At 72.2% G+C, this 57212-nt stretch carries 49 protein-coding genes (1 of these 49 cut by a window edge); 29 read left to right on the top strand and 20 right to left on the bottom strand.

From position 1 onward, the window contains the following. On the top strand, positions 1–808 hold the 3' portion of the coding sequence (locus LZ604_RS04830) for a DUF4429 domain-containing protein (protein ID WP_234512871.1). 44 nt of this gene lie to the left of the window's left edge; only the last 808 of its 852 coding nucleotides appear in the window; the start codon falls outside the window, past its left edge; its stop codon occupies positions 806–808. Positions 809–826: 18 nt separating this feature from the next. Here the strand turns inward: LZ604_RS04830 and LZ604_RS04825 are convergent, their stop codons facing one another. After that, positions 827–1843 (bottom strand): aldo/keto reductase, encoded by a 1017-nt coding sequence (locus tag LZ604_RS04825; protein WP_234512870.1) that lies wholly within the window; start codon positions 1841–1843, stop codon positions 827–829. After that, positions 1843–2316: a MerR family transcriptional regulator gene (locus LZ604_RS04820; RefSeq protein WP_234512869.1), complete on the bottom strand. Its 474-nt coding sequence runs from the start codon at positions 2314–2316 to the stop codon at positions 1843–1845. The genes LZ604_RS04825 and LZ604_RS04820 overlap by 1 nt, the downstream gene beginning before the upstream one ends. Before the next feature lie 96 nt (positions 2317–2412). Between LZ604_RS04820 and LZ604_RS04815 the strand changes: the two genes are divergently transcribed. Continuing rightward, the gene (locus LZ604_RS04815; protein WP_234512868.1) at positions 2413–2883 is read left to right on the top strand and encodes a GNAT family N-acetyltransferase; all 471 of its coding nucleotides are present in this window, start codon (positions 2413–2415) and stop codon (positions 2881–2883) included. Between the two features lie 19 nt (positions 2884–2902). Further along, positions 2903–3724, top strand: a complete 822-nt coding sequence (locus tag LZ604_RS04810; protein WP_234512867.1) for a serine hydrolase domain-containing protein — start codon at positions 2903–2905, stop codon at positions 3722–3724. A gap of 643 nt (positions 3725–4367) precedes the next feature. Here the strand turns inward: LZ604_RS04810 and LZ604_RS04805 are convergent. After that, complete coding sequence (locus LZ604_RS04805) at positions 4368–5024, bottom strand: pirin family protein (RefSeq protein WP_234513103.1); 657 nt, start codon at positions 5022–5024, stop codon at positions 4368–4370. Positions 5025–5109: 85 nt separating this feature from the next. On the opposite strand from LZ604_RS04805, the gene fasR reads away from it, so the two are divergent. From fasR to fabF, 5 genes are all read left to right on the top strand, one after another. Then, positions 5110–6315 (top strand): fatty acid biosynthesis transcriptional regulator FasR, encoded by a 1206-nt coding sequence (fasR, locus tag LZ604_RS04800; RefSeq protein ID WP_234512865.1) that lies wholly within the window; start codon positions 5110–5112, stop codon positions 6313–6315. 89 nt (positions 6316–6404) lie between these two features. Next, a complete protein-coding gene (locus tag LZ604_RS04795) occupies positions 6405–7319 on the top strand; it encodes an ACP S-malonyltransferase (protein WP_234512863.1) in 915 nt (304 codons plus the stop codon). A 16-nt stretch (positions 7320–7335) separates the two neighbouring features. Beyond that, positions 7336–8403, top strand: coding sequence for a ketoacyl-ACP synthase III (locus LZ604_RS04790; protein WP_234512862.1), 1068 nt, complete (start codon positions 7336–7338; stop codon positions 8401–8403). Between the two features lie 99 nt (positions 8404–8502). Continuing rightward, a complete protein-coding gene (locus LZ604_RS04785) occupies positions 8503–8751 on the top strand; it encodes an acyl carrier protein (protein ID WP_043440034.1) in 249 nt (82 codons plus the stop codon). Positions 8752–8872: 121 nt separating this feature from the next. Then, positions 8873–10144, top strand: coding sequence for a beta-ketoacyl-ACP synthase II (gene fabF, locus LZ604_RS04780; RefSeq protein WP_234512861.1), 1272 nt, complete (start codon positions 8873–8875; stop codon positions 10142–10144). A 118-nt stretch (positions 10145–10262) separates the two neighbouring features. Here fabF and LZ604_RS04775 read toward each other — a convergent pair whose 3' ends face one another. Next, positions 10263–10757 (bottom strand): DUF3145 domain-containing protein, encoded by a 495-nt coding sequence (locus LZ604_RS04775; protein WP_234512860.1) that lies wholly within the window; start codon positions 10755–10757, stop codon positions 10263–10265. A gap of 250 nt (positions 10758–11007) precedes the next feature. Here LZ604_RS04775 and LZ604_RS04770 point away from each other — a divergent pair, with 250 nt between their 5' ends. Next, positions 11008–11910 (top strand): SGNH/GDSL hydrolase family protein, encoded by a 903-nt coding sequence (locus LZ604_RS04770; protein WP_234512859.1) that lies wholly within the window; start codon positions 11008–11010, stop codon positions 11908–11910. 241 nt (positions 11911–12151) lie between these two features. After that, complete coding sequence (locus tag LZ604_RS04765; RefSeq protein ID WP_234512858.1) at positions 12152–13462, top strand: pyroglutamyl-peptidase I; 1311 nt, start codon at positions 12152–12154, stop codon at positions 13460–13462. On the opposite strand, the gene LZ604_RS04760 is transcribed toward LZ604_RS04765, so the two are convergent. Continuing rightward, complete coding sequence (locus LZ604_RS04760; RefSeq protein ID WP_234512857.1) at positions 13449–14261, bottom strand: EI24 domain-containing protein; 813 nt, start codon at positions 14259–14261, stop codon at positions 13449–13451. The genes LZ604_RS04765 and LZ604_RS04760 overlap by 14 nt on opposite strands. 133 nt (positions 14262–14394) lie before the next feature. Further along, complete coding sequence (locus LZ604_RS04755) at positions 14395–15417, bottom strand: NADP-dependent oxidoreductase (RefSeq protein ID WP_234512856.1); 1023 nt, start codon at positions 15415–15417, stop codon at positions 14395–14397. Between the two features lie 140 nt (positions 15418–15557). On the opposite strand from LZ604_RS04755, the gene LZ604_RS04750 reads away from it, so the two are divergent. Next, positions 15558–15992 (top strand): MarR family winged helix-turn-helix transcriptional regulator, encoded by a 435-nt coding sequence (locus LZ604_RS04750; RefSeq protein WP_234512854.1) that lies wholly within the window; start codon positions 15558–15560, stop codon positions 15990–15992. 52 nt (positions 15993–16044) lie between these two features. Here LZ604_RS04750 and LZ604_RS04745 read toward each other — a convergent pair whose 3' ends face one another. Further along, positions 16045–16833 (bottom strand): SCO2400 family protein, encoded by a 789-nt coding sequence (locus LZ604_RS04745; RefSeq protein WP_234512852.1) that lies wholly within the window; start codon positions 16831–16833, stop codon positions 16045–16047. 198 nt (positions 16834–17031) lie between these two features. Here LZ604_RS04745 and LZ604_RS04740 point away from each other — a divergent pair, with 198 nt between their 5' ends. The 4 genes from LZ604_RS04740 to LZ604_RS04725 all read left to right on the top strand — a co-directional run bounded on the left by LZ604_RS04740 (position 17032) and on the right by LZ604_RS04725 (position 22199). After that, positions 17032–18189 carry a mandelate racemase/muconate lactonizing enzyme family protein gene (locus tag LZ604_RS04740; RefSeq protein WP_234512850.1) on the top strand — a complete coding sequence of 386 codons (1158 nt, stop codon included), beginning with the start codon at positions 17032–17034 and terminating at the stop codon, positions 18187–18189. Next, positions 18186–19187 carry a zinc-dependent alcohol dehydrogenase gene (locus tag LZ604_RS04735; protein ID WP_234512848.1) on the top strand — a complete coding sequence of 334 codons (1002 nt, stop codon included), beginning with the start codon at positions 18186–18188 and terminating at the stop codon, positions 19185–19187. Before LZ604_RS04740 ends, LZ604_RS04735 begins: the two co-directional genes overlap by 4 nt. Positions 19188–19346: 159 nt before the next feature. Further along, on the top strand, positions 19347–21014 hold the full coding sequence (locus LZ604_RS04730; protein WP_234512846.1) for a pyridoxal phosphate-dependent aminotransferase: 1668 nt from the start codon (positions 19347–19349) through the stop codon (positions 21012–21014). Positions 21015–21485: 471 nt separating this feature from the next. Beyond that, entirely contained in the window at positions 21486–22199 is a 714-nt protein-coding gene (locus LZ604_RS04725) for a transglycosylase SLT domain-containing protein (RefSeq protein ID WP_234512843.1), read from the top strand. Positions 22200–22261: 62 nt separating this feature from the next. Here the strand turns inward: LZ604_RS04725 and LZ604_RS04720 are convergent, their stop codons facing one another. From LZ604_RS04720 to LZ604_RS04710, 3 genes are all read right to left on the bottom strand, one after another. After that, entirely contained in the window at positions 22262–23659 is a 1398-nt protein-coding gene (locus LZ604_RS04720) for an MFS transporter (protein WP_234512841.1), read from the bottom strand. Beyond that, complete coding sequence (locus tag LZ604_RS04715; RefSeq protein ID WP_234512839.1) at positions 23656–24492, bottom strand: class I SAM-dependent methyltransferase; 837 nt, start codon at positions 24490–24492, stop codon at positions 23656–23658. The genes LZ604_RS04720 and LZ604_RS04715 overlap by 4 nt, the downstream gene beginning before the upstream one ends. Positions 24493–24565: 73 nt before the next feature. Beyond that, positions 24566–25063 carry an ATP-binding protein gene (locus tag LZ604_RS04710; RefSeq protein WP_234512838.1) on the bottom strand — a complete coding sequence of 166 codons (498 nt, stop codon included), beginning with the start codon at positions 25061–25063 and terminating at the stop codon, positions 24566–24568. 130 nt (positions 25064–25193) lie between these two features. Here LZ604_RS04710 and LZ604_RS04705 point away from each other — a divergent pair, with 130 nt between their 5' ends. The 4 genes from LZ604_RS04705 to LZ604_RS04690 are packed head-to-tail and all read left to right on the top strand — an operon-like array spanning position 25194 to position 28120. Further along, complete coding sequence (locus tag LZ604_RS04705; protein WP_234512837.1) at positions 25194–26030, top strand: helix-turn-helix domain-containing protein; 837 nt, start codon at positions 25194–25196, stop codon at positions 26028–26030. Further along, complete coding sequence (locus tag LZ604_RS04700) at positions 26027–26212, top strand: DUF397 domain-containing protein (protein ID WP_234512836.1); 186 nt, start codon at positions 26027–26029, stop codon at positions 26210–26212. The genes LZ604_RS04705 and LZ604_RS04700 overlap by 4 nt, the downstream gene beginning before the upstream one ends. A 59-nt stretch (positions 26213–26271) precedes the next feature. Further along, positions 26272–26979 (top strand): TetR/AcrR family transcriptional regulator, encoded by a 708-nt coding sequence (locus LZ604_RS04695; RefSeq protein ID WP_234512835.1) that lies wholly within the window; start codon positions 26272–26274, stop codon positions 26977–26979. A gap of 10 nt (positions 26980–26989) precedes the next feature. Continuing rightward, a complete protein-coding gene (locus LZ604_RS04690) occupies positions 26990–28120 on the top strand; it encodes an FAD-dependent oxidoreductase (RefSeq protein WP_234512834.1) in 1131 nt (376 codons plus the stop codon). 132 nt (positions 28121–28252) lie between these two features. On the opposite strand, the gene LZ604_RS04685 is transcribed toward LZ604_RS04690, so the two are convergent. Then, positions 28253–30058, bottom strand: a complete 1806-nt coding sequence (locus LZ604_RS04685; RefSeq protein WP_234512833.1) for an alkaline phosphatase family protein — start codon at positions 30056–30058, stop codon at positions 28253–28255. Between the two features lie 470 nt (positions 30059–30528). On the opposite strand from LZ604_RS04685, the gene LZ604_RS04680 reads away from it, so the two are divergent. Continuing rightward, positions 30529–33480, top strand: coding sequence for a glycoside hydrolase family 35 protein (locus LZ604_RS04680; protein ID WP_234512832.1), 2952 nt, complete (start codon positions 30529–30531; stop codon positions 33478–33480). Between the two features lie 40 nt (positions 33481–33520). Here LZ604_RS04680 and LZ604_RS04675 read toward each other — a convergent pair whose 3' ends face one another. The 6 genes from LZ604_RS04675 to LZ604_RS04650 all read right to left on the bottom strand — a co-directional run bounded on the left by LZ604_RS04675 (position 33521) and on the right by LZ604_RS04650 (position 39394). Further along, positions 33521–34753 carry a CaiB/BaiF CoA transferase family protein gene (locus LZ604_RS04675; protein ID WP_234512831.1) on the bottom strand — a complete coding sequence of 411 codons (1233 nt, stop codon included), beginning with the start codon at positions 34751–34753 and terminating at the stop codon, positions 33521–33523. A 5-nt stretch (positions 34754–34758) separates the two neighbouring features. Beyond that, positions 34759–35985: an acyl-CoA dehydrogenase family protein gene (locus tag LZ604_RS04670; RefSeq protein ID WP_234512830.1), complete on the bottom strand. Its 1227-nt coding sequence runs from the start codon at positions 35983–35985 to the stop codon at positions 34759–34761. 225 nt (positions 35986–36210) lie between these two features. Further along, a complete protein-coding gene (locus tag LZ604_RS04665) occupies positions 36211–37071 on the bottom strand; it encodes an SMP-30/gluconolactonase/LRE family protein (RefSeq protein WP_234512828.1) in 861 nt (286 codons plus the stop codon). After that, positions 37068–37841, bottom strand: a complete 774-nt coding sequence (locus LZ604_RS04660; protein WP_234512826.1) for an IclR family transcriptional regulator — start codon at positions 37839–37841, stop codon at positions 37068–37070. Before LZ604_RS04660 ends, LZ604_RS04665 begins: the two co-directional genes overlap by 4 nt. A 158-nt stretch (positions 37842–37999) precedes the next feature. Further along, positions 38000–39238: a PucR family transcriptional regulator gene (locus LZ604_RS04655; protein ID WP_234512823.1), complete on the bottom strand. Its 1239-nt coding sequence runs from the start codon at positions 39236–39238 to the stop codon at positions 38000–38002. Positions 39239–39241: 3 nt separating this feature from the next. Next, positions 39242–39394 (bottom strand): hypothetical protein, encoded by a 153-nt coding sequence (locus LZ604_RS04650; protein ID WP_234512821.1) that lies wholly within the window; start codon positions 39392–39394, stop codon positions 39242–39244. A 246-nt stretch (positions 39395–39640) separates the two neighbouring features. Here LZ604_RS04650 and pgfA point away from each other — a divergent pair, with 246 nt between their 5' ends. The 9 genes from pgfA (at position 39641) to LZ604_RS04605 (ending at position 51448) form a co-directional block, all read left to right on the top strand. Next, positions 39641–40618 carry a cell envelope lipid trafficking protein PgfA gene (gene pgfA, locus LZ604_RS04645; protein WP_234512819.1) on the top strand — a complete coding sequence of 326 codons (978 nt, stop codon included), beginning with the start codon at positions 39641–39643 and terminating at the stop codon, positions 40616–40618. A 555-nt stretch (positions 40619–41173) separates the two neighbouring features. Next, positions 41174–42361, top strand: a complete 1188-nt coding sequence (locus tag LZ604_RS04640; protein ID WP_234512818.1) for a glycosyltransferase family 4 protein — start codon at positions 41174–41176, stop codon at positions 42359–42361. Then, on the top strand, positions 42358–43140 hold the full coding sequence (locus LZ604_RS04635; protein ID WP_234512817.1) for a class I SAM-dependent methyltransferase: 783 nt from the start codon (positions 42358–42360) through the stop codon (positions 43138–43140). The genes LZ604_RS04640 and LZ604_RS04635 overlap by 4 nt, the downstream gene beginning before the upstream one ends. Then, the gene (locus LZ604_RS04630) at positions 43137–47462 is read left to right on the top strand and encodes an alpha-(1->3)-arabinofuranosyltransferase (RefSeq protein ID WP_234512816.1); all 4326 of its coding nucleotides are present in this window, start codon (positions 43137–43139) and stop codon (positions 47460–47462) included. Before LZ604_RS04635 ends, LZ604_RS04630 begins: the two co-directional genes overlap by 4 nt. Next, positions 47459–48769 carry a condensation protein gene (locus LZ604_RS04625; protein WP_234512815.1) on the top strand — a complete coding sequence of 437 codons (1311 nt, stop codon included), beginning with the start codon at positions 47459–47461 and terminating at the stop codon, positions 48767–48769. The genes LZ604_RS04630 and LZ604_RS04625 overlap by 4 nt, the downstream gene beginning before the upstream one ends. Beyond that, entirely contained in the window at positions 48766–49500 is a 735-nt protein-coding gene (locus LZ604_RS04620) for a class I SAM-dependent methyltransferase (protein WP_234512814.1), read from the top strand. Before LZ604_RS04625 ends, LZ604_RS04620 begins: the two co-directional genes overlap by 4 nt. Positions 49501–49515: 15 nt before the next feature. Next, positions 49516–50427: a hypothetical protein gene (locus tag LZ604_RS04615; protein WP_234513101.1), complete on the top strand. Its 912-nt coding sequence runs from the start codon at positions 49516–49518 to the stop codon at positions 50425–50427. Then, entirely contained in the window at positions 50424–50642 is a 219-nt protein-coding gene (locus LZ604_RS04610) for a Trm112 family protein (RefSeq protein WP_234512813.1), read from the top strand. The genes LZ604_RS04615 and LZ604_RS04610 overlap by 4 nt, the downstream gene beginning before the upstream one ends. Continuing rightward, positions 50639–51448 (top strand): FkbM family methyltransferase, encoded by an 810-nt coding sequence (locus tag LZ604_RS04605; protein WP_234512812.1) that lies wholly within the window; start codon positions 50639–50641, stop codon positions 51446–51448. Before LZ604_RS04610 ends, LZ604_RS04605 begins: the two co-directional genes overlap by 4 nt. On the opposite strand, the gene LZ604_RS04600 is transcribed toward LZ604_RS04605, so the two are convergent. The 3 genes from LZ604_RS04600 to LZ604_RS04590 form a co-directional block, all read right to left on the bottom strand. Then, complete coding sequence (locus tag LZ604_RS04600) at positions 51405–51779, bottom strand: hypothetical protein (protein ID WP_234512811.1); 375 nt, start codon at positions 51777–51779, stop codon at positions 51405–51407. The two genes, LZ604_RS04605 and LZ604_RS04600, sit on opposite strands and share 44 nt — an antisense overlap. A gap of 97 nt (positions 51780–51876) precedes the next feature. Continuing rightward, positions 51877–52251: a hypothetical protein gene (locus tag LZ604_RS04595; RefSeq protein WP_234512810.1), complete on the bottom strand. Its 375-nt coding sequence runs from the start codon at positions 52249–52251 to the stop codon at positions 51877–51879. 20 nt (positions 52252–52271) lie between these two features. After that, on the bottom strand, positions 52272–56333 hold the full coding sequence (locus LZ604_RS04590; protein WP_234512809.1) for a polymorphic toxin-type HINT domain-containing protein: 4062 nt from the start codon (positions 56331–56333) through the stop codon (positions 52272–52274). Between the last annotated feature and the right edge of the window lie 879 nt (positions 56334–57212).

Below are 57212 nucleotides of genomic sequence, written 5' to 3'. Positions count from 1 at the left end.
GTCCGACTCCGTGCTCATCCGCTTCGAACGGGGGATACGTACCCCGAAGCTGTTCCAGGCGCTCGGCGAACGCCGAGTCCCCCTGGAGGCGATCGCGGGGCTGACGCTGACTCAGGGCAAGCGCGGAACCGTGGTCCTGCGCGCGGTGCCGCGGCCCGGCGCCGATCCGCTGATCGAGGCGGCGGCCGGACAGCTCAAGGAGAACTCGGACCCCTACCGGCTGGTCCTGCCCGCCGACCGGCACACCCTCGCCGAGTACTACGCCGACGAGCTGCGGGTCCTGATCACGGACGACGGCACCCCGGCCGACCGGTTCCTGGTGGCGCCGCCCCAGGCGCCGCTGCAGTTCAAGGCATACGACGGCAAGGCGTCCTTCGACGGCCGTACGGTGTCCTTCCGCTGGTCGTGGACGGGCGCGTCCTCCGCCAAGTGGAAGGCCGGCGACCAGAGTTTCCCGGTCACCGGCCTCAGCGGGGTCGAGTGGCGCTCACCCGAGGCCCTGGAGGGTCATCTGCGCCTGCTGCGACGGGACGCGGATGCCGGGCAGCCGGCGCAGCCGGACCAGGACCCGGCCGCCGTCGTCTTCGGCCTCGGGTACGGCCCGGTGCACGAGTCGCTGCCGTTCGCCGCGGCGGTGCTGTCCGCTGTGCGAGCCGCGGGACCCTCCCCGGCCGCGGTGCCCGCAGCGCGCCGGGACCCCGCGGACATCGCCGAGCGGATCCGGCACCTCGGAGAGCTGCACAAGGCGGGACTCGTCACGGACGAGGAGTTCTCCACGAAGAAGGCGGAGCTGCTGGCGGAGCTTTAGCGTCCGCCGGGCACATCCCTACTCCCGGCCCGCCGACGCGAACGTCATGTCGGGGTAGCGGTCGCCCGCCACCTTGGCCACGATCGGTTCCAGGAGCGCCAGTTCCTCCTCCGTCAGCACGATCCGGGTCGCCGCCACGTTCTCCTCGACGCGCGAGCGCCTGGTCGTGCCCGGGATCGGGACCACCGGGAAGCCGTGCACCGCGGCCTGCTGCTGCACCCAGGACAGCGCGATCTGGGCGAGAGAGACACCGTGCGCCCCGGCGACCGTGCGGATCGGGTCCAGGAGCCTCTGGTTGGCGGCCGCGTTCTCGCCGGTGAAGCGCGGCATCGTACGGCGGAAGTCCTGGTCCGTGAGGTCCGTGTCGGCGTTGGAGAAGGAGCCGGTGAGGAAGCCGCGGCCCAGCGGCGAGTACGGCACCAGGGCCACGCCCAGCTCCTTGGCGGCCGGCACCACGTTCGCCTCGATGTCCCGGCTGAACAGGGACCACTCCGACTGCACGGCGGCGATCGGGTGAACGGCCCGGGCCGCGCGCAGCTCACCGGCCGTGACCTCGCTCAGCCCGAGATGCCTCACCTTGCCCTCGCGCACCAGCTCCGCCATGGCGCCGACGGTCTCCTCGATCGGCACGTTCACATCACGGCGGTGCATGTAGTAGAGGTCGATCACGTCGACGTCCAGGCGCTTCAGACTCGCCTCGACGCAACTGCGGATGTAGGGCGGATCGTTGCGGATGACCCGCTTCATGGGGTCGTCCGGCGGGGCCGAGATCGCGAACTTGGTCGCGATGACGACCTCGTCCCGATGCGCCTTGAAGAACGGCGACAGAAACCTCTCGTTCTCCCCCGCACCGTAGGCGTCCGCGGTGTCGTAGAGCGTGACACCCAGCTCCAGCGCCCGCTCCAGGGTGGCGCGCGCCTCCTCGGCGTCCGGGGGGCCGTACGCCCAGCTCATCCCCATGCAGCCGAGACCCTGCACGCCCACCTCGGGGCCGTCGTCACCGAGTCGCACCCTCGCGATCCTGCTGTCGGTCATCAGCGCCTCTCCGACGCCGGGGCGCGCCCGGCGTCCGCGTAGAAATCGATCTTGCGGTTGAGCACCGCGAGCGTGTCCTTGAGCTCCGCGATCCGGGCCAGCACGTCCCGGCGGGTCGCCTCCAGGAGGTCGTAGCGCTCGGCGTAGGTGTGGTCTCCGGCGCGCACCAGTTCGGCGTAGCGCACCATGTCGGCGACGGGCATCCCGGTGAGCCTGAGCTTGCCGACCAGGTCGAGCCAGTCGAGGTCGGCGTTGCAGTAGCGGCGCTGTCCGGTGTGGGAGCGGTCGATGTGGGGCATCAGCCCGATCCGCTCGTACCAGCGCAGGGTGTGCGCTGTGAGCCCGGTGAAGGCGACGACCTCGCTGATCGTGTAGCTGTCCTGTCCGTCGGGACGGGGGTGCCGCTCGGGCGGTACGGAGCAGACGTCGGTCCCGTTTTCGGCCGCCTCGGCCAAGGTCTCCATCACCGTCATGACCTCCACGCTAGAACGCTGGAGTGCACTCCAAGCAAGCGGAATCAGGGGAAATTACGGAGACCCGGGTGGGCCTGCGTGACTAGCGTGCGCGCCATGAGTCTCGTACGCCGGGCCGGGCCCGAGGATGCCGAAGAAATGCTGCGACTGCGTCAGATCATGCTGGACTCCCTCTTCGAGGCCGGTTCCTCCTCACGGTGGCACGCGGAATCCCTGCCGACCCTGCGCCGCCGCCTGGCCGACGCGGACGGCGGTTTCGTCGCGTTCGTGACCGACCATCCCGGGCGGCCGGGGGCACTCGCCGCACTCGCGGTGGGCACGGTCGAGTACCGGATCGGCCGGGCGGGCAATCCGCACGGCCGGGTGGGCCATGTGTTCAGCGTCGCCACCGATCCGGACGCACGCCGCCGGGGCCACGCCCGCGCCTGTATGGAGACGCTGCTGGACTGGTTCCGCGAGCAGGACGTCCGGCAGGTCGATCTGAACGCGTCCGCCCAGGCCGAGCCGTTGTACGCGTCGCTGGGCTTCGTCCGCAAGCCGGACCCCTCGATGCGGCTGGACCTGTGAGCCGCATAGGCTCGTGTGCATGTCCCTGCAGAGCCTGGTGCTGATCGAGAACTGGCCCGTCCCCACCGCCGCCGCGGCGGTCGTCCGCGCGGACGGCACCGTGCTCGGCACGCACGGACCGGTCGGCCACCGCTTCCGGCTGGCCTCGGTCACCAAGCCGCTCGCCGCGTACGCGGTGCTCGTCGCGTACGAGGAGGGGGCCGTCGAACTGGACGAGCCCGCCGGGCCGCCCGGCTCCACGGTGCGTCACCTCCTCGCCCACACCTCCGGGCTGGCGTTCGACGAGCACCGGGTCACCTCCGCGCCCGGGGAGCGGCGGCTGTACTCGAACGCCGGGTTCGAGGTGCTGGGCGACCATGTGGCGAAGGCGACGGACATCCCCTTCGCCGAGTACGCCCGGCAGGCGGTCCTCCAGCCGCTGGGCATGGCCTCGACGAGCCTGGACGGCTCCCCCGCCAAGGACGGCGTCTCGACGGTCTCCGACCTCGTGCGCTTCGCCGCCGAGGTCCAGGCGCCCCGCCTGCTCGACCCCCGCACGGTCGCCGAGGCGATGACCGTGCAGTACCCGGGAACCAAGGGCGTCCTGCCGGGGTACGGGCACCAGAACCCCAACGACTGGGGCCTCGGCTTCGAGATCCGCGACTCCAAGTCGCCGCACTGGACGGGGACTTCCTCCTCGCCCAGGACCTTCGGCCACTTCGGGCAGTCGGGCACGTTCCTGTGGATCGACCCCGCAGCGGGCGTGGCGTGCGTCGCACTGACGGACCGGGCGTTCGGGCCGTGGGCCATCGAGGCGTGGACGCCGTTCACGGACGCGGTGCTGACGGAGGTACGGGGCTGAGGGCCGCCGGGGGCCCCTTGCGCCGTGGCCCCCGGGGCCCCTCGCCCCGCAGCCGCCAGCCCCTCCACCCCACAGCCGCCAGGCCCCTCCACCCCGCAGCGGCCGGGGCCCCTCGCACCGTGACCCACGGGGCCCTTCGCCCCAAAGCCGCCAGACCCCTCCACCCCACAGCCGCCAGGCCCCTCGCGCCGTGGCCCCCGGGGCCCCTCGCCCCGCAGCCGCCAGCCCCTCCACCCCACAGCCGCCAGGCCCCTCCACCCCGCAGCCGCCAGGCACCTTCGCCCCGGTGACCCCAAGGCCCTCCACCCCGCAGCGGCCGAGGCCCCTCGCACCGTGACCCACGGGGCCCTTCGCCCCGCAGCCGCCAGGCCCCTTCGCCCCAAAGCCGCCAGGCCCCTCTGTCCCGCAGCCGCCAGACGACCTCCACCCCGTGGACCCCAGGGCCCTTCGCCCCGTGGGCCCCGGGCCCTTCAACCCGCAGCCGCCAGGCCCCTCCGCCCCGTTGCCGCCCGGGCTCCGCGGACCGGTCGCCCGGCCTCCCGGGACCCCCGGCTCATCCCCCGAGCCGCCCGGCTTCCGACGCGGTCATCCGGGGCGACCCGGCTCCCCCGCGGTCATCCGGGGCGACCCGGCTCCCCCGCAGTCATCCCGCCATCTCCCACACCAGCAACTCCGCCCCCGTCGACGCCCCCACCGCCTCCAGGTCCTTCGCGTCCGTGATCCGGGCCGAGTCCCCCGGGCCGAGTTCCTGACCGCCCAGCCGTACGGCGCCGCGTACGACGTGCACATACGCATACGCCGCGTCCGGTACCGCGGTGCGCTCCCCCGCCGCCAGCCGGCGGACATGGAGCATCGCGCCCGCCTCGGGGACCGCGTACGGCGTGGAGTCCGCGATGCCGCGGACCACCTCGTAGGCGGGGTCGCCGCCCGGCTCCCGGGGGGCCAGCCACATCTGCACGAAGGCCAGGGGGACGCCGGCATCGTTGCGCTCCACGTGACGGACACCGCCCGCCGCACTCAGCCGCTGCACGTCGCCGGGGCGGATCACCGTCGCATGGCCCGTCGAGTCGCGGTGGGTCAGCTCCCCCTCCACCACCCATGTGACGATCTCCGTGTGGCTGTGCGGGTGCTCGTCGAAGCCGGCGCCCGGGGCCAGCCGCTCCTCGTTGCACGCGATCACGGCGCCGAACCGGAGGTTGTCCGGGTCGTAGTGTGGGCCGAAGCTGAAGGCGTGCAGGGACTCGATCCCGGCGGCCCGGTCCCCTCCGAGGTAGCGCTCACCGGCGCGCCGAACGTCCATCACAGCCACCACCGTAGCCCCGCTCCTCCCGCGCTCCGGGACCCGCCGCCCCACGCCCCCGTCCCGATAAGGCAGTCTTGTCCCCGTGCCCGAACCCCAAGCCATCCACCCCGAGCCCGCAGCGCACTCCGTCCATCCGCACGCCGCGACCCTGAAGCGGCTGGAGAAATCGTCCGGAAGTCTCGCCGCGCAGGCCATCGCGCGCATGGACGAGACGCTCCCGTGGTACCGGGCGATGCCACCGGAGAACCGCTCCTGGATCGGCCTGGTGGCCCAGGCGGGTATCGCCGCGTTCACCGAGTGGTTCCGGCACCCGGACGCCCCTCAGGCCATCTCCACGGACGTCTTCGGAACCGCGCCGCGCGAGCTGACCCGGGCCATCACCCTGCGGCAGACCGTGGAGATGGTGCGGACGACCATCGAGGTCATGGAGTCCGCCATCGACGAGGTGGCCGCTCCCGGCGACGAGTCCGTGCTGCGCGAGGCGCTCCTCGTCTACGCCCGGGAGATCGCCTTCGCCACCGCCCAGGTCTACGCCCAGGCCGCCGAGGCACGTGGCGCCTGGGACGCACGCCTGGAGTCACTCGTGGTCAACGCCGTGCTCAGCGGGGAGGCCGACGAGGGGGCCGTCAGCCGGGCCGCCGCGCTCGGCTGGAACTCTCCCGAGCATGTGTGCGTGGTGCTCGGCACGGCCCCCGACGGTGACAGCGAGCTGACGGTCGAGGCCATCCGGCGGGCCGCCCGGCACGCCAAGCTCCAGGTGCTCACGGGCGTGCTCGGCGACCGGCTCGTCGTCGTCGCGGGCGGCAACGACAATCCGCTCGCCGTCGCCAAGTCGCTCATCGGCCCGTTCGCCGCCGGACCCGTCGTCGCCGGGCCGATCGTGCCCGACCTGCTGGCCGCGACCCGGTCCGCGCAGGCCGCGGCGGCGGGCCTGAAAGCGTGTTCCGCCTGGCAGGACGCACCGCGCCCGGTGCTGGCCGACGATCTGCTGCCGGAGCGCGCGATCGCCGGTGATCCGAGCGCACGCGAGCAACTGGTGGAGGAGATCTACAGACCACTCGAGGAGGCGGGATCCGCGCTCCTGGAGACCCTCAGCGTGTATCTGGAGCAGGCGTCCAGTCTGGAAGGTGCTGCCCGCATGCTTTTCGTTCACCCGAACACCGTGCGCTACCGGCTCCGACGTGTGACTGACGTCACCGGATGGTCGCCTTCTGATGTACGCTCCGCGTTCACGTTGCGGATCGCGCTGATCCTTGGGCGTCTGGCCGAGGCAGATCCCCAGACATAGCCTTTTGTCGGGGGCCCACAAAACCCCCTGCTGTTCTTCGTCCTTGTCCTCACGGGCGGCCCCGGCCGTCCCCAAGAGAGAGTGTGAGAGTGCTCGTACTCGTCGCTCCCGGCCAGGGCGCCCAGACGCCCGGCTTTTTGACTCCCTGGCTCGACCTTCCCGGCGCCGCCGACCGCGTCGCGGCATGGTCGGAGGCCATCGGGCTCGACCTCGCCCACTACGGCACCCAGGGCGACGCCGACGCCATCCGCGACACCGCCGTCGCCCAGCCGCTGCTGGTCGCCGCGGGCCTGCTGTCCGCCGCGGCACTGGGTGACATCACGCCCGGCGCCGTCGCCGGGCACAGCGTCGGTGAGATCACCGCGGCCGGCTTCGCGGGCGTCCTCGACGACACGGCCGCGCTGACGCTCGTCCGCAAGCGGGGCCTGGCCATGGCCGAGGCCGCCGCCATCACCCCCACGGGCATGTCGGCTCTGCTCGGCGGCGAGCCCTCGACGACGCTCCCGCACCTGGAGAAGCTGGGTCTGACCCCGGCGAATGTGAACGGCGCGGGACAGATCGTCGCCGCCGGCACCCTGGAGCAGCTGGCCGCCCTGGCGGAGGACAAGCCCGAGGGCGTGCGCCGTGTGGTCCCGCTGAAGGTGGCGGGCGCGTTCCACACCCACCACATGGCGCCCGCGGTCGACCGCCTCGCGGAGGCCGCCGAGGCGCTGACGCCCGCCGACCCCCGGGTCACCTATGTCTCGAACAAGGACGGTCAGGCCGTCGCCACCGGTTCCGAGGTCCTTCAGCGGCTGATCGGCCAGGTCGCCAACCCGGTCCGCTGGGACCTGTGCATGGAGACCTTCGAGAAGCTGGGCGTCACGGCGCTGATCGAGGTGTGCCCCGGCGGCACCCTCACGGGCATCGCCAAGCGCGCCCTGCCGGATGTCCGGACCCTGGCCCTGAAGACCCCCGACGACCTCGACGCCGCTCGTGCCCTCGTCGCCGAGCACAGCGCCTGATTAGGAGCCCGAGAGCATGTCGAAGATCAAGGCACGCAAGGGTGCTCCGTACGCGCGCATTCTCGGGGTCGGCGGCTACCGTCCGGTCCGGGTCGTTCCCAACGAGGTGATCCTGGAGAAGATCGACTCGTCCGACGAGTGGATCCGCTCCCGCTCCGGCATCGAGACCCGGCACTGGGCGAACGACGAGGAGACCGTCGCCGCGATGTCGATCGAGGCGGCGGGCAAGGCGATCGCCGACGCCGGGATCACCGCCGAGCGGATCGGCGCGGTCGTCGTCTCCACCGTCTCGCACTTCAGCCAGACCCCGGCCGTCGCCACCGAGATCGCCGACAAGCTCGGCACGGACAAGGCGGCCGCCTTCGACATCTCGGCCGGCTGCGCGGGCTTCGGCTACGGCCTCACGCTCGCCAAGGGCATGATCGTCGAGGGGTCCGCCGAGTACGTCCTCGTCATCGGCGTGGAGCGGCTGTCCGACCTGACGGACCTGGAGGACCGGGCCACCGCCTTCCTGTTCGGCGACGGTGCGGGCGCGGTCGTCGTCGGCCCCTCCGAGGAGCCGCACATCGGCCCGACCGTGTGGGGCTCGGAGGGCGACAAGTCCGAGACCATCAAGCAGACCGTGCCGTGGAACGAGTTCCTCCCCCACTCCCGGCTTCGTCCGAGCGGGAGCGCCCCCACGGGCGACGCCTCCGAGCTCCCGGTGGACAGCGAGGGCAACGTCAAGTTCCCCGCGATCACGCAGGAGGGCCAGGCGGTGTTCCGCTGGGCCGTGTTCGAGATGGCGAAGGTCGCCCAGCAGGCGCTGGACGCGGCCGGAATCACCGCGGACGACCTGGACGTCTTCATCCCGCACCAGGCCAATGTGCGGATCATCGACTCGATGGTGAAGACTCTCAAGCTGCCGGAGCACGTGACGGTCGCGCGTGACGTGCGCACCACCGGCAACACCTCGGCCGCCTCGATCCCGCTCGCGATGGAGCGGCTCCTGGCGACCGGCGAGGCGAAGAGCGGCGACACCGCGCTCGTCATCGGATTCGGGGCGGGTCTCGTGTACGCCGCGACGGTCGTTACCCTCCCCTAGGCACTCCGTGCCGGATCATCCGGCACGGGACCTGCAAACACCTGCCGCTGACGCGGCGGGCGCCACACCCTGACGGATATCTACGAAGGAGCGCCTGACATGGCCGCCACTCAGGAAGAGATCGTCGCCGGTCTCGCCGAGATCGTGAACGAGATCGCCGGGATCCCCACCGAGGACGTCCAGCTGGACAAGTCCTTCACCGACGACCTGGACGTCGACTCGCTGTCCATGGTCGAGGTCGTCGTCGCCGCCGAGGAGCGCTTCGACGTCAAGATCCCGGACGACGACGTGAAGAACCTCAAGACCGTCGGCGACGCTGCCGAGTACATCCTCAAGCACCAGGCCTGATCGACCGATCACCTGGCCAGACAGCCCAGTGCCGGGCCGGCGGCCCGGTGATCCGGGCCGTTGCCCCGCCACCCGGCGGTGGCGCCGCTTAATCCTCGTATCCGTTGGAGAAAGAATTCCCGTGAGCTCGACCAATCGCACCGTGGTCGTCACCGGTATCGGCGCAACCACACCGCTGGGTGGCGACGCGGCCTCTACCTGGGAAGGCCTGATCGCCGGCAAGTCCGGTGTCCGTCCCCTCGAGCAGGACTGGGCCGCCGAGCAGGCGGTCCGCATCGCCGCGCAGATCGCCGTTGAGCCGACGGAGGTCATCCCGCGGCCCCAGGCCCGCCGCCTGGACCGCTCCGCGCAGTTCGCGCTGATCGCGGCCAAGGAGGCCTGGGCGGACGCGGGCTTCACCGACAAGGCGGGCGAGGGTGCGGATGTCGACCCCGACCGTCTCGGCGCGGTCATCGCCTCCGGCATCGGCGGTGTGACGACCCTGCTCGACCAGTACGACGTGCTCAAGGAGAAGGGCGTCCGCCGTGTCTCCCCGCACACGGTGCCGATGCTGATGCCGAACGGCCCGTCCGCCAACGTGGGCCTGCTCGTCGGCGCCCGCGCCGGTGTGCACACCCCGGTCTCCGCCTGCGCGTCGGGCGCCGAGGCCATCGGCTATGCCATCGAGATGATCCGCACCGGCCGCGCCGACGTCGTCGTCGCCGGTGGCACGGAGGCGGCCATCCACCCGCTGCCGATCGCCGCGTTCGGCAACATGATGGCGATGTCCAAGAACAACGACGACCCGCAGGGCGCCTCGCGTCCCTACGACGTCGCCCGTGACGGCTTCGTCCTCGGCGAGGGCGCGGGCGTCCTGGTCCTGGAGTCGGCCGAGCACGCCGCCAAGCGCGGCGCCCGCGTCTACGCCGAGGCGGTCGGCCAGGGCATCTCCGCCGACGCCCACGACATCGTGCAGCCGGAGCCCGAGGGCCGCGGCATCTCGCACGCCCTGCAGAGCCTGCTGGACCACAGCGACCTGGACCCGGCGGAGATCGTGCACGTGAACGCGCACGCCACCTCCACCCCGGCCGGTGACATCGCCGAGCTGAAGGCGCTGCGCAAGGTCTTCGGCGACGACGCCGACCACATGGCGGTCTCCGCGACCAAGTCGATGACCGGTCATCTGCTCGGCGGCGCGGGCGGTGTGGAGTCGGTGGCGACCGTCCTCGCGCTGTACCACCGTGTCGCCCCGCCGACGATCAACGTCGAGAACATCGACCCGGAGGCCGAGGCCAACGCGGACGTGGTCCGCGGCGAGGCCCGCAAGCTGCCGGTCGAGGGCCGCATCGCCGCGCTGAACGACTCGTTCGGGTTCGGCGGCCACAACGTGGTCCTGGCGTTCCGCACGGTGTGATCCGGGTCGCCCCCGTCGCCCATGTGAAGGGCCCCCGCCAACTCGGTGGGGGCCCTTTCGTACGAACGGGGGACGGGCGGGACACGGACGGGACGGAACCGTGGAGGGTGAAGGCCGGTCACACGACCTGGTGCAGCCACCGGACCGGTGCGCCCTCGCCCGCGTAGCGGAACGGTTCCAGTTCGTCGTCCCACGGCTTGCCGAGCAGCTTGGCGAGTTCGGCCTCCAGCTCGCTCTCGCCGCGCTGGGAGCGCACCAGGGCGGCCCGCAGCCGGTCCTCGGGGATCAGGATGTCGCCGTGAATGCCGGTGACCGCGTGGAAGATCCCGAGGTCGGGGGTGCAGCTGTAGCGCTCGCCCTCGGCTGTCGGGCAGGGTTCCGCGGTCACCTCGAAGCGCAGCAGGTGCCAGCCGCGCAGTGCGGAGGCGAGTTTGGAGGCGGTCCCGTCCTCCCCCTGCCAGGAGAACTCGGATCGCCAGGTGCCGGGCGCGGCGGGCTGCCGGATCCAGTCGAGGTTGACGCGCGTGCCCAGCACGCCCGCGACTGCCCACTCGACATGCGGGCACAGTGCGCGTGGCGCGGAGTGCACGTACAGGACTCCACGTGTCGTCACCTGAACCTCCGGGCAGACCGCGACATCTTGTAACTTTACGGATCGGGTGTGGCAGGGCGGCCACGGGGCGAGGCTACCGTGCGACGGGGCAAGGAGTGTGACGTACCGTCGGTCCCGGTACTCCCGAACCCCGAGGTTTCACCCAAGGGGACGCGGGGCTGACCCAGCGTGTTCGAAGCGCTGCCGAACGACTGCGGATGAACCGTGCACGGACCGACCGCCGTGTCATGACGAACGAGGGGACCAGGGGATGCGGAAAGCGGGGCGTCACTCTCGGGCTGTCGTCGCGATCGCGGCGGCGGCCGTCCTGGGGCTCGCCGGCTGTGACACCTCCGGCGGGGACGGGGCCGTTCGCCGGGAGAGCACCGCACAGGCGCATCCGTCCCCGCGGCCCACTCCGGCCTGGGACCGCTCGCCCGGCTCGATCGCCGCCGTGGGCGACTCCATCACCCGCGGCTTCGACGCCTGCACCGTGCTGTCCGACTGTCCCCAGGCGTCGTGGGCGACAGGCAGCGACACCGTTGTGGACAGTCTCGCCGTACGGCTGCTCGGGGTGACCGGGGCCGCCCGGCACAGCTGGAACTACGCGGTGACCGGGGCCCGGATGGCGGACCTGCCCGGACAGATCGCGCAGGCCGTGCCGCGGAAGCCGGAGCTGGTGACGGTGATGGTGGGCGCCAACGACGCCTGCCGCTCCACCGTCTCCGCGATGACCCCGGTCGCCGGTTTCCGCGAACAGTTCCAGGAGGCGATGGACAGCCTGCGCGCGGCGCTGCCGAAGACGCAGGTGTATGTGTCCAGCGTGCCGAACCTGAAGCGGCTGTGGTCGCAGGGCCGCACCAGCCAGCTGGGCAAGCAGGTGTGGAAGCTGGGCATCTGCCCGTCGATGCTGGGCGACGCGGACGCGCTGGACGCCCGGGCGGCCAAGCGGCGCGACGCGGTGCAGAAGCGTGTGGAGGCGTACAACCGGGTCCTGAGGGAGGTGTGCGCCAAGGACCGCCGGTGCCGCTTCGACGGCAACGCGGTCTTCGACTACCGCTTCGGGACGGGACAGTTGAGTCACTGGGACTGGTTCCATCCGAGCCGGGACGGTCAGGCCCGTCTCGCCGAGATCGCCTATCGCACCGTCACCGCGAAGAACCCCGTGGCCTAGGGGGTCACAAGCCCCGGTCCAGGGGTCAGGACCCGGACCGGGGCTGCTCGTGGGGAGACCTGTCCCGGGTGAGACGTTAATCGCCGTGGTGACCTGGCGGTCGGCGATCGGGCGTCCGGCCGCAACCTCGTACGAACCCTTCACAACCGGGGCCGGGCACCGTGGCCCGTGTCACGTCGGTCACGCGATACTACGGGGCGTCCGGCAGCATGCACCCACGGCGACGGAAGGACAACCCTCCGTGCATTCCATACGCGTTCGGATCGGCATCCTCTCACTGGCCCTGCTCGCGGGGTTCGCGGCCCCCGGCACGGCGACGGCGGACAGCGCCCCCTCGGCGACCGTCGAGGAGCAGCGTCTCGACCGGGCCGTTCCCCAGGAGATCCTCAGGCGCTCCGGCTTCGACTCGATGGCACCGCGGTTGGCGCGGGCGCTCGCGGAGGCCCACTCGTACGCGCAGGCCGAACGCGCGGTCGTCCGCCAGGGGTCCCTGCTGTGGCGGCGGGCCGTGGAGCGGGCGCAGGGGCGGGGCCCAACCGCATGCGAAAGGCGCGAGGCGCTTCCCTGCGAAGGTGGTGGCGGAGGGGCGGGCCTCAGCCCCGACGACGACCGGCCGCTGTACTGGGCCCGGCTGGGAATGACCCGGGAAGTGCGGTCCTGGGAGCCGGAGTTCGGGCTGTCGGATGAGCAACGGGCCCGGTTGCTGTCGGAGTTGGAGGTCTCCTCTCGCGGGCAGGACTCCGTCCGCTTTCCGCTCGGCAGGGCCGTGAAGCGGATCCTGGTCACCGGCTTCGACCCGTTCACGCTGGACCGGGACATCCGTATCTCCAACCCGTCCGGGGCCACCGCGCTCGCGCTCGACGGCACCACGATCCAGACGGCGGGCGGCCCGGCGCGCATCGAGGCCGTCGTCTTCCCGGTGCGCTGGCAGGACTTCGCCGACGGGACCGTGGAGCGCACCCTGCGGCGGCATCTGCCGCGCGTGGACCTCTTCACGACCGTGAGCCAGGGGCGCATCGGCCGCTTCGACATCGAGCGGACCAACGGGGCCTGGCGGGGCGGGTTCCCGGACAACGACGGGATCGGCCGGACGGAGACGATCCCGGTCCCCGATCCGGCCACCCAGCCGCAGTGGACGTCGACGACCCTCCCGTACCGCGCGATCACGTCCGCGGACACCGGGCGCTTCCCCGTCTTCGACCACACGGAGGTCACCGAGATTCCGGCGGGGGGCGGCGATCCCGTCGTACGGCCGGACGGCCCGACCTTCGGGTCGACGGCACGGGCCGGGGGCGGCGGCAACTATCTCTCCAACGAGATCGCGTACCGGGCGACGCTGCTGCGGGACCGGCTCGGGCTGCACGACCGGCTGCCGGGCGGGCACGTCCACACGCCGGTCCTCGAGTTCGGAGCGGGGAACACGGATCCGGCGACCGGAGCGGTCACCGACCCGGCGTTCGTGCGGAACCGGCTGGACATCGTCGCGCAGGTGCGGGCGATCGTGACGGCGGCGGCGAACGCGACGTTCGGTGCCGGGGTCAGGAGCCGCTGACCGGCTCGTCCTCGTCGCCGTCGGCGGTCTCGTCGGCGTCCCGGGCCTCGGCCGTCTCCTCCCCCAGCAGGTCGCGGGCGAGCAGCGTGGCGCCCGCGACCGCGCCCGGCATCAGGAAGACGGCGACGAAGGGCACCAGGAAGGCGAGTCCGAGGGGCGTGCCGAAGCCCCATACGAGCAGCTTGCGGGAGCGCAGCAGGGTGAGGCGGTCGCGGAGTTCGACGCCTCGGCGCTGGAGGGCGACGGCGGTGAGTTCCTCGGTGAGGAAGAAGCCGGTGACGAAGAAGCCGATCACCGGGACGACGGTCTGTCCGACGACCGGGAGGAAGCCGAGGGCGAAGAGCAGGACGCCCCAGAGCGCGGCGCGGACGAGGATGCGGAGGCTGTCGCGGGCCGAGATCCACAGCTCGCGGTGGAGGGGCAGGCCCGACTGCGGGGCGGTGCCGTCCGGGGAGACGTCACGGTCGACCCTCTCCGAGAGGCTCTCGTAGAAGGGCTGGCCGACGAGGAGGGTGACGGCGGTGAAGGTGAGGACGGCGAGGAGGAGGGCGAGGGCGAACAGGACGACGGTGAGGAGGCCCCGGAACAGGCCGAGCCAGGGGCTCGGCCAGTCGTCGGCGAACGGGGTGGCCCAGGTGACGGCGTCGTCGCCCCAGATGGCCAGGGCGGTGAGCGCGGCCCCGTAGAGCACGAGGGTTATCAGCCCGGGCAGCAGGCCGAAGCCGTACTGCCTGTCGTGCCGGGCCATCCACCGCTGGCCCTCGAGCAGACGGCCGAATCCCACCCCAAGATCGCGCATGGGGGAACTTTACCGAGTCGGTGGTGAGCCGCCAGACCCCGTGGCCGGGCAGGGGCGAAGGCCACGCCCCACGTCCAGGGGCGCGGCCTTCGTCGTACGCAACGACCCTGGTCGGCGCACGTCACGGGCCCCGTCAGAGCTTGACGATCATCTTTCCGATGTTGTCGCCGCGGAGGACTCCGAAGAACGCCTCCAGGTTGTTCTCGATGCCCTCGACGACGGTCTCGCGGTACTTCAGCTCGCCGGAGCGGACCCAGGGGCCGACCTCCTGGACGAACTGCGGCTGGAGGTCGTAGTGGTCGCCGACGAGGAAACCCTCGATGCGGCCGCGTGTCTGGATGAGCCGGGCGAGGTTCCTCGGGCCGGGGGCGGGCTCGGTGTTGTTGTAGACCGAGATCATGCCGCAGACCGCGATGCGGCCGTCCCGGTTCAGGGAACCGATGGCGGCCTCGAGGTGGTCGCCGCCGACGTTGTCGAAGTAGACGTCGATGCCGTCCGGGGCGGCCTGACGCAGCTGCTCGCTCACGGGCCCGCTCTTGTAGTTGAAGGCCGCGTCGAAGCCGTACTCCTCGAGCAGCAGCTTGACCTTCTCGTCCGAGCCGGCGGAGCCGATGACGCGGGAGGCACCCTTCAGCTTCGCGATCTGCCCGACCTGGCTGCCCACGGCGCCCGCGGCACCGGACACGAAGACGGAGTCGCCCTCCTTGAAGGCGGCGGTGCGCAGCAGGCCGGCGTAGGCCGTGAGGCCGGTCATGCCGAGGACGCCGAGGTACGTCGACAGCGGCGCGGCCTCCGGGTCCACCTTGACGGCGTTCTCGGCGTCCACGACCGCGTACTCGCGCCAGCCGAAGAAGTGCAGGATGTGGTCGCCGGGCTCGATGCCCTCGGCGTTGGAGGCGACGACCTCGCCGACCGCGCCGCCCAGCATGGGCTGGTTCAGCTCGTAGGGGGCGGCGTACGACTTGGCGGCGCTCATCCTGCCGCGCATGTACGGGTCGACGGAGACGTACTCGTTCCGCACGAGCACCTGGCCCTCGCCCGGCTGTGGTACCTCCGCCTCGACCAGGGCGAAGTCCTCGGGCTTGGGCCAGCCGACCGGGCGGCTGAGCAGGTGCCACTCGCGGCTGACGGCGGGGAGGGCGGGGGTGTCGGACATGGGGGGCCTTTCCTCGGGTGCTGTGTGCTGCGGCTCGGTCGATCCGGGTACCGAAGGCTCCGGTACCAATACTTCAGTACCTGAAACAAAGATGCTCCTCAATATTTCAGGTTGTCAAGTAAAGCGGTACCCTGGACGCCATGGCCGAGCAGAAGACACCCCGCATGGACCCCCTGACGCTGGAGGTCGTGGAACTCATCGGATCGGTCGTCGCCCGCTACCACGAGGAGTACGAGGAGGCGGCGGGCGCGCACGCGCTGACCGGGGCGCAGGCGCGGCTGCTGAGCCTGCTGTCGCTGGAGCCGCTGCCGATGCGGCGGCTGGCGCAGAAGCTGAAGTGCGAGCCGTCCAATGTCACCGGCATCGTGGACCGGCTGGAGGTGCGGGGACTGGTCGAGCGCCGCCCGGACCCGGCGGACCGCCGGGTGAAGGTCGCCGCGGCGACGGACGAGGGCCGCCGGCTGGCCCACAGCCTGCGGGACTCCCTCGACTTCGCACGCGAACCCCTGGCGGGACTGTCGCACGAAGAGCAGCTGGCCCTGCGGGATCTGCTGCGCCGGATGCTGAAGGCCTAGCGGGCGCGTACCGCGAGGGCGGACGGGGGCGCCGGGCGCGCCGCGGCAGGCGCTACGTGCACCACCACAGGAACCGGTTGCATGTCTTCGTCGGCGAGGGTTCGGGGCGTGGGCTCGCCGGTGCCGGTTGCGTCGACGGAGTCGCGCTCGGGGCCTTGGTCGCCGTCACCGTGGGGCGAGGTGCCGGGCGGTCCGGGCGCCCGGTCGGGGTCGCCGACGGAGTGACCGCGTCCTGCTTGTCCTTGTCGGACTTCTTGTCCGTCGCGGACGCGGACGGCGATGCGGAGGCGGAGGCGGAGACCGACGGCGCCGCACCCCCGGTGCCCTGGCCTCCCGTACCGCCGGACGGCCCGGTCGTCTCCCCTTCGGCGGTCGCGCCGTCAGCGGTCTCGTCCCCCGCGGTCGCGGTCTTCGGGGTGCTTCCCGGTGCCTCGACACCGAGTTCGGCCAGGCTCAGCCCGCCCGCCGCCAGCAGCAGCCCGGCACCCACGAACAGGACCCGCCGTCGGCGCCTGCGATGCGCGGCGGCCTTGCGGTCACGGCGGCCGGCCCGGGTCCCGCTGCCGCCGTCACGGTCTGCGGACACACCGCGTCCCTGGGCGCGTCGGCGGTTCTGCGCCCGTCCGGGCCGTGCGGCACGGTCCTCGGAGGACGCCGCCGACTCGCCGGACCCGTCCGCGCCGTCGGGGGCTGCTTCGCCCCCGTCGCGGCCGAAGGCGTCGCCGAACGGACGGGCGTCGTCCTCGTCGGCGTACGCGCGTAGTTCCTCGACCGGTGTGCCGCACCCCGGGCAGGCAAGGGCGCCGTTCAGGTGCCTTCGGCACGGGTGGCAGTAGTCCATGACGCGGGAAGACTAGATTCCGCACCGGTCACGTTCCTAGGCCCCACTGTGAAAGTTCTGTGGGAGACCGAAAAAACTCTCGACTTCCCTGCCGAAGCCGTTACCGGTTCGACCCGGGCACCCCCACACCCCCCTCCTCACTGCCATGCCAACAATTCGGACATACCTCGACATTTCGAACAGCTGGAGGCAACCGCCGTGCGCATCACCGGAATCGGCACCCACGTGGTCGGGACGCCATGGCGCAACCTGACATACGTCCAGGTGCACACCGACGAGGGCGTCACCGGGGTCGGCGAGACCCGGATGCTGGGCCACACCGACGCGCTGATCGGCTATCTGCGGGAGGCGGAGACAAACCACATCCTCGGTTCGGACCCGTTCGCGGTGGAGGATCTCGTCCGCCGGATGAAGTACGGCGACTACGGCCGTGCGGGTGAGATCGTCATGTCCGGCATCGCGGTCGTCGAGATGGCCTGCTGGGACATCAAGGGCAAGGCCCTCGGCGTTCCCGTCTGGCAGCTGCTCGGCGGCAAGGTCACCGACGGGGTCAAGGCCTACGCCAACGGCTGGTACACCACCGAGCGGACCCCGGAGGCGTACCACGAGGCCGCCGCGGAGGTCGTCGCCCGCGGCTACAAGGCGCTGAAAATCGACCCCTTCGGCACCGGGCACTTCGAGCTGGACCACGAGCAGACCCTCTACTCGGTCTCCCTCATCGAGGCGGTACGGGACGCGATCGGGCCCGGCACCGAGCTGATGCTGGAGATGCACGGGCGCTTCTCCCCCGCCACCGCCGTCCGGCTGGCCCGCGAGATGGCGCCCTTCCAGCCGGCCTGGCTGGAGGAACCGGTCCCGCCGGAGAACCTCAAGGCACTGAAGAAGGTCGCCGAGAAAGTGGACCTGCCGGTCGCCACCGGTGAGCGCATCCACGACCGGATCGAGTTCCGGGAGCTGTTCGAGAACCAGGCCGCCGACATCCTCCAGCCCGACGTCGGCCACATCGGCGGCATCTGGGAGACCCGGAAGCTGGCCGCCACCGCCGAGACCCACTACCTGCTGGTCGCCCCGCACAACGTGGGCGGCTCCGTGCTCACCGCGGCCTGTCTCCAGGTCGGCTTCACCACGCCGAACTTCAAGATCCTGGAGCACTTCAACGACTTCGCCGACGCGGAGATCAAGAAGGTGGTCAAGGGCGCTCCGGAGGTCGTCGACGGCTACTTCCGCCTCTCCGACGCCCCCGGCCTCGGGGTCGAGCTGGACACCGACGCGGCGGCCGAGTTCCCGCAGCAGCAGGCCCGCTTCGACCTGTGGGCCGACGGCTGGGAGCAGCGCAGGCCGAAGGGGAGGAAGTGAGCACCGCGGTCGTCGTCGAGGCACCGGGGACGCACCGTCTGGCCGCCCACGAGCCCGTCGCCCCCGCTCCCGGCGAGGCCCTGGTCAGGGTGCACGCCGTCGGCATCTGCGGCAGCGACCGCGAGGTGTACCAGGGCAACCGGCCCGAGGGATACGTGCGGTATCCCCTTATTCCGGGCCACGAGTGGTCCGGAACGGTCGAGGCGGCCGGCGCCGGAGTTCCCGGCTCGCTGGTCGGCCGCAAGGTGGTCGGGGAGGGCTTCCGCAACTGTCAGGTCTGTGACCGCTGTCACGCGGGCGAGACGACGCTGTGTACCGCGGGGTACGAGGAGACCGGCTTCACCCGTCCCGGCGCGATGGCCACCACGCTGACACTGCCGGCGCGCCTGCTGCACGTCCTGCCGGACGGCGCCGATCTCACCGCCGCCGCGCTCCTGGAACCCGCCGCCTGCATCGCGGCCGCCGCGCTCAGGGCGAAGGCGCGGCCCGGTGAGCGGGTCGCGGTGGTCGGCACCGGCACGCTCGGCATGTTCGCCGTGCAGTTCCTCAAGGCCGTGTCCCCGGCCGAGCTGCTGGTGGTCGGCACGGGACGGGAACGCGAGGCCCTGGCCCGGAGCTTCGGGGCCACCGGCTTTCACACCCTCCAGGATCTCCCGGACGGCGTCGAAGTCGTCGTCGAGGCCGCCGGGTCCGCGTCCGCCGCGCTCACCGCCGCCCGTCTGCCCAGGCGCGGCGGACGCCTGGTCCTCACGGGCATCCCGGCACCGGGTGCCGAGGGACTGGACCCCACCGATCTCGTCGTACGGCAGCTGGAGGTGCACACCGTGTTCGGGGCGCCGCCGGACGCCTGGGCGCACGCGGTGCGGGTCTTCGGCGCCGGACTGCTCGATCCGCTGCCGCTGGTCACGCACGAGCTGCGGCTCGCGGAGTTCCCGGAGGCCATCGAGCTGGTGGCGTCCGGCGACCCGCAGGTCGGCAAGGTCCTGCTGCGGCCGTGACGCCTCCCGGACCTGCCCGGCCGAACTCACACCCTGTGCACACCATTTGAACAACGCCACATCCGTCTCCGTATGGGTGGGTGGCCCGTGCTCCCCCGCGCGGGCCACCCAAAGACGACGGGCCACCGTCCCCACGGGCCCGCCCCATACGGAGGTTCCATGGCCGACAACGTCACCTCGCTGTTCCGCAGCACCGCGGCACACAGCCCGTCGATGGCGGCGCTGACGCGGGAGGGCGGCGACGGGACGGGTCCCGTGGACTTCTGTATTCCCTGCAACCCCTATTTCCCCACGCCCGCCATGTTCGAGGAGATGGCGCACAAGCTGCGCGAGATCATCACCTACTACCCGAGCAGCGCGGACACGATCACGGCCGAGCTGTGCAATCTGCTCCAGCTGCCCCCGCAGTGCGTGGCCATGGGCAACGGCTCCACCGAGCTGATCACCTGGATCGACCATCTTCTGGTGCGTGAGTCCCTCGCCGTTCCCGTCCCCACCTTCGGCCGCTGGACCGACCAGCCCATGGAGACCGGCAAGCGCGTCGACATGTTCCCGCTCCAGGAGTCCAGCGGCTTCGCCCTGGACCTGGCCCAGTACGCCGGTTTCATCCGCAAGCGCGGCACCCGCGTCGCCGTCGTCTGCAACCCGAACAACCCCGACGGCGGGTTCGTGCCCCGGCAGACGCTCGTGCAGTTCATGGACGCGATGGCGGACCTGGACCTGATCGTGATCGACGAGTCGTTCCTGGAGTTCGCCGACGCCGAGAGCGAGCCCAGCGTCGTCCAAGACGCCGTGATGCGCCCCAACGTCGTCGTGCTGCGCAGCCTCGGCAAGAACTTCGGCCTGCACGGCATCCGCTTCGGCTACCTGGTCGCCAACCCGTCGCTCGCCGGCAAGATCCGCTCCATGCTGCCGAAGTGGAATCTCAACTCCTTCGCCGAGCACGTGGTGTTCATGCTGAAGGAGCACGGCGCCGAGTACATGGAGAGCCTGCACCAGATCCGCCGGGACCGACTGGACATGTCCCGCCAGCTCTCCCAGCTGCCCGGTCTGACGGTCTACCCGTCGCAGGGCAATTTCCTCTTCGTGCGCCTTCCGGTGGGCGCCGAGGGCACCGTGGTCCGCGACCGGCTGCTGTCCGAGCACCGGATCCTGGTCCGCGAGTGCGGCAACAAGATCGGTTCATCCAGCCGCTTCCTGCGGCTCGTGGTGCGCCCCGAGGTGGACGTGCGTCGCCTGGTGTCCGCCCTGGAGCAGGTGCTCTACGGGACCAGGAGGGGAGCCGCCGTGCCCGAGCCGAGCACAGGGACCAGCTACAGCTCGGGCACGGCGGCGGTGGACCGGCTCGTCAGCCAGACCAACGGCGCGGGCGTCTCGGGGCTCGCCTCCCAGGCCGCTGCCATGCCGCGACTGGCCCCCGGCTCGGCGCCCGCACCGGCCCCGGCACCCGCCGCGGCTTCCCCGGCTCCGATGCCCGCACCGACCCCGCTGCCGATGCCCGCACCCATGCCCGCCCCGGCCCCCCCGGCGCCGGTCCAGGCCCCCGCGCCGGCCCTGGCCCCGATGCCCGCGGCCGCCGCCCCCGCTCCCGCCCCCGCTTCCGTGCCGGGCATGCCGCCGGGGATCGCCCCGGCCGCCGCGGCCGGTCTCCAGCCGGTTCCGCAGACCGGCCTGCCCGGACTCGCGGCGGCCGCACAGAACCGGCGCGGCATGCCCGCCGCGGGCGGGCTCACGGCCGCCCAGGTCCGCGGCCGCACCCAGCCGGAACCGGTCCCGGAGCCCACCGGCTGGCCTGCGGCGGGAGCGATGTACAACCAGGTCGGCTGAGCCCCAGCCGCACTACCGGACGCCGTCGGCGGCCACGAGGACTACCTCGTGGCCGCCGGCGGCGTCGCTCTTTGTGGCCCGGCCCGTCGGCACCGCATGTCCGTTTTGAGTAAGTAAATGACGAAAGCTTGTTTCGCCACAATTAGCCTCATTGCACTTTTTGCCATTAAAAATTCCGCTTGAGTGCGATCGCAAAGCAACCCATTCCCGTTTTCAGCGCGGCGTGATGCACTTCACTTACGAAGCACCCTAGTGCTTTACCTACGCCTTAATCTCCCGGATTCACCCCGCGGACCCCTATTTGATCACCTGCGGCAACTAGCCCGCTTAGTAAAAGGGGTAATTGTTTAGTTATTCCCGGCGGCTAAGAATGTGTCCGCCGCAGGGCACCGCAAAACGAAATGCGGTGCTGTTTGTCGAGAGGTACCGGCAACTGCGCACGATGCAATCCCCTGGAATGAGGACCGCACCATGCCCCGTCATGCCGCCAAGCGCTCGTCTCGGACGCGCCGAATCTCCGCCGGTGGCGCCGTCACCGTCGGCACGTTCGCCATGGCCGCCACGGCCGTGTTCGGGACGGCCGTGACCGCCCACGCCGCTCCGGCCTCCAAGGCCGTCACCGCACCGGCCGGGCAGACCGCGACCACGTACACCGTCAAGGCCGGCGACCACCTCGCCTCGATCGCCCGCGCCCTGAAGACGCCCGGCGGCTGGCCGGCCATCGCCGCGGCCAACGGCCTGTCGAGCCCCTACGTCATCTATCCGAACCAGGTCCTGACCCTGCCCTCCGGAACCGCCAAGCCCGCCACGGCGACCAAGCCCGCCACGACGAAGCCCGCCACGGTCGCCGGGAACCAGGCCTACGCCAACAACCTGGACGGCTGGATCAAGCACTCCCTGGCGATCATGAGGCAGAACGGCATTCCGGGAAGCTACAACGGCATTTACCGCAATGTGATCCGTGAGTCTTCGGGCAACCCGAGGGCGATCAACCTGTGGGACTCGAATGCCGCCAAGGGCATCCCGTCCAAGGGTCTGCTCCAGGTGATCCAGCCGACGTTCAACGCGTACCACGTGCCGGGAACCTCGTGGGACATCTACGAGCCGGTCGCCAACATCACCGCCGCGTGCAACTACGCGTACCACCGCTATGGTTCGATCGACAATGTGAACGGTCCCTACTGATCGAATTTTCGACTGCAAGGTGGTGGCGGCGCGATGCCGCCACCACCTTCGTCATACCGCCCTTACCTCTCTTGGGAATTGGGCTTCGCCGACACACACAGCCAGGCGAGCCCCGCGGCCGTCAGGTAGCCGAGCGCGCCGACGGCCATGCTGGTACGCAGCCCGGCCTGGTGGTCGGCGGCGGTGGCGAGCAGGCTGCCTCCCAGTGCCACGCCGGTGGCACTGCCGATCTGCCGGGTCGTGTTGAACAGAGCGGACGCCGCCCCTGAGTACGCCGGGGGCACCGCACCCATCACGGTGGCGGTGGACCCGGTCAGGGCGAAGGACGTACCGAAACCCGCGGCCATCATCGGTGCCACCAGCAGCGCGTAGGCCGGATCGGCTCCCGCGGCGGCCCAGCCCGCCAGTCCCAGCGCGGCCAGGAGCATGCCGAAGACCACCAGTGGGCGATCGCCGGTACGACGGGTCAGCCGCCCGGACAGCACCGAGGCGAACATGGTCATCGCCACGGCCGGGAACAGAGCCGTCCCGGTCTTCAGGGCGCTGAAGCCGCGCTGGTGCTGGAAGTACAGGCTGGCGGTGAACAGCATGCCGTAGAAGCCGAAGTTGAACAGCAGGCCGATGGCGGCTGCGCCACTCATCGCGCGCGAGCGCAGCAGGCCGAGCGGAAGGACGGGAGACCGTGCCAGCCGCTCCCGCACCACGAACACCGCGGCGGTCAGTGCGGCCAGGCCCATCCCGGCGAGAACGGCGGGGTCGGCCCACCCACGCCGTCCGGCCTCGTTCAGCGCGCCGGTCAGCAGGGCCACCGACGCCACCACCGCGCACTGCGCCGGCCAGTCCAGAGCCCGGGCGGGCTGCCGGGCCGAGGGCGCCACGTGCCGCAGGGTCATCCCCAGGCAGGCCACGCCGACGGGCAGGTTGATGAGGAAGACCCACCGCCAGCCCAGCGTCGAGACCAGCAGCCCGCCCAGCAGCGGCCCGGCGGAGGCCGCGATCCCCGCCATGGAGCCCCACAACCCGAAGGCCCACGACCGTACGGCCGGCGCCGGGTAGGCCTGCTGGAGCAGAGCCAGGGACCCGGGCACGATCAGCGCCGCCCCCAGCCCCTCCACCAGCCGCGCCGCCACGAGAAGGGGTGCGCTCGGTGCGAACGCGCACGCGGCCGAGGACACCGTGAAGACCACCACGCCCCAGCAGAAGACCCGGCGGTTTCCCAGCCGGTCGCCCAGCGCGCCACCGCTCATCAGAAGCCCGGCGAACGCCAGGGTGTACCCGTCCGTGATCCACTGGATGCCGGTGAGTGAGGCGGAGAGATCCCGGCCCACCACCGGAACGGCGACGTTGATGATCGTCACGTCCAGGATCACCATGAAGTACCCGGCGCACACCGCCAGCAGCGGCGCCGGCCCGACGGAGGTGGGGTGTCGACGGCGCTGCGTGTCCGGGGACGTGGTCATCGTGGCTGTGCCGGTTTCCGGCCCCAGGCGGTGAGCATCCCGGGGGACAGTCCTGCGCACGTCGGAGATTCCAGCCGGCGCTCGGCCTCGTCGATCGCGGCGTCGTCCACCAGGCCCGTCGCCACCATCGCGGCACGTGCCCGGTCCCACGTACAGGCCCAGAACCGGCTGATGGCGCTTCCCGGCTCCAGGGGCGGCACATGGATCTCGGCGGCCACGGACTCCAGCCCGGCGGCGAGCATCAGCTGGGGGCAGCGCGGTACCCACGTCACGTCGGTGCCGATCGTGTCACGCAGCCCTCGCCACATCGCCCGCATGGCGAGGGTGTACGGCGTGTCCGGGGCGCCGTCGGTCGTCAGGTCCACCGCGTCGCTCAGCACCAGTACACCTCCCGGCGCGACCAGCCCGGCGAGCCGCCGGACCATCCGCGCGGGAGACGGCAGATGCATCAGCACGAACCTGGCGTGGACGAGATCGAAGAGACCCGGCTCGAAGCGGTCGGAGGTCACATCGGCCTCGAGGGCGGTCAATCCCGCGACGGGCTCGGACGTGAGAAACCGGATGTCCCGGTCCACCGCCACGACCTCGGTGACGCCCGCCTCGCGCAGAAGCGAGCGTGCCACCGTCCCCGTTCCGGCACCCACGTCCAGACAACGCCGGCCCGGGCCGGCCCCCAGCCGCCGCAACCGTGCGAGCGTCGTGGCGTCGTACACGGCCGCCGCCAGGTCGATCCGCTCCGACTCGCCCTCGTCCTGTGGGCGGAAGACCTGCTCGCCGTAGCGCCCAGGGCTCGCGGATCCCCGAGGAACCCGGAAGCCGCCTTCACCTGCCACCCGTCCATTGTCGTGGCCGGACACGGACCGTACACCTTGTGGGACTCCCCGAGGTCCGAAGCCCGGCCCCGCTTCAGCCGGCCGTCGCTCCTCCCGTGGGAGCCCTGGCCAGGGACAGCCACCTGGGCACGTCCACCTCGGCGCGTACGGTCTTGCCGGGCGGCGGGTCCCGGTCCAGCACCTCCCACCGGGCGGCGAGCGCGTCGACGAGGACGAGTCCACGGCCGGACTCCTCCAGCACCTCGGGATGCCGTACGCCGCCCGGGCCCGGCGGGCAGGGCGGTCCGCCGCGGGTGTCGCTGACCTCGATGCGGACGCTGCCCGTGACGAGGGAGAGGCGCAGCTCGAAGTCCCGCCCCGGCACCCGGCCGTGGGTCACCGCGTTGGCGGCCAGTTCGGCCACGATCGCGGCGGCGGAGTCGGAGGTCTCCGTGCCGTGCGGGATGCCCCACGCGTGCAGCTCGGTCACGGCGAGCCGTCGGGCGAGGCGGGCGCCACGCGGAGTGGCGCTGAAACGCTGCGAGAACATACGTACGGTAACCGGGCGTTGGGGGGCGGATGGTGCGGTCATGCGCTCAATCTGACGGCCGAGGAGGGTGTTTCACCAGGTCGACGCCGCGTACGCCGCGGCAGCGTACGCGCTCACACGCTGGACAGTACCCGTGACTGCCCGTGACCATGTGTGCGGGAGGTGGCGGACTGTGGTCGATGGCGCGGTGGGTACGGGCGGGGAGCCGGAATCCTCGGGCAGCCTGCGGACGTTCGGGGCGGTGGTCCAGGCACTGCGGGAGCACGCGGGGCTGAGCCGGGAGGAGTTCGGCGAACAGGTGCGGTTCTCCAAGCACACGGTCGCGTCGGTGGAGTTGGGCCGCCGCATGCCCGACCCGGCATTCGTGGACCGGGCGGAGGAGGTGCTGGGGAACACGGGTGCGTTACGGAAGGCGGCGGAACATCTGGCGCGGCAACCGGGGTTGGCGGCTTGGTTCCGGCAGTGGGCGCGGATGGAGGGGACGGCTATCACGTTGTACACGTATGAGTGCCGGTTGATCCCTGGGCTGTTGCAGACGGAGGCGTACGCGCGGACCTTGTTCACCGAGCAGTTGCCACCGCTGGACGACGGGCAGATCGAGGCCCAGTGGGTAGCGCGGGCCGAACGGCAGCAACTGCTGCGGAACCGCCAGAACACGGCCTTCGACTTCATCTTGGAGGAGCACCTGTTCCGGCGGCGTACAGGCGGTCAGGAGGCCACCCGAGGGCTTATCGATCACGTTCTGCACATGGCCAGCTTGCGGAACGTCGAGATCCAAGTCATGCCGACGCGACGGGAGTCGCATGCCGGGCTCGACGGTCCTATGCAGTTGCTGGAGACCCCCGAAAACAAGTGGTTCGCCTACTGCGAGGGGCAGCGAGGCGGCTTGCTCATCTCGGACCCGAAAGAGGTCAGCGTGCTCCAAAGGCGCTATGCCAGGATGCGCTCACAGGCTCTCACCCTTGAAGACTCCGTGGGCCTGTTGCAGCGGATGCGAGGAGACCTATGAGCGCAACCGAACTGACCTGGTTCAAGAGCAGCCACAGCAGCGGCGGCGACGGAGACTGCCTCGAAGTCGCCCTCACCCCCGTCACCGTTCACGTCCGCGACTCCAAGAACCCCCAGGGCCCCCGCCTCACCCTCTCCCCGGCCGCCTGGACCGGCTTCCTCTCCTACGCAACGCGGGGCTGATTCACGAACATGTTCGTCACGAACTTGTTCGCGACGAACATGTTCGTTACCTTGAGGGCATGACAGCGCACCCCCCTGCCCCCCGCAGCCGCCGCGACCGCCCCGCCAAGCCCGCTCTCACCCGGGACGGCATCGTCGACACCGCCGTCGCGCTCATGCGTGCGGAGGGTCTGGAACGGGTCACCATGCGCCGCCTGGCGCAGGAACTCGACACCGGTCCCGCCTCGCTGTACGTCTACGTCCGCAACACCGCGGAGCTGCACGCGGCCGTCCTGGACCGCCTGCTCGGCGAGGTGGACCTGTCCGCCGCCGGGGCGGAAGGCGACTGGCGGGAGCGGCTCGTGCGGCTGCTCACCTCGTACGTCGACGTCCTGTTCGCGCATCCGGCGCTCGCCCGCGCGGCCCTGGTGGCCCGCCCCTCCGGGGAGCACTACCTCGACCTCGTGGAGGCGGTCCTCGCCCTGCTCGCCGAGGGCGGGGTGCCGTCCGCGCGGGCGTCTTGGGGCCTCGACCTGCTGTTGCAGTACGCGACGGCGAGCGCGGCCGAGCACTCCGCCCAGGGGCAGGCACCCCAGACGAAGGACGACTGGGACGCGCTGACCCGGGCCCTGCGGGACGCATCACCCGACCGGCACCCGCAGATCGCCGCGCTGGGCACGACGCTGCTGTCCGGAACCGGCGAGGAACGCCTGGCCTGGGGCTTCCAGGTGCTGATCAGCGGCATCACGGCGGCACCCGAGCCGCCCACCACACCGCCTACTCCCTGAGGAGGCCACCATGTCCACCCACCACACCGTTGCCGTAGTCGGCGCCGGTCTCGGCGGTCTCGTCGCGGCCCGTGTGCTCCATGTGCACGGCATCGAGGCGGTCGTCCACGAACGCGACGCCTCCGCCGCCACCCGCCCCCAGGGCGGCATGCTCGACATCCACGAGGAGTCGGGGCAGGCCGCGCTGCGGGCCGCCGGGCTCTTCGAGGAGTTCCGCGCGATCGTCCACTCCGGCGGGGAGGAGTTGCGCGTCCTCGACCCGGACGGCACGGTCCGCTTCAAGGACGTCGAGGAGAGCGGCCGGCCCGAGGTCGACCGCAACGACCTGCGCCGCATCCTGCTGGACTCGCTGCCCGAGGGCACGGTCCGCTGGGGCGCGAAGGTGACCGGCGCGCGTTCCCTGGGCGACGGACGCCACGAGGTGGCGCTCGCCGACGGCTCCCTGTTCACGACCGACGTCCTGATCGGCGCGGACGGCGCCTGGTCCCGGATCCGCCCCCTGCTCTCCCCCGACCTGCCCGCCTACGCCGGTGTGTCCTTCGTCGAGACGGACCTGCACGAGGCGGCCGTACGGCACCCCGCGACGGCCGAACTCCTGGGCGGCGGCATGATGTTCGCGCTGGCGGACGGCAAAGGGTTCCTCACGCACCGGGAGACCGACGGCTCCATCCACACGTACGTGGCCTTCAAGGTGCCCGAGGACTGGCTGTCCGGTTTCGACTTCACGGCCCCGGACTCGGTCAAGCAGGCGCTGCTCGCGCACTTCGAGGGCTGGGACGACCGGCTGCGCGCACTGATCGCCGACGCCGAGGGTGCACTGACCCCGCGTCTGATCCACGCGCTCCCGGTGGGCCACCGCTGGGCGCACGCGCCGGGAGTGACGCTCCTCGGCGACGCGGCCCATCTGATGTCGCCGTTCGCGGGCGAGGGAGCGAACGCGGCACTCCAGGACGGCGCGGAACTCGCCACGGCCCTGGCGGCCCACCCGGACGACCTCGACGCCGGTCTGCTCGCCTACGAGAAGGCGCTCTTCCCGCGCGCGGAACAGGCCGCCGCCCAGTCGGCCCGGGGCCTCGACCTCCTCTTCGGCCCGGACGCCAACCGGAACATGGTCGCCATGATGAGCGGCACCGGCTCCTAGGGCCCGGCTCCCCCGACGGTCACCGCGTCCGTTCCGGTGCGGGCCTGCGCGCCCGGCTCCGGCGCCCCGGCAAGGCCGAGAAGCCGAGCGCCGTGATGCGGAACGCGCAGGCCCGTGTCCGCTGCCGGCGGATCAGCCGACGGACAGGGGGAAGGGCCCGGCCAGTACCGAGTAGCCGTCGTTGGCGAGGTAGTACACGTCGTAGGCGCCCGCGCCGCCCGGCTTTCCGGTGGAGAAGGTCAGCGCACCGCTGGCGTTGGGGGCGTACGCCCAGGCCAGCGAGGACTGACGACCAGGGGTGGCGCCCGCCGGGTAGATGCCGATCCAGTTCTTCGCGCTCACCTGCGCGCCGGACGGCACCGTGTACCGGAAGGTGACGTTGCCGCCGTTCGCGACCGCGTCGAGGTCGCCGGTGAGCGTCGGCGTCGTGACGGTGGACGGCGCGAAGGCGGCGTTCAGCGGGGTGGCATAGGTGTCGTTGGCGGTCAGGCCGGGCAGGCCGAGGGCCGCCTCGACGGTGCGGCCGATGCCGTAGTGGTCGTAGTGGGCCGGGCTGCTGGTTCCGGCCGGGACGGTGCCTTGCGAACCGAGGACCACGGTGGCTATGTGGTTGTACGCCTCCTTGTCGCTCTCGTCCCAGGTCAGGATGAGCAGCGAGCGCTGCTGGGTCCAGGCGGGGGAGGCCAGCACCGGTGCGAGGGTCTGCTTCAGCCAGCCGTCCTGCGTCTTCAGGCTGGTGGTGTTGCCGTTCCCGGAGGCCTCACCGTCGTAGTAGTCGTCGGCGGCGATCCAGGAGAAGGCCGGGGTGGTCGCGGCAGACCGCAGGTCGGAGGTCAGCTGCGTGGTGTCGAACAGGTGGGCGGCGCAGCGTGAAGCGTTGCCGCCGATATCGGTGTAGTTGATGAACGGTGCGTCGTCGGGCTCGTAGTACTTGTCGTAGTTCGTGTTGGTGTTGCAGGGGGTGCCCATGCCCTGCTCGTAGGCCTTCCAGCTCTTGCCGGCCGCTTCCAGGATGTCACCCAGGTTGCGCTGAGGGGAGTTGATGTCGGGCCAGTAGGTGGCGCCCTTGGCGTAGGTGTCGCCGCCGGCGACGGCGAGGTAGTTCTCGTCGCTCGGGTGGTAGACGCCGTGGAAGTCGGTCAGCGTGGCGCCCTGGGTCATCAGGCTGTGCATGTAGGGCGTGTCCGCCGGATCGTTCATGATCTCGGAGTAGTCGGTGTTCTCCATCATGACCATGAACACGTGGTCGTAGCCGGGCACTTCGGAGGCGGGCGGGGCGACCGGGGGCGGAGCGGTGACCGGGGTGTTCAGGGTGAGCGAGAGGTTGTCCAGGTAGCCGGCCTCGTGGGACGTCGACAGGAACTGCACCTCGACCTGGATGGAGCGGGTCCCGGCGGGGACCGAGCCGGTGGTGCTGCGGGAGAGGAACTCGGTGGCCAGGCCGCGGTCGCCGGCGGAGACGGCCGGCAGCTTGGCGGGCGCACCGACCGGGCGGCCGTTCGCGTCGTGGAAGTGCAGGCCGACCGCGACGTAGCCGCTGTAGACGGTCCAGCCGCCGAGCCAGCCGGAGAGGTTGTAGCTCACCCCGCCGCCGTCGATGGCCGAGGCCGCCGAGGAGACGTCCACGGTCTGCGCCATCGCGCCGTCGCCGAAGTTGCCGGGCCCGAAGAAGGCCTTGCCGGGCGCCTTGCCGTCGCCGGGCAGCCCGAAGGACCCGGCGGTGTGGCACATGACGTCCGGGCCACCGGCCTCGGTCGTCCAGCCGGGCACGGTGGTGGCCGCGCCCCAGTCGTCGGTGCAGTAGCCGCCGGTCTCCGCGTCGCCGTTGACGATCAGGTTGCCGCTGCTGCCCGCCGCATGGGCGGGAGCGGGAGCGGCGACGATCAGTGCGCCGAGGAGGGTGAGCAGCCCGCCGAGTGATCTCCAGCGCAGTCGCATGCGTGTACCTCGTCCCGTTGGTGGGGGTGCCATGAGAGGTGGTGCCGTTACGGCCCGACTGAGCCGCATGAACGGGACATAGCTATCGGCCGCCGCTGTCCGGCGGGAGAACCACTGTCGAACTTGTTCAGACAAGTCTGCGCCGGATGGGGGTGGAGAAACGGGCGACACACCCCCCTCGGGACCGTGTCCGCCACGGGTTCTCCCAGGCCGGCGGCTCCTACGCCGGCTCCGGTACCGGCGCCGGCAGTGTGCCCGTCGCGATGTCCGCGGGACTGACGCCCTCCAGGATGCGGCGGACGTTCGCCCGGCCCGCCGATGGGTCCGCGACCGTAATCGCGTCGGCCGGACGGTCGGCTCCAGCGCCGCTCTTACCGCGTAATCCGCCCGCGCCGAGATCCTCATGAACCCGTTGTCGGGCCTGCGCCTGTGCACAATGGCCGCACCCGCGCCCGTCGAGGAGAACCGCCTTGGTGTTGAGCAGACGTACCTTCAGCACGATCGCCGGCACGGCAGCGCTCGGGCTCTCGCTCGGCGGGAGCGGCGAGGCGTGTGTGGCGGCCGCCACCGCCCCGACCGGCCCGGCGCCGGGCACCCCGGCCGCGGACCGGCGGAGGCACACCGTGGGCTTCGACCACTACTCGATGATCGTCGACGGCCGGCGGGTCGTGCTGTGGTCGGGCGAGATGCACCCGTTCCGGCTGCCGAGCCCGTCCCTGTGGCGGGACGTGCTGCACAAACTCCGCGCGCACGGCTACAACACGGTCAGCGTCTACGTCTCCTGGAACTACCACTCCCCGGCCCCGGGCTCCTACGACTTCACGGGCGTGCGGGATCTGGACCTGTTCCTGCGCACGGCCGCCGAGACGGGGCTGTATGTGACCCTGCGCCCGGGCCCGTACATCAACGCCGAGGTCGACGCGGGCGGCTTCCCCGGCTGGCTGACCGCCACCCGGGGCAGGGCCCGCACCGCCGACCCGGCGTATCTGCGGCATGTGGACGAGTGGCTGACCGCCGTGAACCGGATCGCGGTACGGCATCTGTACACCAGGGGCACCGGCACGATCCTGCTGTACCAGCTGGAGAACGAGTACGCGAACCATGTCACCGAGCACACCGGCCGCGCCTACATGGCGCATCTGTACCGGAAGGTCCGCGCCGACGGCATCGACGTACCGCTGTTCCACAACGACAAGGGCAGGAACGGCCACTGGGCACCCGGCACGTTCGACACGGGCGGTGAGCGCGGCCGGTGGCTCTACGGCTTCGACGGCTATCCGTCGCCGTTCAAGCGGCCACCGGACTGGGGGTACTTCGGTCGCGGCGGGCCGGAGGGCGGATCCACGGCCAGTCCACGAACCCCCGGTTTCCTCGCCGAGTTCGGGGGCGGCTGGTTCGACCCGTGGGGCGGCGCCGAGTTCCGGGGGAAGGGATACGCCGAGTCACGCCGCACCCGTGACGCGGCGTACGAGCGGCGCTTCTACCTGACCAACCTCGCCAACGGCATCACGCTGCACAACGTCTACATGACCTTCGGCGGCACCTCCTGGGGCTGGCTGCCCGCACCGGTCGTCTACACGTCGTACGACTACGGGGCCGCCCTGGACGAGGCCCGGCAGCCGACCGCCAAGCTCGTCCCCATGCACCAGATCGGGCAGTTGCTGCACCACTTCCCCGACCTGGCCAAGCTGGACCGGGCGGAGGACGTCTCCGTCGCCACCCCGGGGGTGAGGGCCTATCACCTCGTCAACCCCGACACCGGAGCGCACATCCTTGTGCTCCGCAACGACGGGCCCAGCGACACGGTCGCCGCCGTCCCGCTCGGCGGGACGACCCTCCGGGTACCGGTGCGCGCCCTGGACGCCCGGCTGCTGGCCGCCGGGATCTCCCTCGGCCGGCGGACGCTGCGCCACTCCACCGCGCAGCCCATGCTGCGCCTGGCCGCCGGTCGCCAGGACGTCGCCGTGTTCACCGGCCGCACGGGAGAGGTGACCGAGACCGTCCTGGAGTGCGCGGTCAGGCCGGCCGTCACCGTGCTGGAGGGCGCGGCCGACTGCGCGTACGACAACGGCGCCCTGCGCGTACGCGCCCGGCTCGACGGCCTCACCAGAATCGCGGTGACGGGCGGAGGAGCCGCGGCCCCCCTGCTCCTGCTGCTCGCCGACGACAGGACATCCGTACGGCTGTGGCCCCGCACCACCCCCTCCGGACCGGTCCTGGTGTACGGGCCCGCTCTGCTGCGCACCGCGGTCCTGCACGGCCCGACCGCCGCACTGACCGGCGACACGACCGAGGAGGCGGACCTGGAGGTGTGGGCGCCGCGCGGGGTCGCCGCGGTCGCCTGGAACGGGACCCGGCTGCGCACACGCGTCACCCGCTCCGGCAGTCTGCGCGCCGAACGGCGGCTGCCCGGCGCCGGCGCCGTGCGGCTGCCCCCGCTGACCGGATGGCGCCGCAAGGCCGAGAATCCCGAATCCGCCGCCGACTTCGACGACTCGGCCTGGCGGACGACCGACCTGGCCAGGTCCGCCGCCACGACCCCGGTGCCCGCCGGAGAGCCCGTCCTCTTCGCCGACGACTACGGCTTCCACTACGGGGACGTGTGGTACCGGGGCCGCTTCGAGGGCGCGGCCGGTGCCCGGTCGGTCTCCCTCTCCTACATCACCGGCACGCAGGGCCTGCTGATGGCGTGGCTGGACGGCAGGCCACTGGGCACGCACCGGATGCCCGTACCCGACGCGAAGACCGTCCGCCAGGGGACATGGACGGCGACGGCGACGTTCCCCGTCGCCCCGGGAGGCGGGTCCCATGTCCTCTCGGTCCTCGTCCGCCGTATGCAGCACGACCAGGACGGCCGGGCGGACGACACCCACAAGGCGGGCCGGGGGCTCGTCTCCGTCACCTTCGACGGCGCCTCCCCCGCCGTGCGCTGGCGGATCCGGGGAGAGGCGGCCCCCGACCCCGTGCGCGGCCCGCTCAACAACGGCGGTCTGTACGGGGAACGGCAGGGCTGGCATCTGCCCGGCTTCCGCGGCCACGGCTGGAAGCCCGCGTACTTCCCGCGCTCCGAGCGGCGGCAGGGCGTGGTCTGGTACCGGACGCGGTTCCGTCTGTCCGTCGCCCCGGGCACGGACGCGTCGATCGGCCTGACCCTCATGGACGACCCGGCCCGCGCCTACCGGGTACAGATCTTCCTCAACGGCTGGAACATGGGCCAGTACATCAACGACGTGGGCCCCCAGCACACCTTCGTCCTGCCGAACGGCGTGCTGAACACCCGGGGCGTCAACACGCTCGCGCTGGCGGTCCTGTCCGACGGAACCACGCCGTCGGGGCCGGGCAGGGTGGACCTGACGCTCCTGGGCCGGGCGGCCGGAGGAGTTCCGGTGACACCGGTGAACTCCCCCGGGCCCGCGCACTAGCCTCGCGCCGGCACCACCGGGTCCGCTGCGGTCTTCGCACTCATGGCGTCGCCTCCTGCCCGGGCGCGCCGGGAATCACTCCCGCGGCGCGCAGTTCCGCGATCTCGGCGGGGCCGAATCCCAGCTCGGCGAGGATCTCGCCGGTGTGCTCGCCCAGCTCCGGTGCCCGCTTCGCCGGCACCTTCGGCACCCCTCGGAGGGTGACCGGGCTGTTGATGGTCTCCTCCAGCCCGCTGACTCCTTCCAGCGGCACGACGATGTCGTTCGCGCGCAGCTGCGGGTCCTGCGCGGCCTCCTCCGGCGTCTGGATGAGGCTGTAGACGACGCGTTCCCGGTCCAGGGCGTCCTTCCAGTGGGCGAAAGGCCGCGAGCGGAACTCGGCGTCGAGCAGCTCGGCCAGCGCGGCGGAGTTCTCGACGAAGCCCTCGATGTCCGCGAAACGGGAATCCTCGAGCAGCTCGGGGTGCCCGATGGCCCGCGTCAGTCCCGGCCAGTGCGGGGGTGAGGCGACCAGCATGAACCACTCGTCGTCCGCGGTCCGGTAGGGGTTGATCAGCGGGTTCGCCGGCGCTTTCCGGTCGTGCAGCTCGAACGGCGTGCCGCCGGCGAGCGCACCGGCCACGAGCGTTCCGGTGGCCCAGACGCCCGCGGCGAGCAGCGACGTTCCGACGCTGGCCCCTTGTCCCGTCCGCTCACGGCGGTACAGGGCGGTCACGATCGCCGCGTAGATGGCGATCGCCGACATGTAGTCGCCGCTGCCCCAGACCGGCACCGTGGGCGGGGCTCCCGCGTCCCGGGTGGAGGCCAGCAGCCCGCTGCGCGACCAGGCGGCGGTCAGGTCGAAGCCCGGCTGTCCGGCGTCGGGGCCGGCATCGCCGAAGCCGGTGATGTCGGCGTAGACGACCCGCGGGTTCCAGGCCGCGACCTCCTCGTAGCCGAGGTGCAGCTTCTCACGCGTGCCGTGCGGGAAGTTGGTGATCACCACGTCGGCCCACTCGACGAGGCGCTTGAGGATCCCGGTGGCCGACGGGGACTTCAGGTCGATCACCATGCCGCGCTTGTTGCGGTTGGCGAGGTGCCAGCTGTAGTTGGCCTGTGCCCGGGGGCTGGGCGGCACGGAGCTCAGCCTCCGCTGGGGGTCGCCCTTCCCCGGCGGCTCGATCTTGATGACGTCCGCTCCGAAGTCGGAGAGCACGGTGGCCGCGGCCGGTGCCGCGATGAAGGAGGAGGCGTCGAGGACCTTCAGGCCGGTGAAGACGGATTCGATGGTCATGGCCGTCACCTCACGAAGGCGCTCAGGCCGCCGGTCACGGCACGTCCGACGATGAGGGTCTGGATCTCCCGCGTGCCCTCGTACGAGTAGATGGCCTCGGAGTCGGCGACGTAGCGGCCGATGTTGTAGTCGAGGATGATGCCGTTGCCGGCCAGCAGTTCCCGCGCCCAGCCCACGGTCTCGCGCATTCGCGTGGTGCAGTAGGCCTTCGCCAGGGCGGACTGCTCGTCGCGGTAGACCCCGGCGTCCTGCAACTGGGCCAGGCGCGTCACCATCCCGCATGAGGCCGTGGCGTTGCCGAGCATCCTCACCAGCAGGTCCTGCACGAGCTGGAAGCCTGCGATGGGGCGCCCGAACTGCACGCGCTCCTTCGCGTACTGCAGCGCGATCTCGTAGGCGCCGAACATCACTCCCACCGCCTGCCACGCCACGCCGCTGCGCGTCTGGCGCAGAATGTTCGCGGTGTCCTTGAACGAGTTCGCGTTCTGGAGCCGGTTGGCCTCCGGAACGCGGCAGCCGTCGAGCACGATGTCGGCGTTCTGCACGATCCGCAGGGCCATCTTGTTCTCGATCTTCGTCGCGGTGAACCCGGGGGTGTCCTTCTCCACGACGAAGCCCAGCACGTGACGGGTCTCGGCGTCGCGGGCCCAGATGACGACCACGTCGGCGAAGGTCGCGTTGCCGATCCACCGCTTGGCGCCGTCGAGGATCCATTCGTCGCCGTCGCGGCGGGCGGTCGTCTGGAGGCCGCCGGCCACGTCGGAGCCGCCGTGCGGCTCGGTCAACCCGAAGGCGCCGATCTTCTCGAAGCGGCTCATCGCGGGCAGCCACCGCCGCTTCTGTTCCTCCGAGCCGCAGGCGAGGATGGTGCCCATGGCCAGGCCCGTGTGCACGCCGAAGAACGTCGCCACCGACGCGTCGGCGTGCGCGAGTTCCAAGGACATCAGGCCCGCGAAGAGGTTGCTCGGCCTGGGTTCCGGCGAGTCCGGGTCGGCCCAGTCCATGATGCCGAGCCCACCGAAGCCCTCGACGAGCTGGAAGGGGAACTCGCCCCGTGCCCAGTAGTCGTCGACGATCGGGGCCACCTGCGTGCGGAGGAACTCCCGGAGGGCATCGATCTTCTCCCGTTCCCCGTCCGGCAGCAGTTCCTCGTAGGCGTAGAAGTCGGCGGGCAGCAGCCCCCTCTCCAGATGGGGACCGGACGGTGTCGGCAACATCGCCGCGACGCTCATCGCATTCTCCCTCGGGCACGGATCGGCAGCGGGTCGGGGATCCGCAACGGTGGGCGGTGCTGCCCCGCGCTCGGCTCCCCGGCGCGATTGAACGCGGATCCGGGGCCGGTTCCGCGGTCCCACGCCGTGCGTGGGCGCGGTCGTCGCCGCGCACCACCCCAGTGGTCCGGTCGTGGCCCGGGGAGGACGGCCTCCCGCCCTGCGGCCGGGCAGGTCGGCGGGTGGTCAGCCCGCGAAGGCGGGCTGCGGCAGGCCCTTTCCGGCGCCGGGCACGACCAGGAGCGAGCCGGAGAGCGGATGCGGCGCCTCCAGACCGGCGCGGGCCGAGGTCACGTAGAGGTCCGACAGGTCCGGGCCGCCGAACGCGCAGGCGGTGGGGCGGCGCACCGGCAGCCGCAGGACGCGGTCCAGCTTGCCTGCGGGGGTGTAGCGGTGGATCGCGCCGCCGTCCCACAGGGCGACCCAGACACAGCCGTCGGCGTCGACGGTCAGCCCGTCGGGGAACCCGCGGTCGATATGGGCCAGCGGCCGCCGGCGGGCCGGGAGGCCGTCCTCCCCCACGTCGAAGACGTCGATGCGGCGGGTGGGTGAGTCGATGTAGTACATCAGCCGGCCGTCGGGGCTCCAGCCGGTGCCGTTGCTGACGGTGACGTCGTCGAGGACGGTGCGGACCGTGCCGTCGCCGGCGATCCGGGTCAGAGTGCCGCCGCCCGGCGCCTCGTCGTAGCGCATGGTGCCGGCCCACAGCGAGCCGTCGGGGGCGACGGCCGCGTCGTTGCCGCGGCGGCCGGGGACCGGATCGCGGTGCAGCCGGCGGAAGCCGCCTCCGCCGGGACCGTAAAGGGCGACGCCGTCCCGGAGGTTGACCACCAGACCGCCGTCCGCGCGCGGCTTGGCGGCACCCACGTGCTGCCCGGTCGCCATGACGGTGCGGCGCCCGCGGGCGGGGTCGTAGGTGTGCACCCGGCAGCCCAGGATGTCGACCCAGATCAGCCGCCCGGCGGCGGTGTCCCACGTCGGGCCCTCGCCGAGGTCCGCGTACTCCCGTACGGCGATCTCGTACGACGTCACCTCGTACGACGTCACTCGGCGCCCCGGTGGCCGAGCCGCTCGGACAGTTCCACCGCACCCTTGACCACGAGCCGCTCCAGCTCGGCGCGGCGCTCGTCGCTCCAGCGGATCATCGGCACGGAGATGGAGAGCGCGGCGACGACCTGTCCGGTGCGGTCGCGCACGGGGGCCGCGACACAGCTGACATCGGGGTTGGACTCGCGGGTCTCCAGGGCGATGCCGCGGCTACGGACCCCGGCCAGCGCCTCGTGCAGGACCGCCGGGTCGGTGATGCTGTCGGGGGTCATCGCGACCAGTTCGGCGTCGTCCGGGATGCGAGCGGCCAGCTCCGGCTCGGGGAGGGACGCGAGGAGCATCTTGCCGACGGACGTGCAGTGGGCGGGCAGCCGGCGGCCGACGGCCGACACCATGCGCACGGCGTGTGTGGAGTCGACCTTGGCGATGTAGATGACGTCGGTGCCCTCGAGGATGGCCACGTGCACCGTCTCGTCGCAGGTGTCGGCGACCGAGCGGGCGACCTGCTGGCCCTCGGCGGCGAGGTCGAGCTGCTCGGCGTAACGGCTGCCGAGCTGGTAGGGGCGCACACCGAGCCGATAGCGTCCCGGCTGCCCCGGCACGGGGACGATGTACGAACGGGCGGCGAGCGTGGTGACGAGCTCGTGCACGGTGGTGCGCGGCAGCTGGAGCCTGCGCACGATGTCCGGGGCGGAGAGCGTGCCGTCCCCGTCGAGGAAGAGCTCGAGTATGTCGAGAGCCCTGGTCACGGCAGGTACGAGGCGTCCCACGACCGGTCCCCTCTCTATGTTCGAAATTTCAACTGGAGATCGGCATGACGAACACAGGCTAGTCACAGGGGGCTTGGTTGGGCAATGGCCGTGCGAGGCGTGGGGCGGGGGTCTTTCGCGGTCGAGTGGGGAGGCGGCGCCGACGGGTCCCGCGGCAGTCAACGGCGCGTGCCCGTCTCTCCCAGCTCTCCTCTGAGGCGCTGCGCGCGCAGGACCAGTTCCAGTTCGAAGCGGCGGTCCGGGTCGTCGACCTCGTCCCCCCACAGCTCCCTGATCTGGCGCAGGCGGTAGCGGACGGTCTGCGGGTGGACGCTCAGCCGGGCGGCCACCTCCGGCGCCCCGCCCCGGGTCTCCAGCCAGGCCAGGAGCGTCTCCGCGAGCCTGCGCGCATGGGTCGGCCCGCACTCGGCCAGCGGCGCCAGGCAGCGCACCGCCAGATCGTCGATCAGCTCCTCCGGCTGGAGCAGCACCAGTGCCTCCGTGTGCTCGGTGCAGAGCAGTACCTCCCCGCCGGGCAGCAGCCCCCGCTCCATCAGCCCCACCGCCGCCTCGGCCCAGCGCAGCGACTTCGCCGCGTCGGCGAGCGGTACCGGCGGCCCGATCGCCCCGGCCCATCCGCTCAGCGCCCGGTGCAGCAGTTCCGGCCGTCCCGCCGCGTCCGGCTCCGGTACGACCATGTGCGGCCGCTCGTACTCCATGTCGAGGAGCACGCCCTGGCCGACCGCCGGTGCCACCGCCTCCCGCGCCGGGCGCAGCAGCACCCCCACGGCGACCTTCTCCGGCAGCGGCCAGCCCACCCGTGCCGCCCGCTCGGCGAGCGCGTCCGCCCGTTCGCCGCGGTGGTGTTCGGACAGGAGAAGTTCCATCAGCCGCCGCTGGAGCCTCAGGCGCTCGCCCGCCCGCCGGGCCGCCGCCTCGGCGTAGCCGCGCAACGACTGGTCGACCAGGCCGTCCAGGTACTCGTATCCGGCGTCGACGAGCTCGTACATCGCCGGGGGCGGGATGTCGACCCGCTGCCCGATCTCGGCGAAACGCCGCCAGGCGAGCCGGACACCGAGCCGGTAGATCGCCTGGAGCGCGTCGAGGCTGCGGCCCTCCAGGCCCTCTCCGCGCCCGAACTCCTGGAAGACCTCGGGGTGCACGCGCGGGCGGTCCGCCGACTCCAGATGCTGGACGAAGACCTCGATGGCACGGCGGATCCCGACCAGCGCCATGGGTTCGCCGGAGTCGTCGAGCACCACCGGCAGATGCGGGTACTCCCGGCGGATCTCCCGCAGGATCTCCTCGGCGAGCGCCGGTGCCTCGGCCATGGCCAGCGCCGTGAACCGCCGCACCTGGGAACGGGGCACTTCGCTCCAGGCCGAGCGGACCGTGACGGTTGCCGGGCGGGCGGTCACGGATCAGCGCTCCTGGCCGGTGTTCTCGTACGTGATCAGCGGTGTGTTCGGCTGCTCGGGCGTCGCGTCGAGAAGGGCGACGATGCCGAGCGCGGCACCGACGGCGAGCGCGGCGGCGGCCGCCATGGTCAGGACGGCGGCGAGAAGTCTGGACATCGCAGGGTAAGCCTCTCTGTCGAGGTCGTCCCCCACCCCCGTGCGCCGCGCGATCCCGGCCGATCACTCCGCGGCACCTGCCCTGCCGGTCCCGTACCGACAAGTACTCAGTTTCAACAGGTGATTGACACTCCGTCAAGAGGCGCCTACGGTTCCCGGCCCAGACCGCACGCGCACTTTCCCCTTGGTGCCGGCCCACCCGCAACCCTCGTGGGCCGAGCCGTCTCACGCCCCTGGAGTGCCCGGATGCGCCGTAGAGTCCGACCCGTCTCCCTGGTCCTGCTGGGCCTCGGCACCTTCCTGCTGGTGCTGGCCCCGCTGCTCGCGTGGTACGTGGCTCCGCGGGCCGCCGTCAATCCGATCGACATCGACGAGACCGCCGTGTACACCGGCACGGGCAGCGTCTTCGACGCCGGCGAGGTGCGGACCGTCGCCGGTCAGCGGATCACCGTGACCCAGCGGGTGCGCGGCGACGTCGCCGACAGCGAACGCAGCGGGGCCGCGGTGTGGGACGTGACCACCACGGTCGACACCGACGGGACGCGGCCGGCCGCCGACCCGCACAACGCGCTGGAGTTCCTGCCCGCCCGCTGGGTCATGAACCGCACGACCACCAAGCCGGTGCACTGCTGTCGCGAGAAGCCCTACTTCGAGGGTGACGCGTATCTGAAGTTCCCCTTCGATGTAGGCCGGCGCGCCTACCAGTGGTGGGACGACTCCCTCGGCGCGACCGTGACCCTGCACTACGCCGGCACGCGGAAGATCCAGGGATACCCGGGCTACCGCTTCACCGGCACGGTCGCCCCGGCCCGGGTCGGCACCCGGCTGGTGCCCGGTGTGCTGGTCGGCCGGTCCGCCAGCGGGCAGGTGGCGGCCGAGGAGTGGTACGCCAATCACGGCATCGAGCTGGTCGTCGACCAGCGCACCGGCCGGGTGATCTACGCGCAGGTCGGCCCGCGGCGTACGCTGCGCGCTCCCGGTTCGGCGAAGGACTCGGTGGTCCTCCTGGACAGCCGGAAGATCGCCTTCACCACGGCGACGCAGAAGGACCAGGTCCGGCAGGCCAGGCGGGAGAGCGATCAGCTGCGGCTGCTGGGCGAAACCCTGCCGGTCGGTGCCGCGGCGGGAGGGTTCGCCCTCGCCTTGGCGGGCGGTGTGTGGCTGGTACGAGGGCGGCGGGATCCCGAAACATCCGGGATGTCCGAGACGGAGGGCAGTATGTGATGAGCCGTCAGCTTGAAAACGACCCGAATTTGTCACCCCGGTGAGTAGCCTCCGGCGGACCGCTGGGCGAAAACTGTCCACCCCCACCCGAGCACGGCCTGTCCGCACCGGTGACGCAAGGAGAACCGCGACAGAAACGGAGCAGACGCCTCGACCCGGACCCGTAAGACCCCTGCGGCCCGAACGGGCCCGAACGGGCCCGCAAGACCCGAACGACGCGCACGCCCCGCAGGACCCCGAACCACACGCACAACCCGCGCAGCTCGTATGCCCCGCACGACCGCACGGCTCGCACGACCTGCACGACTCGATACCGGCCGACCACACGCCACCCCCCACCATGCGCCACCCCCCACCTCGCACCGCCGGCACCGTCAGTCCCACGGCGCACCGCCCGGTATCCCGCGCACTCCCCGTACCGGCCGCCCCGCGCACACGGCCACGGCGCCCCCCGCACCGGGCGCCGACCGCGGCCGCGCCGGCGGCCGGGCGGTGATCCGCACCGCCCTGCCCCCACGCCGAGTTCCGCACCCCGAGACACGAGTTGGAGCACCCATGCCCCAGCACGTCCCGTCCCCGCTGCGCGCCGCTGTCCCGCGCGCCGCGCAGCACCCCCCGGCGCTCCCCCCACACCCGCGCCGCATCGTCTTCCTCGCCCGACGAGATCTCGGCAACCCGGCGGCGGGCGGCTCGGAACTGCTGGTCGACCGCCTCGCCGACGGACTCACCGGCCTCGGCCACCAGGTCACCCTGCTGTGCGGCGGACCCGCCTCCCCCGCCGCCGACCACGCCCGGGCCGGCGGTAATCCCCTGCGCGACTACCGGGTCCTCTCGGCGGGCGGCGACCTGGGCCACTACCTGCGCGCCCGGCCCGCCCTCCACCGCCGCGTCGGCGACTGCGACCTGCTGGTAGAGGTGTGCAACGGTATGCCGTACCTCGCCCCGCTATGGCACCACGGCCCCACCCTCTGTCTGGTCAACCATGTCCACACCGACCTGTGGCCCATGCGGTTCGGGGGCCCGCTGGCGCCCGCCGCCCGGATCGGCCGGCGGCTGGAGCACTGGGCGCTGGCGGGCGCGAGACGTGAGGGCCTGCTGGTCGCGGTCTCCCCGTCGACCGCCCACGCGCTGCGCGCGATCGGCGTCGAGCGCGAGCGGATCCGGGTCGTGCACAACGGCGTCGAGGAGCCTGGGCCGCTCGAGCCGAAGGCCCCCGATCCGCTGTTCGTGGCGATGGGACGGCTCGTCGAGTACAAGCGGATCGATCTGCTGCTGCGGCTGTGGGAACGGGTGCGCCCGGTCACCGGCGGACGCCTGGTGATCGTCGGGGACGGGCCCGAGCGGCAGCGCCTGGAACAACTCGCGGGTTCCGGCGTCGAGTTCGCCGGTCATGTCACCGAGGCCGAGAAGCACCGGCTGCTGTGCGCCGCCTGGATGCTGCTGCACCCCTCCGCCGTCGAGGGCTGGGGCCTCGTGGTGACGGAGGCGGCCGTACGGGAGACCCCGGCGATCGCCTTCGACGTGCCCGGCCTCAGGGACTCCGTGGTGGACGGCGAGACGGGGATGCTGGCACGCGGGGAGTCGTCCTTCGCGGCCGCCTGGTGCACCCTCGCGCTCAGCAGCGACCACCGCCGGCACATGGGCAAGGCGGCCCGCGAACGCGCGGCCCGTTACCGCTGGCACCGTACGGTCCAGCGGTTCCGGGCGGTGGCGGCAGAGGCGGTGAGGAGCTGGGCGCCGTGACGGCGGCGAACGGTCCGGGCGCGGGAGCGAGAGCGAAAGGCCCCGACTCCGGCCTCAAGGATCCCTCCATACGCCGCTCCCTGGCCCTCTTCCGCGCCTTCCGGCATGAGCAGCGGGACCCGGACGCCTGCTACTCCCTGCTCGCCCGGGACGCCGCCGACCAGGTGGAGGCGTACGGCGGTCCGGTGCGGGAGCGCACGGTGGTGGACGTCGGCGGCGGGGGCGGCTGGTTCACCGAGGAGTTCCGGCGGCGCGGCGCGCTCGCCTACCTCTTCGAGCCGGACGTACGGGAGCTGGGGACCAGGCCGCCGGACGGGGCGGTGATCGCCGACGGCTATCTGCTGCCCCTGACCGACGGCGCGGCCGACGTCGTCTTCTCCTCCAACGTCCTCGAGCACGTGGCCGATCCGGAAACCTTCCTCAGCGAGCTGGTCCGGGTGACCCGGCCCGGCGGCCTGATCTATGTGTCGTTCACCAACTGGCTGTCCCCGTGGGGCGGTCACGAGTGGGCTCCCTGGCACTACCTGGGTGCCGATCGGGCCCGCGCCCGCTACCGGCGCCGCACCGGGAAGCCCGCCAAGCACACCCTCGGCGAGAACCTCTTCGCCGTGCACATCGGCCCCACCCTGCGGCAGGTGCGCGCCCGCGACGACATCACGGTGGTCTCGGCGCGCTCCCGCTACTGGCCGTTTCTCGCGTCCGCGGTCGTCAAAGCGCCGGGGCTGCGCGAGTTCGCCACCTGGAACCTCCTTCTCATCCTCCGGCGGTGTCCCCCATGACGACCACGGTCCAGGCCCCTCCCCCGGCAGCCGTCCGCACCACCGCGGGGAGCGCGGGCCCGCCGGAGGGTCCCCGCTCGAGGGGCTGGCTGCTCGGCTTCTGGGCCGTGGTGTTCGTGCTGTTCCTGGCGGTGCACCCGGGGCGGCAGACCTTCGACACCAAGCTCGGGGTCACCGTCGACCCGTGGCGTTTCCTGTCCGACCTGGGCCAGTTGTGGCACGACCGGGGCGGGTTCGGCGGCATCCAGGACCAGTACACCGGCTATCTGTGGCCGATGCTGCCGTACTACGCGCTGGCCAAGGCGGTCCGGCTGCCGGTGTGGTTCGCGGAGCGGCTGTGGATGTCGATCGTCGTGTCGGTCGCCTTCTGGGGCGCGCTGCGGCTGGCCGAGCGGCTGGCCGTGGGCACCCGCGCCTCCCGGCTGCTCGGCGCGGTGGCCTACGCGCTGTGGCCGGTGTTCACCGTCGTGATCGGCTCGACGTCGGCCGCCGCGCTGCCCGGTGCCTTCCTGCCCTCGGTGCTGCTGCCGCTGACGGACGAGCGGTACGGCGCCCGGATCGCCGCCTTCCGCTCGGCGCTGATCGTGCCGTTCATGGGCGGGGTCAACGCGGCGTCGACCCTGGCGTCCCTGCTTCCCGCCGGCCTCTACCTGCTGTCCCGGCCGCGCGGGCCGCGGCGGCGCAAGCTGATCGGCTGGTGGGTGCTCGGCGTGGTCCTGGCCACGGCATGGTGGGTGGTCCCGCTGCTGGTGCTCGGCGTCTACGGCGAGAACTTCCTGCCGTACGTGGAAAGCGCGCAGACCACGACGTCCACCATGTCGGCGGTGGAGTCGCTGCGGGGGGCCGGGAACTGGGTGGCGTATCTGCACTTCGGTGAGGCGTGGCTGCCGGCCGGCTGGACCGTGGCCTCGTCGGTCCTCGTGATCGTCTGCTCGGCGCTCGCGGCGGGGCTGGGGCTCGCGGGCCTGGCGAGACGGGACATGCCGGAGCGGCGATGGCTGGTGCTGACCGTGCTGGTGGTCGCGCTGGTCACGCTGGCCGGGTACGGAGGGGCGCTCGGCGCGCCCTTCGGCGGAGTCGTGCGCGACTGGCTGGACGGCTGGCTGTCCCCCTTCCGCAACATCTACAAGTTCCAGACGGGCACGGCTCTGGCGCTGGTGCTCGGTCTCGTCCATCTCGTGGGCATCGCCGCCGACCCCCGTGGGGCCCGCCCGGTCCGGGGGCGCCGGTTCGCCCCGCTGATCGCGGCGGTCCTCGTCGTCCCCGGACTCGCGTCGCCGTATCTCAACGGCTCGATCCTTCAGCCCGGTTCCTTCCGGCAGCTGCCGAAGTACTGGCAGAGCACGGCCGACTGGCTGAAGAAGTACTCCCCCGACTCCCGTGACCTCGTCGTCCCGGCGACCGCGCACGGCCTCTACTCCTGGGGCTCCCCCGTCGACGAGCCCCTCGATGTGCTCGCGGACTCCCGCTGGGCCGAGCGGGACTTCGTGCCCTTCGGCACCGCCGGCAACCGGCGCGCGATGGACGCGGTCGAGCAGGCCCTGATGACGGGCGGTGACATCCCCGGGCTCGCCGACTATCTGAGCCGGGCCGGCCTCCACTACGTGATCGTCCGCAACGACCTCGACCCGGACCAGATCGGCTACGTCCCGACGGCCACCGTGAAGCGCGCCCTGGAACAGTCCGGCTACCGGCGGGTGACCGGCTTCGGACCGGTGATGACCGGGGGGCGGATCGCGCACGGCGCCCCGTTGCAGGTCGAGGGCCTCTATCCGCGCCTGCGGGCCGTGGAGATCTACGAGCCGGTGGGCACGGACGTGCAGAGGCCGGGTCCGGCACGGCTGCTGCCGGTCGCGGACACCGCCGTCGTCTCCGGCGGCCCGGAGGCGCTGCTGCCGCTGGCCGCCGACCCGGTGATGCGGGGCCGGGCCGCGGTGCTCACCGGCGACAACACCCCCGGCCTGGGCACCTCCCCGGTGCAGGTGGTGGGCGACGGCCTGCGCCGCGCCGACACCCGCTTCGGCCTGGTCGACGCCAACACGTCGTACACGTACACGCGCGACGAGAAGAACGCCCCCGGCGCCGCGCAGGACCCCGGCCGGACGCCGCACCAGATCCTGCCGACGACGGGTCTCGGCCATCAGACCGTCGCCGAGCTGCGCGGCGCCCGCTCGGTGACGGCGTCCTCCAGCGGCAACTGGCTGTTCCATCTGCCGCAGTACGACCCGGTGAACGCCTTCGACGGCAACCCGGACACGGCCTGGGCGGAGGGTGCCGCCGGTTCGGCGGACGGGCAGTGGCTGCGGATCACGTTCACGCGGCCGGTGGACATGCCGTCGTCGTTGAAGGTGACGCCGCTGCCGCAGGACGGGGTCCGCGCGGCGGCGACCCGGATCCGGGTGGAGACCGCGAGGGGCTCGGTGAGCGGCTATCTCCACCCCGACGGTACGACGCAGACGGTGAAGTCCCCCGCAGGCTCGACCGGTTGGCTGCGGATCACGATCCTGGACTCGGTGCGGCACAGGACCGGCCTGACGGGTGCGGGCTTCTCGGAGATCAAGGTGCCCGGGGTCCAGGTGACCCGCCTGCTCAGGCTCCCGACGGACGCGGACGGGTCCGACGCGAGCGCCGAGATCGTCTCCCTGCACCGTGCCACCGACCCGACCGGGCTGTCCGCCACGGGCACGGAGGCCGGCCTGCACCGGCGCTTCACGACCTCGGTGGCGGGAGCGTTCGAGGTGAGGGCGAGCGCGGTGCCGGTCACGGGCGAGGCACTGGACAAGCTGCTGTACCAGGTGGCGCCCGGGCAGCAGGGCCGCATCACCGCGACGGCCGACTCCACGGCGGAGCTGGGCGCCGGCCTGTCGGCCCGCAACCTCACCGACGGCGACCTGACCACGGCCTGGATCGCCGGGGACAGACCGACGATCCACCTCGACTGGCCCGGCAAGCAGCCGGTCGGCTCCATCGTGCTGGCCGCCGCGGGCGGACTGTCGAGCCGTCCGACGAAGGTGGAGATCAGCTCCCCGGATGGCGCGACGATCGCCGGCGTCGACGAGAACGGCTGGGCCCGCTTCGATCCGATCACCACCGACCACCTGGACATCACGGTCCTGCAGACGGCTCCCGTGACCCTCCACAACCCGGTCGCGAACGACGATCTGCGCCTGCCCGTGGGCCTCACCGAGGCGTACATCCCCGCGCTCGAGCAGTACCGCACGCCCCAGCCGTCCGTCACACGGACGTTCTCGCTGCCGTGCGGTCAGGGTCCCGTGCTCGCCATCGACGGAGAGCTGTACGAGACGGGCGCGAAGGGGACCGTACGCGATCTGGTGGAGCGCCGGCCGGTAGCGCTGACGCTGTGTCAGCAGCACCGCGCCGATCCCTCCGTCCAACTGCCCACCGGCGCGCACCGGGTGGAGGCGGGCGACGCCGGCCCGCTGACGGTGACGGACGTGACGCTGACCCGGGGGACCGCCACCGAGCCGGAGGCCGCAGGCCGTGACCTGCGGATCGCCGACTGGCTGGGCGATCGCCGCGAGGTGACGGTCGGCTCGGGCGCGGCCTCGTACCTGACCACCTACGAGAACTACAACGAGGGCTGGGAAGCCACGCTGAACGGCAGGAGGCTCACACCGGTGCGGCTGGACGGCTGGCAGCAGGGCTGGCGGATTCCGGCCGGGGCCGGCGGCACGGTGAAACTGTCGTACGCGCCCGCGACGACGTACCAGGCCGGGCTGATCGGCGGCGGGGCCGCGGTGGCGGTGCTGGCGTTCTTCACACTGTGGCGGCGCCGCTCACCGAACCCGGACGGGCCGTCCGTGGCGCCGCCGGGCGCCGGGGTGTGGCTCGGCACGGTGGTGGTGACCGTGGTCGGCATCGTGATCGCGGGGCCGTTCGCGCTGCTGGTTCCGCTGCTGGCACTGGTGGCCCGGTGGCGGCACGCGCTGCTGGTGCCGATCGCGTTCCTCGCACTCGCGGGGGCGGGGATCGCGGCGGCGACGGGGGCGGGATCGCCACCGGGGGCCGGGCTGGGCGCGTTCGGGCCCGCGGCCCAACTCCTCGCGCTGATCGGGTTGTTCGCGGGCCTGGTGAGCGTTCAGGAGCCGGACGCGCCGGGGTCGACGGCGGTGCTGCCGACGGTGGGCACGGCCCCCACCTCGGCGGAGGCACCGACGCAGCCCCTGCCGCGCCGGAAGCGGGGCGCGAGCCGGCCGCCCGGCGAGCCGGAGCCGTCGGCCGGGCGGTGGTCGTTGCGCAAGCCGAGGCCCGGGGCGACAACGCCCGGGGAACCGGACGACACCCGGGGGGAAGGGGCATGACCGCGCTGGGGCACCACGCCGGGGATCCCGTGCGGCGGCCCGTCCGGATCCCGTTTCCCGTGGTGGACGAGGTGGCCCGGCACTGTCTCCAGGAGGAGGAACCGGAGACGGTCCTCATCGAGGTGCACCTGCCGGGCAGCCTGGACCCCTCCCGCCTGCGCAAGGCGTTCGCGGAGGCCCTGCACCGCCACCCCCGCATCCTGATGCACCAGGCCCGCCTCCCCTGGTACGCCCGCCGCTATGCGTGGGAACTGACGGGGGACCCGGAGGTCGAGGCGGTGACCTTCTCCCCTCCCGGCCCGGACGCCCTCCGGGAGGCGAGGGCGCGGGCGCTGTCCCAGGCCCCGCCGCTGGCCCTGTCCCCGCCGATCCGCCTGGAGGTGGTGCCCGGCCCCTTCGCGGGCGACGGTACCCACGGCACGGTCCTCGTGCTCACCGTCCACCACACGGCCCTGGACGGCCCGGCCTGCCTGCGCATTCTCGCGACGGCCGCCGAACTCTACGGCGGCCGCGACCACTCCCCCGCCGCTCCGCCCGTACGCCCGCCCGAGGCCCCGGACCGGCCGGCAAACACCCCCTCGCCGTGGGTCCGGCCCGCGCGGGTGGCGCCCGGAAACCCGGAAACCTCCCCCGGCAACGGCCTCCTCGTCACCGAACTCCCCGTCCCCCACCGCCCGAAAGCCGCCCCCTACACCGTCAACGACCAGCTCATGGTGGCCACCGCCCTGACCGTCGCCCGCTGGAACGAGGAACACGGTGCCCGGCCCCGCCCGATGCGCATCACCATGCCCGTCGACGACCGCCCCCGGGACGCCACCATGCCGATCGGCAACGGCACACGCCTCGTCGAAGTGCCCTTCTCCGCCGAGGAGCTGACCGACGGCGACCTCCCGGCCCTGCTCCGCCGCACCGCGCGACGGACCCGTGCCCTCAAGTCCCTGCCGCGCCCCCAGCTCGGTCACGGCGCCGCCCTGCTCACCGCCCCCGTCGTGCCCGTCGTCTGGCGTGCCGCCGCCGTCCGCGCGCTGCGCCGGGCCGCGGTCCCCTGGACCTCGACCACGCTGCTCAGCAACGTCGGCCGCATCCCGTATCCGATGGATTTCGGGGCGGAGGCGGGCCGCGCGCACGCCGTGTGGTTCTCGGCCCCGGCCCGCATGCCCCGCGGCCTGACGTTCACCACCGCCTCCACCGACGGCCGTCTCCATCTCGCCCTGCGCTGGTCCCGCGCCCTGCTCGGCCCCGACGACGGCGCCCGCCTGCGCGACCTCTTCGAGCACTCTCTGCACGCGACCGAGGAAACCCCATGACCACGACCGCCCCCGTCCGCCGCGGACTGCGCGACTTCTACGAGGACCCCGCCGTACCCGTCGCCTCCGGCACCCCCCGCAGTCTGCGCCAGGCCCGGATGCTGGCCGCCGCGCTGGGCCCGGCCACCGCCGGCGCGAAGACGGTCCTGGACATCGGCTGCGGGGACGGCACCGCCGCCGCCACCGCCGCCCCCCTCCTCGCCGGTCACCGGATCGTCGGCGTCGACTGGTCCCAGGACGCGCTCAGACGGGCCCACACCCGGCTGCCGTACACGGTGCGCGGCGAACTCACCGACGGCGGGCTGCCGTTCCGCCCGCAATCGGCCGACGCCGTCCTCTTCAGCGAGGTCCTGGAACATCTCGTCGACCCGGACTCGGCGCTCGACGAGATCCGCCGCGTGCTGCGCCCCGGCGGCCATCTGATGCTCTCCACGCCCAATCTCGCCGCCTGGTACAACCGCGCCCTGCTGCTGCTGGGCGTCCAGCCCGTCTTCTCGGAGGTCAGCCTGCGCGCGATCCACGGCCGCCCCGGCAGGGAGGTCGTGGGGCATCTGCGGCTCGCCACCGCCCGCGCCCTGCGGGAGTTCGTCACCGCGGCCGGCTTCCAGGTCGTGGCGCTCAGGGGCGCGCCGTTCCACGGCGTACCGCGCCCGCTGCACCCGCTGGACCGCCTGGCCTGCGCGGTGCCGTCGGCGGCCTCCATCCTGCTGCTGCACGCGCGAAGGACGTAGCGCATGTGGTGGGGAGTGGCCGCGGCCCTGCTGGCGAACGTGCTCTACAGCTCCGGGTTCGTCCTGGAGAAGAAGGCCCTCGCCGCGCTGCCCGCGGTGGACTTCCGCCGCCCGGCCCGGCTGCTGCGCCTGGTCCTGGGCAGTCCGCTGTGGATCGGGGGGGCGCTGGCGCTGGCCGCCGGTTTCGGGGCCCAGCTCGCCGTCTACCGCACACTGCCGATCGCCGCAGCCCAGGGCATCTTCGTCTCCGGACTGGTGCTGCTGGTGCTGCTGTCGTCTCGGCTGCTCGGCGAGGAGACCTCGGGGCGGGAGCGGTACGCGCTCGGCGCCATCCTGCTCGCCCTGCTGATGGTGGTGCTGTCGCTGCGGGAGGGCTCCGACACGGTGAGCCGCAGCGCCCCGTATCCGCTGATCCTCACGGTCTGTGTGCCGACGCTGGCGCTGGGGGTGTGGCTGTACGGGTCCGCCGAACGGCGCGCCCGCCACCGGCACCGGCTGCCGACGACGGGCGTCGAGTACGGCGTGGCGGTGGGCCTGCTGTACGGGGTCAGCTCGCTCGCCATCAAGGGGATGGCGGGTTGCCTGACGACGAGCGGGCCCGGGGACGCCGTGCTCGGCCTGGTGCGCTCCCCGTACCCCTATCTGCTGCTGTGCACCGGCGGCTTCGGTCTGGTCATGTCGCAGGCGGCGTTGCAGCGCTGCCGGGCCTCGCTGATCGTTCCGGTGTGCACCACGGTGACGTGTCTGTTCACGGCGGTGCTCGGCACGCTGTCGTTCGGCGAGGCGCTGCCCCACGAGCCGCTCCGGCTCGCACTGCGTCTCGCGGGCACGGCCCTCGCGGTCGCGGTCCTGCTGGCGATGCCGAAGCACGACACCGCACCGCCTCCCCGGCGCACCCTGACCGCGAAGGAGTTGACTCCCCCGTGAACCCGGACGACCCGCTGCTGAAGATCCTGGCCTGCCCGCTGGACAAGGGCCCGCTGCATCTGCTGCCGGCCGGCGACGACCACGAGGCGCTCTACAACCCCCGGCTGCGCCGCCGTTACCCGATCGTCGACGGGATTCCGCAGCTGCTGCCCACTTCCGGCGAGCAGGTGAGCGAGGACGAGCACGAGCGGCTGCTGAAGCGGCTGGCCCGATGACGACGGCCACCGCCCGCGTCGCCCGCTGCCTGCCCACCCGTCTGGTCGCGGCGACGGCCCGGCTGCTGTATCCGCGGTGCGAGCCGGAGCTGTCCCGGCTCGCCGACCTGTGCCCGCCCGGCTGCGGCACGGCGGTGGACGTCGGCGGCTGGTACGGCCCGTGGACGCACCGCCTGGCGAGACGGGCCCGCCGGGTGGTGACCGTGGAGCCGGTGCCCCATCTGGCCCGGTTGCTGTCCGCCACCGCCCCGGCGAACGTGCGGGTCGTCCCGGCCGCGGCCTCCGACCGCCGGGGCACCGCCCGGCTGTGGCTGCCGTCCGGCGACGCGGGCGACCGGGGCGTGTCCTCCCTGGTCCGCCGGGACATCCACGCGCACGCCGTCCAGGTGCCCTGTGTCACGCTCGACGGGCTGGGGCTGCGCGATGTCGGCTTCATCAAGGTCGATGTGGACGGCAACGAGCCGGCGGTCCTCCGCGGAGCCCGGAACATCCTGACGCGCGACCGGCCCGCCCTCTTCGTCGAACTGGAGTCCCGTATCCAGCCGATCGCACCTGTCGTCCGCTTCCTCGCGGATCTCGGCTACGCGGGCTGGGTGCTGCCCTCCCGCTCCTGGCTGCCGCTGGACCCGCGGATCCTGGAGGCGCACCAGGCGAGGACCTCGTACGTCGTCTCCCACGGCCTGCTGCGCCGCGTCCTGCCCTTCCGCGGCCCGCGCTACGTCAACTCGGTGCTGTTCCTGCCGGACGGGCGCCGGCCGTGCGTCACGCGGTTCCGGGAAGGGGACCGAAGTGGGAGGGGTCTCTGAACCCCCCGTAGTCCTCGTGCCATTGAAGCGGGCCGCCGACGATGAACCCGCGCATCCGTTCCTCCCCGATGACGTGGAGGTACACGGGTTCGGACGTGACCGGAATGCCGTAGCCGGATTCCACCTCCCGGACTTCCTCGGGGGTGCCCTCGCGGATGACGATGCCGCGATACAGCGACTCCAGCAGGAGGCCGCGCACGCTCTCGACGTAGAGGTCGACGCGTCGGTGGTTCGCTTCGTCCGCCGTGGACCGCAGCAGAAGCCGGTCGTGATGAGCGGCTGTGTAGTGCCACACCTGAAAGGTGCGCTCCGATCGGAAGATGTCGGCCATGTCTCTCCTGGCGCGCTGACGTAGGGACACAGGTGCTGTGCACCGAGCCCTCCCGGCCCGGCGCGGGTGCCGGGCCGGGAGGGCGAAGGTGCGTCCGCTAGGCGGTCGGGGGCATGTGGAGGAATCCGGAGGGAGCGTCGTCCGCGCTGTGCGACTCGTGACACTCCAGCGGCCCGCCGACGACGAAACCCGTCAGGCGGTCCTCCCCGATGACATGGAGGCGCCCTCCGTGCCGGAAGACCTCCGGACCCAGGACCGAGGTGACATGGCGCACCTCTTCCGCCGTCCCCTCACGGATCACGATCCCGTCGTACGAGGGGCGCAGGAACATCCCGCTCACACCGGCCACATGGAGGTCGATGCGGGTGTCGGACTCCGTGCGGCGCGAACTGCGCAGCAGGAGCCGGCCATGGTGGAAGACGGTGTACTGCCACACCGTGAAGGTCCGTTCAGACCGGAAGGTTTCGCTCATACCCCTGTCCGCCGCTCGTTCTAGTCCTTCTTCGGGGGCTTCGGCGGGTCGATGTCAACCTTGACGCCATTGTCGTCGTAGAACTCCACGTTCTTCCAGTCGAGGTCCCCCGTCCGGTAGTACCGCTCGATCTGGGCCATCTCCCACTCGGTGGACGACCAGTTGTCGCCCTGCCCTCTCTCGACGGCCGTGTCGAACTTCTGCTGCCACGTTCCCCCGGGCGGGTCGAAGCCCTTCAGGCTCACATACACCTTCTTGTTGCTCCGCAGCACGTCCTGCACGGCGGCCATCCACTTGGTGTACGGCTTGCCGTTCACCCGGCCGGTGATCTCCTTCAGGTCCTCGCCCATGAAGTTGTATCCGTTGTGGCGCTCGGTCTCCTCGTCGATGAACTTCGACAGCCCCAGCACCAGCGGCTTGCACTCGGAGTTGTGGACCAGCAGCGGGGTCTTCCCGGCCAGCACGTAGAACGCGTGCAGACCCTCCACCGTGAGGCTGTAGGTGACGGCCCGGCGATCGAAGGCGTGGTTGGCGAGGACGGTCGCCGTCGTCCCGCTGTCGGTGCGCAGCCTGTCGCCGGGCACCAGATCCGTGGCGGGCACCCAGGCACGGAGGTTGACGCTCCAGAAGGGGTGGTCGTAGGTGGCCGTGATGTGGCTACGGCCGCCGGTCGGGCCCCGGATGGTGAGCGCGGCGAAGTGCTTGTCGTCCTTGGTGACGATCTGCCGGGTGACGTGCCGCGCCCCGCTCTCGCCGGTGACCGGGTCGGTGGCCCGGACCAGGTCTCCGGCCTGGAGCCTGTCGATCGGCTTCCGGCTGCCGTCCGCCATGAGGACACGGGTGCCGGCCGGGAAGCACTCGCCGCAGCCGCGCTCGAGCCTCATCAGCATCTTGTAGGCGATGCCGATCATGCGGAACTTGTTCGAGACCGCCATGTCCCGGCCCAGTTGCCAGCACGCCTCCAGATCGCCCTTCTGGGCACAGGCCTCCAGCTGGCCGAGACCGGTGACGGTGTTGACGAACCAGGTGAAGTTGTCGACCAGGATCTCCAGCTGCGGGGTCTTGGACAGAACGTCGCAGTAGACCTCGTTGTGCTGGCACCAGCGTCCGGGGTTCTTGGCGGCCTCGCAGCCGACGATGCCGCACCGGTACAGCTCCTCGGCCCGTGAGCCCGGGTCCTTCTCCGCGGCCTCCTTCTTGGCCACGGCCTCACGCCGGCGCTGCTCCTCCTCCTCGCGGTACTTCTTGACCGAGACGGCGAACGCCTCGCCTGCGGCCTTCAGCGCCTCGTCCCGGCTCTTGCCGGCGCGGGCGGCGGAGGCCCTGGCCTCGGCGACCGACGCCCACGCGGAGCCGGCCGAGTTCTGGGCCAGTTCCGCCGACATGGTGGCGTCGCTGGCCGAGACCGCGGCGTCGTGCGCCGACCGGTTGGCGCGGTCGGCCGCGGCACGTGCGGTACTCGCCGACTCCGCCGCCTGCCGTGCCGAGGCCTCGGCGTCCTTGGCGTGCCGGTCGGCTTCCCTGGCGTAGTCGGACGCCGTGCGGGCGGAGTCCTTCGCCTTCGCCGCCCACTTGTCCGCATCGCCGGACGCCTTGCGGGCGTTGGCCGCGGTGGCCTGTGCGTTCGCCGCGTTCTGCTGGGCCTTGGCCGCGACCTGAAGCGCCTGCGCCACGAGCTGCTGGACCTGCTGCTGGTGGGTGAGGGACAGCATGTCCTTGCGCTGGGCGGTGTACTGGCCGGACTCGACGAAACGGCGCAGCAGGTAGGAGGGGCCCTCCAGCGCGATGCGCGCCGCGGACTTCACCTCCGGGGTGCCGCTGTCGACCAGCTGGGCGGCCTTGACCCGGTCGTCCTCGACCCGGGCCTTCGCCAGGGTGTCGGTGAGGAACGTGCGGTACGCCTCGGTGGTCCCGGCGTCCAGCGCCTTGCGGGCCCTTTCCTTGACCACGGGGCCGCCGGCGTCGGCGGCCTGCGCCACCGCCACCCGGTACGCCTCGCTGCCCACCTTGTACTGGCCCTCGTGCAGGAACGCGCTCACGGTGGCGGCATCGCCGTCCAGGGCCTGTTCGGCGCCGTCGCGCACCCCCTTGACGGCGCTCTCCTCCGCCAGCCGCTCGACGTCCGTCCGGTCGTCCTGCTGCTGGGCCTCGGTGCGGCCGGTGCGCACGTAGTCGACGACGTCCTCGGTGTCCGCACCGAGCGCCGCCTGGGCGGCGGCCCGCATCCAGGGCTTGCCGTCCTTCGCGTCGGCCAGGGCCAGCTGCCGGCCCAGCCGCGCGATCTCCTCGTCACCGGCACCGCTCCGCGCCTTCCTGGCGAGGTCGTCCGCGGTGCGGCGGCGCTGCTCGGCGTCGTCGGCCTCCTGCTTGCGCCGCGCCTCGTCGGCCTCCTCCTGCGCCTTCAGATCGCGGGCGTTCTCGATGCCGGCGTTGGTGCGGGCGAGCAGTTCCTCGGACTCCACCTGGCGGGCGAGCGTGTACACGGTCTGCGCCTGCTGGGCGGCCTTGGAGGCGGTGTCCGCCGCCTCGGTGGCGGCCTTGGCGTGCTCGGTGGAGCGCTGGGCCGCCGCGTTCGCCTCACCGGCGTGCTTGGCGGCGTCGTTCGCCGCGTCCGCGGCCTTCTTGGCGTGCGCCGCGGCCGAGCGGGCGGCGTCGCGGGCCTCGGCGGCCGCCGAGGCCGCCTTGCGGGCGAGCGACTCGGCGGCACTGGCGGCCCGGCCGGCCTCGGCGGCCTGTCGGTGCGCCTGGGCGGCGGCGGCCCGGGCGTTCGCCGCTGCGGCGCTGCCCTCTCCGGCGTACTGACTGGCGAGTACGGCGGCGTCCGCGGCCGCGGTGGCGTTGGCGCCCGCGCCGGCCGCGGAGGCGGCGGCGTCACCGGCGGCCATGGCGGCCTTCACGGCCTGGTCGGCGGCGTCGGCCGCCTTGTCGGCGCCCGCGGCAGCCGCGTTGGCCTGCTGTGCGGCCTTCTTGGCCGCGTCCGCCTGGTTCGCGTTGATCGCGGCCGCCGCGGCGGCGCTGCGCGCGTTCGAGGCGGCGTTGGCTGCACCGACCGCGGCGGATGCCGCCTGGGCGGCAGCGGCGGCGGCCACGCGGGCCGACCTGTTGGCGGCGTCGGCCGCGGCGATGGCCCGCTGGGCGGCCTTCGCGGCCCCGGCGGCGGCGCTCGCCGCCCGGTTGGCCGCGCGAGCGGCGCCGGCCGAGTCCTGCTTGGTGGCCTCGGCCTCCTGCGCGGCCTTCTGAGCGGCCTCCTTGGCCTGCTTGGAGGCCTCGATCGCCTCCTTGGAGGCGGCCTCGGCGGCCTTCGTCTCCTTGGCGGCGACCTTGCCCGCCCGCTCCGCCTGGTCCGCCAGCTCGGCGACGCCGGCGTACTCCTCGTCACGACTGCGGGCCACGAACTGGCCCACGTCCAGGAACTCGCGGACGTCGTCGATCGTGCCGCTCAGCGCGAGGCGTCCGGAGGCCTTCACCTGCGCTCCGCCCGCGGCGACGATCTGGGCCGCCAGGACGCGGTCGTCCTGCTCCTGGGCTTCGCGCTGACCCGATTCCAGGAACTTCTGTACGTCCTCCGGCGTGCCGTTGAGGGCCGCCCGGCCGCGCGCCTGGACCTCCGGGCCGCCCGCGTCGACGGCGCGGGCGACGAGCACCCGCTGATCCTGCTGGAAGGCTTCCTGCCACCCCTCCTTCAGGAAGTGGGCCAGACCGCTCTCCGGGCCGGTCAGTGCCTGGCGTACCGCGTCGAGGGTGTTCTCCCCGCCCAGGTCGCCGATCTGGGCCGCTTCGACCCGGAAGTCCTGGGTCTGCAGGTCCCCGTAGGTCTCGAGGAACGTGGCGATGTCGTCGTCGCTGCCGACGAGAGCGGCCTCCGCCGCCTCCTTGACCTCGCTGCCGCCGGTGGCCCAGATCTCCACCACCTGCTGCCGGGCGGACAGGTGGAACGGCTCCACCGTGCCGTCGGGCGTGCCGTCGGCGACGGCGGGGTACGCGGTGAGCAGACCTGCCAGGACGGCCGTTGCCGCCGCCCACGAGACGCCTCTGATGACGCCTCTTCGTTTTCGCGCGGGCGGGCGCTGACTCCGTTTCATGAAGCTCCTTGCTCGTCGGAGGAGGTGCGTTGCTTGCTTCCCGGACCTCGAAGAGGGCCGGTGGACGGGGGAGTTCCGCCGCACGGTCCGAGCGCACGGGTGCCCGGAGCAGGTGGCGGTTCCCGTCGCCGCAGAGGGCGGCGAACGGCGTCGCCGCCACGGGCCTGCGTCGAACGGGTCGGGAGGGGTGGGCGGGATGGTGGAGTGATGCGGGGTGACAGGCGTGGTGACATCCGGCAAAGGGCCGGGGGGCGGGGTGCCCTCGCCGGACCGGCGACCGGCGACGGGCGACCGGCGGCCGAGAGCGCGAAGAGGCGTCCGCCGTCCCTTGCCCACCGTCCGCCGTCGGTTGACCGTCGTCCCGACGGACGCGAAGACGCGTCCGGCGGGCCGACCGTCCGGCTTTCCGGCCGTCCTCAGCCCGTCACACGCGGTTCCACCTGAGCCAAAGGGACGTCACCGGCGCTGCCTGGCCGGGGACATGGAAGAACGCGCCGCCCCGGGCCCCTCCACCGCTCCGGCGGACGGGGTGTCACCGTGCCGTGCGAGCGGTCCAGCAGCCGTGGTCGCGGCAGCCGCAAGCCTGTTCATCTGCGTCCCTTCCCCCTGGGCGCATCTGTCGCAGGGGGTACTCCGGGGCCGTGATGAGAGCCGGCACGACTCGGTCTGCACTGGTCAGTGAGCAGCCCGGAAGCGTGCCATGAGCGGCCGGCCGTACGCGACGCGCGTGTGCGCTGCACCCCCTACCACCCCTCCTGCCGCCGGAGAAGCGACCGCAGGAGGCATGCGCAGCGAAAATCACTCGCCGCACACGGTAGGCGGTTGGACCGCCGCTTTACCAGCGCATGACAATGTGGTCCATCTCATGGGCCTCATGGG

The organism is Streptomyces glomeratus, from assembly GCF_021462825.1.
GTDB classification, from domain to species: Bacteria; Actinomycetota; Actinomycetes; order Streptomycetales; family Streptomycetaceae; genus Streptomyces; species Streptomyces glomeratus.
Note: the sequence above shows the minus strand (reverse complement) of the source record. Positions and strands in the feature narration are given on the sequence as shown.

Coding starts and splice junctions, on each gene's coding strand:
- LZ604_RS04825 (WP_234512870.1), bottom strand. CDS start 1,843: ATGACCGACAGCAGGATCGCGAGGGTGCGACTCGGTGACGACGGCCCC.
- LZ604_RS04820 (WP_234512869.1), bottom strand. CDS start 2,316: ATGACGGTGATGGAGACCTTGGCCGAGGCGGCCGAAAACGGGACCGAC.
- LZ604_RS04815 (WP_234512868.1), top strand. CDS start 2,413: ATGAGTCTCGTACGCCGGGCCGGGCCCGAGGATGCCGAAGAAATGCTG.
- LZ604_RS04810 (WP_234512867.1), top strand. CDS start 2,903: ATGTCCCTGCAGAGCCTGGTGCTGATCGAGAACTGGCCCGTCCCCACC.
- LZ604_RS04805 (WP_234513103.1), bottom strand. CDS start 5,024: ATGGACGTTCGGCGCGCCGGTGAGCGCTACCTCGGAGGGGACCGGGCC.
- LZ604_RS04790 (WP_234512862.1), top strand. CDS start 7,336: ATGTCGAAGATCAAGGCACGCAAGGGTGCTCCGTACGCGCGCATTCTC.
- LZ604_RS04785 (WP_043440034.1), top strand. CDS start 8,503: ATGGCCGCCACTCAGGAAGAGATCGTCGCCGGTCTCGCCGAGATCGTG.
- LZ604_RS04770 (WP_234512859.1), top strand. CDS start 11,008: ATGCGGAAAGCGGGGCGTCACTCTCGGGCTGTCGTCGCGATCGCGGCG.
- LZ604_RS04760 (WP_234512857.1), bottom strand. CDS start 14,261: ATGCGCGATCTTGGGGTGGGATTCGGCCGTCTGCTCGAGGGCCAGCGG.
- LZ604_RS04755 (WP_234512856.1), bottom strand. CDS start 15,417: ATGTCCGACACCCCCGCCCTCCCCGCCGTCAGCCGCGAGTGGCACCTG.
- LZ604_RS04750 (WP_234512854.1), top strand. CDS start 15,558: ATGGCCGAGCAGAAGACACCCCGCATGGACCCCCTGACGCTGGAGGTC.
- LZ604_RS04745 (WP_234512852.1), bottom strand. CDS start 16,833: ATGGACTACTGCCACCCGTGCCGAAGGCACCTGAACGGCGCCCTTGCC.
- LZ604_RS04730 (WP_234512846.1), top strand. CDS start 19,347: ATGGCCGACAACGTCACCTCGCTGTTCCGCAGCACCGCGGCACACAGC.
- LZ604_RS04725 (WP_234512843.1), top strand. CDS start 21,486: ATGCCCCGTCATGCCGCCAAGCGCTCGTCTCGGACGCGCCGAATCTCC.
- LZ604_RS04720 (WP_234512841.1), bottom strand. CDS start 23,659: ATGACCACGTCCCCGGACACGCAGCGCCGTCGACACCCCACCTCCGTC.
- LZ604_RS04710 (WP_234512838.1), bottom strand. CDS start 25,063: ATGACCGCACCATCCGCCCCCCAACGCCCGGTTACCGTACGTATGTTC.
- LZ604_RS04700 (WP_234512836.1), top strand. CDS start 26,027: ATGAGCGCAACCGAACTGACCTGGTTCAAGAGCAGCCACAGCAGCGGC.
- LZ604_RS04695 (WP_234512835.1), top strand. CDS start 26,272: ATGACAGCGCACCCCCCTGCCCCCCGCAGCCGCCGCGACCGCCCCGCC.
- LZ604_RS04690 (WP_234512834.1), top strand. CDS start 26,990: ATGTCCACCCACCACACCGTTGCCGTAGTCGGCGCCGGTCTCGGCGGT.
- LZ604_RS04685 (WP_234512833.1), bottom strand. CDS start 30,058: ATGCGACTGCGCTGGAGATCACTCGGCGGGCTGCTCACCCTCCTCGGC.
- LZ604_RS04675 (WP_234512831.1), bottom strand. CDS start 34,753: ATGACCATCGAATCCGTCTTCACCGGCCTGAAGGTCCTCGACGCCTCC.
- LZ604_RS04670 (WP_234512830.1), bottom strand. CDS start 35,985: ATGAGCGTCGCGGCGATGTTGCCGACACCGTCCGGTCCCCATCTGGAG.
- LZ604_RS04650 (WP_234512821.1), bottom strand. CDS start 39,394: ATGTCCAGACTTCTCGCCGCCGTCCTGACCATGGCGGCCGCCGCCGCG.
- pgfA (WP_234512819.1), top strand. CDS start 39,641: ATGCGCCGTAGAGTCCGACCCGTCTCCCTGGTCCTGCTGGGCCTCGGC.
- LZ604_RS04640 (WP_234512818.1), top strand. CDS start 41,174: ATGCCCCAGCACGTCCCGTCCCCGCTGCGCGCCGCTGTCCCGCGCGCC.
- LZ604_RS04630 (WP_234512816.1), top strand. CDS start 43,137: ATGACGACCACGGTCCAGGCCCCTCCCCCGGCAGCCGTCCGCACCACC.
- LZ604_RS04625 (WP_234512815.1), top strand. CDS start 47,459: ATGACCGCGCTGGGGCACCACGCCGGGGATCCCGTGCGGCGGCCCGTC.
- LZ604_RS04620 (WP_234512814.1), top strand. CDS start 48,766: ATGACCACGACCGCCCCCGTCCGCCGCGGACTGCGCGACTTCTACGAG.
- LZ604_RS04605 (WP_234512812.1), top strand. CDS start 50,639: ATGACGACGGCCACCGCCCGCGTCGCCCGCTGCCTGCCCACCCGTCTG.
- LZ604_RS04600 (WP_234512811.1), bottom strand. CDS start 51,779: ATGGCCGACATCTTCCGATCGGAGCGCACCTTTCAGGTGTGGCACTAC.
- LZ604_RS04595 (WP_234512810.1), bottom strand. CDS start 52,251: ATGAGCGAAACCTTCCGGTCTGAACGGACCTTCACGGTGTGGCAGTAC.
- LZ604_RS04590 (WP_234512809.1), bottom strand. CDS start 56,333: ATGAAACGGAGTCAGCGCCCGCCCGCGCGAAAACGAAGAGGCGTCATC.